Consider the following 44295-nt stretch of genomic DNA (forward strand, 5'->3'; position numbering starts at 1 on the left):
GCAGGCCGGCGGTGATCTTGTAGGAGCCCTCGAAGACCCCGATCTCCTCACCGAGGAGGACGACAGCGTCGTCACGTTGCATCTCGCTTCGCAACGTGGAGCGAAGCGCCTCGCGATAGGTCATCTCGCTCATGACCGGACACCTTCGTCCGGCTCGTCACTGGGGACGAGGATCACCGGGTCACCGGGCAGTCGGTGAGGGGTGCCCGCCACCGGAGTCGCATAGGCATGGACGAACAGGTCGGCCACCTCGGGGTCGGGGCTCTCGTCCGCGAACGCGACTGCGGCCGCGACCTGCTTCTCCGCCTCCGCCTCGATCCCACTCGCGGACTCGCCGTCGAGGACCCCGGACTCGATGAGCTGGGCTCGGAAGGCGGGCACCGGGTCTTCGTCGCGCGCCTGCTGGTTGTCCTCCTGCGAGCGGTACTTCGCTGGATCGACGACGGAGTGGCCACGCAGTCGAAAACTCATCGCCTCGACCAGGCTCGGCTGGCGCTGGCACCGGGCCATGTCCAACGCCGCAGTGGCTGCCTCGCGCACGGCAATGACGTCGCCACCATCGACCCGCACCCCAGGCATCCGATAGGAGCAGCCGCGCTTGTAGAGCTCGGGTTCGGCCGCGGCCTTCTCGACCGGCGTGCCCATCCCCAGTTGGTTGTTGATGATGACGTAGACGATCGGCAGATGCCACAGCGCCGCCAGATTGAGGGACTCGTGGAAGGCGCCGATGTTGGTGGTGCCGTCGCCCATCAGGCACATCACCGCCTCCGCATCGGGCCCGGGACCACCCCGGTAGGTCAGCGCCAGAGCGGCACCGGTCGCGGGTGGGATCTGCCCGCCGACGATGCCGTAGCCCCCGAGCATCCGCGCCTTCTTGTCGAACATGTGCATCGACCCACCGCGCCCGCCGGAGACGCCGGTCGCCTTGCCGAACAGCTCGGCCATGACCCGCCCCGCTCCGAGGCCCCGCGACAGGGCGTACCCGTGGTCTCGGTACGTGGTGAAGAGGTAGTCACTGGGGCGCAGGGCCGCCATGAGCCCGACCACCGTCGCCTCCTCGCCGAGGTTGAGGTGACAGTAGCCGCCAATCTTGGCCCGTTGATACATCTCGCTCGCGCGCAACTCAAAGGAGCGGATCAGGACCATCTGGCGGTAGTAGTCGGTGAGGTTCTCCGGAGTCACATCGCCACCGCCCACTTCCGGGTCCGTCGTGGTGTTCTCGGTGCTACCAGGCATCGCCTCTCCTGTCCGTGCTCCGGCGTGGCATGTGCTGCGTGTCGCGAGCTGCTGCTTTCAGAACCCTGGCGACTGCTCCTCGAGGACGAAACGATCGCTGCCCGCATGGCAGCGTGGGCACACCTCGGATGGGTGGTCTCCGCGGACCGCCTCGCCACAGGCCCGGCAGACCCACTCGGTGGCGAGCAGGGCTACGACGTCACCTCGGCTGACGATCCCGACCAGTTCACCCTGGACGACCACGGGCACCCGGCGGAAGTGCCGATCGACGAGCAGATGCCGCACATCAGCGATCGGGGTGCCAGCACTGACACTAATAACGCTCGTCGTCATCACGTCGGCTGCGGTGGCCCCACTCTTGGCCAGCAGGTCGAACTCACTGACAAGTCCGAGCAACGCCCCGGCAGCGTCGATGACCGGGACCCCGCTGATTCCCTTGGAGCGCAACAGATTTGCGATATCTCCGACCAATGCGTCGGGCGACACGGTGTGCACTGGGGCAGACATGATCTCGCCGGCTGTCGCGGCAACCGGCCCTACGGGATGGGATCGTGATCGGCCCATACCACGACAGCCTAGGCCGAAACTGCCTGGAGGGGCTGAGAAGCTGTCAGCCGCCCCGCCGACGCAGCCTCCTCCGTGCCGCGTTGCGCTGGCTCCTCGCCAACCGGAGCTGGGGCTATCCTCCTCGTGCAGCCGAAGATGATGCCCTCGCCGGCGTGGTCTCGCTCTCATCGATGGCCGCCACGGAGTTCTCCCCGATGTACACGAATGCTGCGCGACGCAGGTCGTGCCGGTGTCGCCTCCATCGAAGAGGGCGCGGTCACCCTGCGCAGATACTTAGGCGAAGCACGGTCAGCGGCTGATATGCCGCCTACCTAGCGAGGGCGTGGGGGCCGGGCGTCAGCGCACCGGCATGCGACGCATCACCAGCCAGTAGATCGCAGCGGTGGGGACGACTGCGACCAGGTTGAAGCCCCACCAGTCCATGAGCCGCCCGACCGTATCGGCCAGCGCCGGCCAGGCAACCTCCACGACGGCGGGGAGCAGGACGATCACCACGGCGAGGGCGCCGACCCCGACCCACCACGGCCACCGCAGGAAGATCGCGGTGATCAGGCTGGCGCCCACGAGAGCCATCAGCACGCTGCCCGCCGCAGCTGCCACCAGAAGCACGGCGTCAGCCCCACCTCCGGCAATGACGAGATCGAGCGCCCCGTCGGTCCCCCGGCCGACGACGAGGAGCACCACCGCGGTCACGGCGAGGACGTAGAGCATCATCACCAACAGCGTCACCAGGTGTGCGGTCGCCAGCGAGCGTCGCGTCGCCCCCGCAGCCAGAAACACCCGGGTCCGTGCCGCCAGCACGATCGCCATGACGACGGCCGCGACCCCAGCCGCCACCGGCATCAGGAAGAGGGAGGCCACGAGGGTGACCCCATCTTTGCCAGCGGCAACCTCCACGCCGATCACGTCCGTGTCGGTCATGGTCACCAGTTCCCACCCACGCCACCAGGCGAACAGCGTGGTGGTCGCCAGGAGTGCGAGCATGACGACAGTCGCGATCAGCAGGCTTCGCGCTGCGTCAGGCAGCAACAGGCGGGTCATCGAGGTCCACTGGCGCGGGCGAGCGAGGCTGTCCCTGGTCAGGGGGCTCTGTGCCTGGACAGCAGTCATCACGAGTTCCTTCCGGTGCTGACGTGCACGAGCACGTCGGTGAGGGAGGCGAGGGAGTCGCCGGTGGAGTGCTGCTGGCGGATGGTGTCGGAATCTCCGGAGGCGACGATCTGGCCGCGATCCAGGACGATGACATCCTCAAAGAGGTCCTCCACCTCGTCGAGCAGATGCGAAGACAGCACGATCGTGCGCGGGTGCGCGACATAGTCGGCCATCAGCTCGTCGTAGAACATTCTTCGAGCGACCGCATCCATCCCGAGGTAGACCTCGTCGAGCAGAGTCACTTCGGCCCGCGACGCGAGGGCGATGACCCCCGAGAGGATGGAGCGCTGGCCCCTGGAGAGCTGCTCAGGATTTTTCTTCAGGGGCACCCCGAAGCGCTCGAGGAGGCTCACCGCATACCCCTGGTCCCAGTGCGGTCGCAGGACCCGTTGCACCCGCAGGGTATGGCGAATGCGCTGGTCCTCGAAGACGCCGCCGCGATCGCGGGCCAGGCTGACGCGCGAGGTCACGGCGGGGTCCTCCCAGACGTCGCGACCCCCCACCCGCACCGAACCCGACTGGACGGGGCGCAGTGCCGCGATGAGGGACAGAAGAGTGGTCTTGCCGGCGCCGTTGCGCCCGACGAGCCCGGTGATGGTGCCTGGGCGGATGCTGACACTCACGTCAGAGAGTGCGTCGGTGGACTGAAAGCGGTGGGTGACGGCGTCGATCTCGACGCCGAGCGGAGTGGTCACTGCTGCTCCTTGAGGTAGGCGATGAGCTGGTCAGTAGAGATATCGAGCGCTTGTGCCGCCTCGATGAGAGGACGCACGGAGTCGTCCCAGAAGGTCTCCCGCCGGCTCGTGCGCAGACTTTCCCGCGCTCCTGGCGAGACGAACATCCCCACGCCCCGTCGCTTGTGCAGCAACCCCTCGTCGACGAGAGCGCTCATCGCCTTCGCCGCGGTGGCGGGGTTGATGCGGTAGGTGGTCGCGTACTGCGTGGTCGACATCACCTGCGACTCCTCCGGGAGGTCACCGGCGAGGATCGCGTGGCGCAGGCGGTCAGCGATCTGCTGGTAGATCGGCGTCCGGTCGTCGAAAGGCTCGGCGACCTCGTGCCCGAGGGTGGTCATCCGGACCTCCTTGCGTTCTGTGGTTCATTACTTGACTAATGAACCACAGAAGGCGTGCACTGTCAACACCCCCGCTGTGTGGACCCTGTGCGCGTCCCCAGGTCAGCGTCGATCCGTCCCTGCGAGGACGTCAGCCAGGTCGACGGATCTCAGCGATCGTGCTGTGGCTGCTCATCCCGCCGTCCACCACCATGAGTTGGCCGGTGATGTATCGGGACTCCGGCGACGCCAGGAAAACCATCAGGTTGGCGACGTCCTCCGGTGATCCGATGAAGGGCAGGGCGTTGTGCTTGCGGATCCCTTCGATCATCTCGGCGGGGAGGTTGTCTCTCAGTGCGGGGGTCATCACCGCTCCTGGAGCGACGGCGTTGCACCGGATCCGGTGCTGACCGTATTGAGTGGCGACGTACTGCGTCAGTCTGATCACCGCCGCCTTGGCCGTGCCGTAGGCCGTCTGCGTGAAGTCGCCGGAGAGTCCGCCCACCGATGCGGTGTTGATGATGGAGCCGCCCCCGGCCTCGATCAGGTGCGGAATCGCCAGACGGCAGCCCAGGACGGTGCTGCGTACGTTGAGCAGCATCGTCCGGTCGAACTCGTCCATGTCCATGTTCACGATGTCCAGGTCTAGCCGCGGGTTGCTGCCGCCGACGTGGTTGTACATCGCGTCCAACCGGCCGAACTTACTGATGGCCGTCTGCATGAGGCCCGCGAGCGAGTCTTCGGAGGTGACGTCGACGGCAACTCCAGCCGCGCGGCCTCCGGCAGCGCGGATCTCTTCGGCCGCCTCGTTCGCGTCCTTTGCCGACAGGTCGCCGATGACGACGGCCGCCCCCTCTGCGGCAAGTTGGAGCGCGGTGGCGCGACCGATGCCGCTGGCCCCGCCGGTGATCACAGCGACCTGTCCTTCGACCCGGTTCATGTTGGCTCCCGTCCCTGGGTGGGCCGCCATCGTCGCACAGCCGCCAACGACCATCGCCAGTCGCGTCACCGCGTCCGCCCGCGATGAGCTGCTGGTGCGATCAGGCCGGTGGGTAGTCCCGATATCCCTCCCGGAAAGTGGGATAGGCCGGCACCCAACCGCTCTGGCGCAGCCGGACGTTGCTGAGCCGCTTCCCGTGGTCCTGGCCTGGAGTCGTCGCAGGTGGGGCCTGCGCCCCCAGGCGCTCCGCGAGGTAGCCGGCGACCTCACCCATCAGTGCCGGCTCGTCATCGGTGCCCACGTAGAGGGCGTCCGGGACTTCCGCCCGCGTGAGCAGGTGCACGACGGCGGCTGCGGCGTCCTCGCGGTGGATCCGGTTGGTCCACCGGTCCGGATCGCTGACGCGCCCCTCTCGCACTTGGTCGGCGAGGCGGGAGGGTCCCCGGCCGTAGAGGCCGGAGAGACGTAGGACCGTGCCACCGCCCACCTGGGAGGTGAAGAGGTGTTCAGCGTCCAGCAGCATCCGGCTGGGGCCGTCGTCGGGCTCGGCAGGGGTCTGCTCGTCGCCAAGCACCGTCGCGGGGAGCTCGCCATACACTCCGGTGGAGGAAACGAGCACGGCCCGTCGCGGTCGCTGACCGGCGTCCGTCAGGGCTTGCAGCGCACGACCCAACCCCTCGACATACGTCTCCCGATAGGCGGCCTCGGTGCGGGGGCGGGCACTGAGCGCCACGACGAGGTAGTGCAGATCGAGGTCGGGCAGTGCTGGCACCTCGCGGGTGAGGTCGGCCGGCACGCCGATCAGCGGAGCGGGGACTAACTCGGCGCGGCGACGCACGGCGAGCACCCCATGACCGCGGCCGGCGAGGCGCAGACCGATGTCGGCCCCCAGGTCTCCACAGCCGACGAGCAGCACGTTTGGGTCCACGAGGTCGAGGATACGGCGCTGCCTGACTCAGGCCCGCACTTTCTGACCGCGCATGGTGAGCAGCAGCGGCTTAGCTGATGATTCCGTGGCGGGTGTTCCAGGCGCGTGCTGAGTTGTAGGCATCCACCATCGACCAGATCCAGGCGATCGGCGCGGTCAGGAAGCCGATCAGCACCAGCATCAGGACGAACGACACGAAGTAGCTGGCGAGGAAGGCGACGCCCTTGGCACCCTCCCCGTTGAGGAACTGTCCCAGACCGGGAAGGAAGAAGGACGCCACCGCGACGAGAGCAGGGCTGCGCGGCGCGACGGTCTGCGGCGGGGCATACCTAGCCAAGGGCTGCTGCGGAAAGCTACTGGGCGGACCGTAGGGGGCCTGTCCAGCCTGCCAGCCCGGCGTGTCCTGCGGAGGGTATGACGATGGTCTCCCCGGCCAGCCGGGGTTGTCCTGGGCACCACTCGGCTGCTGATACGTCATGGCTAAGGATACTAGGGAAGTCGCCGGCACAGGCGTTGCGGGACGAGGGTTGTGCACAACCACAGTCCGGACTGTCCAGTCCCGAGCGACTTCCCCCTGCGCACTGCCAGGTCAGTCAGCGATCTGGAGTGCCTTGACCTCTTCGCGCGCAGCCAGGACGGCGGCATGTTGACTGCGCACGACCTCCCGGAAGCCAGCGCTGAGGTCGTGCTCGAGGGCCTTTTCATACTCAGACACGGCGTGGTCCTCTCCGGTCACGGCGGCCCCGAGGACGCTTCCAGCGTCATCGCCGGTCACTGCGTCCTTCAATGAGATCCACCCGCGGTGCAAGGCCGCAGCAGCTGAGCCTCCTGCATCAACGTCATCGCCATAGTCGTGACCGAGCGCGACGATCTCACGTCGAAAACTCGCACGCTGCTCAGACAGGCGCTGCAGCGTCGTGGCCCAGGCAGGGTGATCACTGTCCGCCAGCTTTTCAGCCGCGGCGGCAAAGCCGCGTTCGCCATCCCTCAGGGTTTCTACGAGGTCTTTTGCAACCTTCTCGTCGTCCGACATGCATGCTCCTCGGTCTGGGTGATGGTGCGTGCAAGCCTACGCACCGGCGCCTGAATCCACCACCGCTATAGTCTTGGCGTCAGCGGTGGTTTGCCGATGGGTCGCTGCGGCGCAGGACCCGTCGGTAGCGTTGAGGGGCAACAGGAGGAAGCACCTGGGGGCACGATGCCGTACTAGCCCCGGTCAACAGATATGTCCCAGACTGGGATCGCGCGGGCTAAGGACTGACCAACAAGGAGACCCGATGATCAACGCACGACGCGGCAGGCTAGCGATCCTGGCTATCACGGCAGCGCTGTCTCTGTCCGCTTGTAGTCAGGGACCGACGGCCGACGTTGAGGGGGGCACGGATCAGTCGCCGGCCGTCTCCGCCGCAGTTCCGCCGGACCCAAGCGAGGCGACTGCGAACCCTAACGCGGCCACCGCGGGGGCGCAGGACACGGGGGCCGCGGAGAGCGGCGAGCCCATGATCGAGCCTGCCCAGCCCCAGACCGTCGAGTTGGAGGAGTCGATCTCCCGAAGTGCGGAGAGTGAGTCCTTCACCCTCACCACGCACCGGGTGATGGTCCACGACTACTACATCGAGGCCGAGATCACTTTGCTCAATGACGCGGACAGCGTCCTCAGCGCCTGGTTTGGCTCCGCGAACTCCGGCCCACAGTTATTCGATGACCGAGGACGCACCTACCCCTTCCAGGTTCAGGCTGGGGGCGACAAGAAGATCCTGCAGCTCCAATCCGGGGAAGGGCTCGACGCTGTGCTGGTGTTCGCCGGCCGCCTGGATCCGGATGCACGCGCGCTCACCCTCGACTTCAGCGAGCTGTCCGCCGACACCTGGTCGCAGGTGACCTTCGAGGTCCCCCTGGGCGGTGCCCGGTGAGAGTTCTCCGCCACGCGGTCCTCTACGCCATCATCATCGGCATCGTGAGCGCGCCTGCCGCTCTTTCGGCGGACGAGGCACCATTGCCCCCGGATTACCAGACGCCCGTCTCCATCGTCACCGTGTTGAAGGCCTGGGAGGCTCCCCGCTCTTCGGTCTCGCTCTTCTACATCGACCCTGCGCAGGTGGAGACCGAGGCGTTGGAGCAGGCGCTGGCGGTGACCAGTGACGGTGGCGAGCAGGTCGTGCAGCTCTCCGACCGATTCCTCTTCGCGTTCGATTCCGCCGAGCTGAGGCCTACGGCGCAAAGCAGCCTGAACACCGTGGCCGCACTACTCGGCGAGTCGGCGAGCCCAGTCGAGGTGATCGGGCACACCGACAGCCTCGGCACCGACGAGATCAACCAGCCACTGTCGGAGGACCGCGCTCGCGCTGTGGCGGACTACTTGGTCGAGCATGGCATCGATGAGGATCGGATCACCTCCTCCGGAAAGGGCTCGACCCAGCCGATCGCCGACAACACGTACCCGGACGGTCGGGACAACCCGCAGGGTAGGCAGGAGAACCGTCGCGTCGAAGTCCGCTACTCGCGCGGCTAGCCCTGCGCTCACCGTAGGTCGCGCGTCTGCTCAACGCTGGGCGCCGCCGCGATAATCTGCTCACGCGCATGGCCATCACAGCGCGGATCACCGGGCCCTGACTGGTATTCAGCGCACACCGATGATGTTCGCACCGGTGACGTTATCGCGTGCTTCCGGACGAAGACCGCACGATCAGGCGGGGCGTCAGTCGCACAGAACTCGCGCTCCTGCCGCCAATCACCGCCAGCAGCGCGGACATCGCCGCGCGCCCAACCTCGACCAGCCGTGAGTCCACAGTCGTCAATGGCACCGGCAGCGCGGCAGCAAGGTCCAGGTTGTTGTAACCGACTAAGGCGATGTCGTCGGGGACCGAGCGCCCCCGGTCACGCAGAGTCGCGAGCACACCGAGCGCGACGTCATCGCTGGTTGCGAAGATCGCGGTCACGTCCGGATCTGCATCGAGCACCTGTGCTGCGGCTGCCGAGCCCGAGCGCAGGTCAAACGCACAGGGCACCACGAGCTGACCGGGGATGTGGACACCGGCCTCGGCACACACGTCCAAGAACCCCTGGGTCCGCTCGTCACCCGTGCTGGCTCGGGTGTCGCCTGCCACAACACCGAACCTGCGATGCCCCAACGAGAGCAGATGCTCGCCGATCAGCCTGCCACCGAGCCGGTCGTCGGTCCCGATGCTGAGACGATCAGGGAGGCAGCGGAGGGCCAGGACGTGCGGCACGCGGGCCGCCTCTAGTGCCCCGATAATGTTGGAGTCGTAGCGGGAGTCCGCGACGATCACGCCGTCCACCTGGCGCGCGAGCAGCCGCTGGAGTCGTTGCTGACGTAGGTCGGGTCGGTCAAGAGTATTGGCGACCAGGGTGGCATAGCCAGCATCCATCGCGGCTTCATCGACCCCTGCGTAGACCGTGGCCAGCACGGCGTCAGTCAGCCGTGGCACCAGCATGCCGATGACGAGCGAGCGTCCTGTGCGCAGAGCCCGGGCAGCCAGGTTGGACCGATAGCCCCGCTCCATCGCCAGGTGGCGGACTTGGTCGACCATCGACGACGAGATGCCGCTCGGCGGCTCGGAGAGCGCGCGCGACACGGTGGAGACGTGCACGCCGAGCTCTCGCGCCAGGCTGGCCAGCGTCGGCGCTGGATCGGACGACATGCATTGAGTGTGCCGAACCCTTGACGCAGAAGCAATCGTTTGCTTAGATTACGCAATCGTTCGCGTGAGCACGCGTGACGTGAGCACCAGGCCGACGAAGCCCACCCGCGAGCGAGGAGTTGCAGACATGAGCGCTGCCGAGCGTGAGCCACAGGTCGTCGCGGACCGAGTCGATGCTGCGATCCACGCCCTCGCTGACGTGGTGGAGTCAGGGCGCCGCGGCTGGACGCGCACCGCGCTGGGCCCCGTGGATCGAGACGCTCGCGCGATCGTGCGCCGTTGGATGGTCGAGGCGGGTCTACAGACCTCCGTCGACGGTGCCGGCAACATCTTCGGTCTCCTCCCCGGCACCGGGTCGCGGGGACGCAGCTTGATGGTGGGCTCCCACACGGACACGGTGGACGGCGGTGGCCGCTTCGACGGGATCGTGGGGGTCGTGGGGGCGATCGAGGCCGTGCACGCACTGCGCGAGAGTAACCATCGGCTGGAGCACGACCTTGTCGTGGTCGACTTCTTCAATGAGGAACCCAACGAGTTCGGGCTGAGCTGCGTGGGTTCGCGCGCCATGGTCGGTGAGCTGAACGCAACCCACCTCGATCTGACCGACACGCACGGCATAACCCTGGCGCAGGCCCTGAGGCGGATCGGTATCGACGCCTCGTCTGCGCTGGCCTCGCGCTACGACTTCTCCGGCGTCGCCGCCTTCCTGGAGCTGCACATCGAGCAGGGTCCATACCTGGAGCAGCACGGGAGCCAGATCGGTCTCGTCGAGTCGATCACCGGGATCGCCCGCTTCCAGGCCCTCTTCTCCGGCCGGGCCGACCATGCCGGCACCATGCCGATGGACCGGCGGCACGACGCCGGGTGCGCGGCCGCCGGCACCGTCCTTGCCGTCGAGCGGATCGCCAGGCAGGGTCGAGACTCCAAGGGCACCTGCGGGCAGGTCACCTTCACCCCAGAGGCGACCAACGTCGTGACCGAGCACGCTGAGTTCCGAGGCGAGTTCCGAGGACCGGAGGCGCAGTGGCTCCGAACCGCCCAGGAAGCGCTCGTCTCGGCCGCGGAGGCGGAAGGATCCACGCGGGGCGTCACGGTCGAGATCGACTGGCTGCCTACCCAAGACCCGGCCCCTATGTCGGCCAGCGTGCTGTCCACCTTGTCCGGCGTCGTCGATGGCCTTGGTCTGTCCTCCTCCCGCCTGTTCAGCGGCGCGGAGCATGACGCCGCGATCCTGGCGCGTGCCGTGCCTGCTGGCCTGATCTTCGTCCCCTCTCAGGACGGACGCAGCCACTGCCCCGAGGAGTGGACAGACCTGCCGGATATCGCCGCAGGCGTCACTACCCTGACCCACGCGCTACTGGCCCTTGACCGGACCGCATCGACCATCGGAGCAACCTCGTGACCATCGCCCCCCACCTCGTGCCGATCCATGCCGTCCGGATCAGCGGCAAGGACCACCACGAGCGTGGCCTAGCCCGTGGTCGAGCCTTGGCCGCGTCGATCCGCGCCACCGCACGATCCTATACCGACCACTTCACCCGGCTGGGCATCAGTGCAGCAGACCAGCAGGAGGCCGCCGAAGCCTCGCTGTCCGCGCTGCACTCCTGGGGAAAGAATCTGCACGAGGAGGTGCAGGGCATCGCCGAGGGCGCCGACCTGGACCTGGCGACGCTGGGCCGGACCATCGCCCGCACCGAGATCCTCACGCTGGCCCCCGGCCAGCCGGGCGAGTGCTCCACCCTGGCCTACCAGGCACCTGGTCGCTCGGTGAGTGCGCAGACCTGGGACTGGTATGCCGATTTCGTCACCAGCTGGCACCTCCACCGGGTGGATCCGGTCCGCGGCGAGGTCGCCCACGCGGGGTTCGCGGAGTACGGCATGCCCGGCAAGATCGGTCTGAACGCCGCAGGGGTCGGTGTCCACCTCAACATCCTGGCCCACCGCGACGACGCGCCAGGAGGGGTCCCGATCCACGCGGTGCTCGCGCGCATCCTGAGCGAGGCGACGACGGTCGAGCACGGCATCGAGCTCATCCGCTCCGCGCCGACCTCATCCTCCTCAGCTCTCACGCTGACCAGCGCAGACAGAGTCGCCATGGTCGAGGTCTCCCCCGGCCAGGTCTCGGTGCAAGACGGTCCGGGGTGGCTGCTACATACCAACCACTTCGGGGCGCCCGAACACCAGGACGGCGCCCTCGTGCTCGCGCGCGACTGCACCAGCCACGACCGACTGGAGTTCCTGCAGAGCGCAGTGACAACCAGCCCGATCCCCCAGTCCTGCGACGACCTCATCCCGTTGATGTGCTCGCCTCTGGAGGCGGACGGCGTCGCGCTGCTGCCCGACCCCGCCCGGCCTGCACAGGAACGCGTGGCCACCCTGGTCACGGTCCAGATGGATCCGGCTGCCCGCTTGATCCGGCTCAGCCCCGGCGTTCCGCAGTTTGCCGAGGAGGTCAGCGTCACCTATCACCTCTGACTGCCCCCTTCCCCACCACCACCTCCCCCGCATGACCTGACCAAGGAGTCTCTGAAGATGAAGACCCGCACATGATCAAACTTCAAGGCACGTCCACCGACATCGTCTCCATCGCTAACGCCCCCCTACTGTGGATCCTGGCGCTCAGCGTCCTCTCTGTGGTCCTCCTCCAGTCGGCCATCTACATGATCGCGGTCCGCAAGAACGCAGCGGGCGCTGACATGAGCCAGCGCGAAGTCTTCCAGGCCTTCCGCGCAGGCGGCGTCGCGGCGATCGGCCCGTCGTTGGCCGTGGTGCTCGTCGCCATCGCGCTGCTGCCGCTCTTCGGCACGCCCGCGATCCTGGTCCGGATCGGCCTCATCGGGTCCGCCGCGACCGAGACCGCCTCCGCTTCGATCGCCGCTGGCACCATGGGCGCCAACCTCGGTGATGCCACCTACACCCGCGACGTCTTCGTCGTCGCCCTGATGGCGATGAGTCTTTCGGGTGCCTGCTGGATGCTCTCCACGCTCATCCTGACCCCCATCCTGGCCCGCGGCCAGGAGAGCCTGACCAAGGTCAACCCGGCCCTGATGGCGATCGTGCCGTCGGCTGCGCTCCTTGCGGCATTCTCCGGACTGACGGTCACCGAGCTGCCCAAGTCCTCGATCCACATTCTCGCGGTGGTCGTCTCGGCCGCAATCATGACGGTCTCCCTGTTGATCGCCAAAAGCTTGAACCAGGCCTGGCTGCGCGAGTGGGCGCTGGGCTTCTCCATCATCGGTGGCCTCGTCGCCGCCTTCATCGCGACTAACTGAAAGGGACCCTGTGATGAGTTCTTTCACGCCAGAGCAGGACGCCCTGTTCGCCGACTACACCCGCACCACCAACAGCTGGGGCCGGATCACCCTCTTCGTGGGGTTCTTGATAGCGACCTCGGTGCCCTTCATTGTCTTGGCCACGACTGACGTCCAGGTCACGTTCGCTCAGATCTTCACCGCGTTCCTCGCGGTCGCCGCGGTCTACGGCGCCTTCTACATCATCGAGCCGGTGACCTACTTCCCGATTCTTGGGCCGGCCGGCATGTATCAGGCCTTCCTGATCGGCAACATCGCCAACAAGCTCATCCCGTCGGCGATCGTGGCCCAGTCCACGATCGGCGCCAAGCCTGGCACGCGCAAGGCCGCCTACGCCGCCACCGCCGCGATCGCCGGCGCCGCTGCCGTGCACGTGATCTCGTTGGTGATCCTCGTTGGGATCCTCGGCACCTGGATCGTCTCGATCATGCCGGCCTCGATCACCGACGTCGCGCGCCTCTACATCCTGCCCTCGATCCTGGGTGGCGTCGTCGTCCAGCTCATGGCCACGCTCAAGCAGCCCAGGGCCACCGTCATCGCGATCGCGGTCTCACTGGCCGTCGTCTTCCTCCTGGTGCCCAACACCCCCAAGCTCGTGTCTTCCTTCGCCATCGCGCTGTGCGTGCTGTTTACGGTCCTGCTGTCGTGGTGGCTCCGGGGCAAGGAAATCGTCGAGGACGAAGACTCCGCCCACGCTCTCATCAACTGATCGACGAAGAAAGTGGACACTATGACGCTCAATCCCGCACTCGTCCAAGACCTCGACAGCAACTTGGAGTCGCTCGTCGAGCTGTACAAGGAGTTTCACCAGATTCCTGAGCTCTCGATGCAGGAGCATGCGACAGCCCAGAAGATCACCTCCATCGTCCAGAGTTACGGCTACGACGCCTTCAGCTGCGGCACCACGGGCGTAGTCGCCACGCTCAAGAACGGCGATGGTCCGGTCATCGCCTACCGCGCCGATACCGACGGTCTGCCCATCCAGGAAGACACCGGGGTGGATTTTGCCTCCACCGCGCGGGGCACCCTGCCCGACGGCACCCAGGTCCCGGTGATGCATGGCTGCGGCCACGACACGCACATCAGCGTTGGGCTGGAGACCGCACGCCTGCTCGCCGAGCATCGAGACCTGTGGTCCGGCACCGTGGTCTTCCTCTTCCAGCCGGGTGAGGAAACCTCCGAGGGCGCCGCAGGAATGCTCGCCGACGGTCTCTGGGACCGGGCCCCCAAGCCCTCTGCGATCTTCGGTCAGCACGTGTGGCCTGCTGTCGCGGGCACCGTCAACGTCTCGGTCGGCACCGCGATGGCGATGGCGAACTGTCTGGAAGTCACGGTCCACGGCAAGCAGGCACACGGGTCGCAGCCGGAGAACTCGATCGACCCAGTCGTGCTCGGTGCCTTCATGGTGACCCGACTGCAGACCGTCGTCTCCCGCGAGATCTCGGCGCGCGAGGCCGTGGTGCTGACGATCGCGACCTTCCACGCCGGGCTGAAGGAAAACATCATCCCGGACAGGGCGGTCTTCACCATCAACCTGCGCACCTTCGACGAGGAGGCGCGCGCGAAGGCGATGGGTGCCATCGAGCGGATCATCCGCGCGGAGGCCGCGGGCGCTGGAGCACCGGAGCCGGAGATCAGGCAGATGTTTGAGTTCCCCCGGTGCTACAACGACCCGGACCTGACCACGGACCTGATCGGCTCCCTCCGGGCCGAGCTGGGCGAGGACTCGGTCATCGAGTCCGCAGCAGTCACCGGCTCCGAGGACGTGGGACGCTTCGGCGACGAGATCGGCGTGCCGTACGTCTACTGGTTCTTCGGCGGACATACCAAGGAAGCGTTGGAGGCCGGAGCATCCGGCAACCACTCCCCGATGTTCCTGCCCGACGACGTCTCCACCGCCCTGCGGACCGGCGTCCGCGCGGCACTCACGGCCCTCGTGGGTCACCTGCAGAAGTAGCACCACTCTTCCCCCGAAGGAGATCGTGATGACCGACCTGACCTGGCTTTCCACCCGAGAGCTCGCTGCCCTCATCGCCGATGGCGAGGTGAGCTCCCAGGACGCCGTTGAGGCACACCTGGCGCGTATCGAGGAGGTCAATCCCACGGTCAACGCGATCGTCACCCTCGATCCGGAACGATCGCTGGACCAGGCGCGCGCAGCAGACGCGCGCCTGGTCCAGGCCCGGCGCGCCGGGGAGGTGCTCCCGCCGCTGCACGGAGTCCCGATGACGCACAAGGACACGCACGACACCGCTGGTATGAGGACCACGCTCGGCTCCCCCGTGTTTGCTGACCGCATCCCCGAGACCGACGACCTCATCGTCGCGCGGTTGCGCGCTGCGGGCGTGATCAGCACCGGCAAGTCCAACGTCCCCGAGTTCGCCGCGGGCGCCCACACCTTCAACCCGATCTTCGGCACGACCGTCAACCCCTATGACCCGACCAAGTCCGTGGCCGGCTCCTCCGGCGGTGTGGGGGCTGCCCTGGCGACCGGGATCCAGGCTTCAGGGGACGGTTCCGACATGGGCGGGTCGCTGCGCACCCCGGCCTCCTTCAACAACGTGGTCGGGATGCGACCCTCCAACGGGCGTATTCCCCATACCCCTCCCAGCAACGCCTGGGGCTGGCTCGCGCAGAAGGGCTTCATGGCCCGCACCGTCGGCGACGTGGCCCTCCTGATGAGTGTCGGCGCAGGCCCCGATCCCCTCGGGCCGTGCTCCGTCCAGGAGCCGGGGAGCATCTTCGACCTGCCTGAGTTCGCCCTCGGCGCCGACTACCAGCCCGACCTGAAGGGCCTCCGCGTCGGGTTGAGCCCCGACCTCAGGGGGATGCTGCAGGTCGAGGCCGAGGTCAGTGACACGGTCCAGGCCAGCGCTGAGGTTTTCACCGCGCTCGGGGCCCTTGTCGACGACGGCATCCCCGACCTGAGCGAGGCGGACCAGGTCTTCGGCACCCAGCGCGCCTACGACTTCGTGGCCTACTGGGGTCCCGTCGTCCGGGCCGAGGCCGCCCGCCCCGGCGGCAGCCGGATCAAAGAGGCCGTGATCTGGAACACCCAGCTCGGCTTCGACCTGCGCGTCGAGGAACTCACCGCGATGGACGCCGCCCGCGGCCGGCTGTGGGCAGCCACCCAGGACTACTTCACTACCCACGACGTGCTGGTGCTGGCCACTGCTCAGGCCCTTCCTTTCGACGCCACCATGGAGTATCCGGACGCCATCAACGGCCTACCCATGGAGAACTACCTGGAGTGGATGCGCGCGGTCACACTCATCTCCGCCACCGGGTGCCCGGCCATCTCGGTCCCGGGCGGTTTCTCCGCCGGAGGCCTGCCCATCGGCATCCAGATCGTCGCCGCACCGGGCAAGGACGTCGAGCTCCTCCAGGTCGCGCATGCCTTCGAAGCCGCGACCGGCCACCACCTGCGCCACCCCGAGATCTGATCTCTGAGCGGCCGCTCGCAGATAATGGGCCGCATGCAACCCGACCTTGTCGCCCGGGCGGGAGAGTCGTTCACCTTCGCGACCGAGCACCTCTCGCTCACGCCTGGGCCGCGGGGGGCTCGAGGCCAGGTATGGCGGTTAACGGCTGGTCCTGAGGTGTTCGCGCTCAAGCACGTGTTCGAGGGTGCGCCTCCGGCCCGAGGTGAGGTGGGCATCGAAATTGTCTTTGCACGGCGGGCGGCCGCAGCAGGAGTGTGCCTGCCGGCCAGCCACGCCGCTCGCAACGGGGAGTATGTCGTGCCGCTGCCCCACGGTGGGTGGCTGCGGCTCTACGACTGGCTCGAGTTGGGTAGTGCCGATCTGGCTGCGTCGGCGGAGGCGCTCGGCATCCTGCTCGCCCGTCTGCACCGCTGCGCGCCACCAGCTGACCGCGAGCCCAACGGCGCACCACCTGACCGGTGGTACGCGGTCCCGCCGCCCAAGCACCAATGGGGGCCGCTCATTGCCAGGGCCACTGAAGCCGACATGTCTTGGGCTGCCCGGTTGGCGGCGGCGGTCGACCGCCTGCCCGCTCTGCACTCCATCCTCGCTTCCACCGACCCCGCCGGGATGCTGCTGTGCCACCGCGACCTGCATCCGGGAAATGTGCTCTCCGACGGAGACGGCGACCTCGTGGTCGTGGACTGGGAGGATGTCGGGCCCGCCGATCCTGCTCAAGAGCTGGCCCGCGCACTGGTGGCCTGCTACGCCGACGGCCCACCGGACCTCGCGTCGATGCGGCGGGCGTATCGGTCATATGTCAAGGCAGACGGACCGGCCCGCGTGCGCTCGGAAGCTGACTTCACGTTGGTAATCGCCACCCAGCTGAACTTCCTCAGTCGCCAGGTGCATGTCGCTCTCGACCCGACGGCCCTTGCACGCGACCTGGAATGGGCCGAGCTCGAGATCGATGAATCTTTGCGCAGCCTGCTGCCACCGGATCTGCCCACCACGATCCTCGACGCCCTCTAGGCGTCACTCGCCGGTGTAGTAGCGCGTAGGCGGTTCTGGGGTGGCGCTGCGTGGATGTCGACACTCCAATCCGATGGGGCCGTGCGCTCCGAATACTGCTCGAGCCCGCGCCGACGACGACGCTGGTCAGCAGCATCACCCAGAGGAGAAAACCCCATGAGGTCCACCGCACTTTTCGTCGGCGGAGTCGCCGTAGCCCTGACCGTCGCCACCGCAGGCATGGCCCAGGCCGCCCACGACACCAACCCTTCGCCCAAGGTCGCCAGCTACTCCTACTCACTGAACGCCGTCCAGGCGCCCTCGGTGCCAAACAGCAGTGCCTCGGGCATGACTCGCGTGAAGACGCTTCCCAACGGCAAGGTCCAGGTCAAGGTGGTGGCTGACGGTCTCATGGCGAACGCACCGCACGCCATGCACCTGCACGGCGTCGATGGCCCAGCAACCGACCTGGGCTGCCCCGGGCCGGCCGCTGACGCCGACGGCAACGGGTTTGTCACGACACTCGAAGGACTCCCCTCCTATGGCGGCATCCTCGCCTCGCTGACCACCACCGGGGACGTGTCCGCAGCCAGCGCGCTGGCGCTGGATCGCTTCGCGGTCGCCGACGCCAGCGGTCACCTTAGCTACAGCCGCACCTTCAGCCAGGGCGACGCCCTCGCCAACGCGGACACGGTCCAGGTCGTCATCCACGGGATCGACATCAACGGGAACGGTGTCTACGACTTCGAGGCTGGCCCCTCGTCGCTGACCGACGCCTTCCCGCTCGAGGGCACCATCCCGGTGCTGTGCGGAGGTATCGCAAACTGACGCGAGCCAGGACGTCCCGGTGGGCAGGTCTGCAGGGGGGACCTGCCCATCTGGGACCCGGCCCCTGCCACCGACCTGACCCGGCCGCGCACTCGGCCGGGTCTTCCTATTGCCACCGCCTTGCGCCACCATCGGAGAGTGGCACGCGAGTTGAGCGTCGAGTCGGCCAAAGGGCCAGCGTCAGGATGGGTTGTCCGCGAGCTCGATTCGGGTGAGGCGGTCAGCTCATTCGCTACCAAGGCTGAAGCGGAGGCACATGCCCGATCGGTGTTGTCCAGCTCCGAAGACGGCGGAGTGCTGGCGATCCACCGCGTCGACGGGAGCCTGATCCGGCGCACCTCCGTCATGGGCAAGGGCGCACCCCCACCCCAGCCCGTGCCCGTTCTGGCCTCGCCGTTGACTCCGGCACGCGACGCCGTCATCCAGATCCACGGGGAGGGTAAGGCCGTCGACAAGGGTTTTGAGTGGGGTGCGGACTTTGCCGTGATCGCCTTCGGGTCCGCGACCTCGGCGTTCATCGCCCCGCCCGTGCTGGAAGCGGCCCGCAGCGGATGGATAGCGGTGGCACTGGCGACCTTCACGTGGACGGTCGGCTGGTGCGCCATCTGGTTCTTGGCGTTCAGCGGACGCGCAAACGGGGCTGGGTTGTTCATGGGAGCGGGGCCCCTCGTGTTCTTTCTCTCCGCCTCCATCGCGACGCTCATCAATCGCGGCGAGCTCGCGCTGGCTCGCGACGGCTCGATCTCACTGGCCGGCATCGTTGACAACGCCATGGATGCCTACGGCCCCCTGGGTGCGGTGCTGGGGTTGGGGATCGGTATGTGGATCGGCTCCAGGCTGGCCCGCTACTTTCCGGCCCGGGCTGCATAGGTCCGACGGGCTGGCTGGCGTCGCACAGGGACCCTGGCCTGGGCGGGCGTCGGGAGAGAACAAGCCCGAAGTGGCGCCCGTCGAATCCCCCACGGCTCCCCGCTGCGGCCCTACGCTGACGCACGAGGGTCCGTCCGGCGCACGAGCGAGTGGGTGGGGCGGTGTCTTGGGGCAGGTGGCGAGAGCGGACGCGCAGGGCCCTGGGCAGGCGGACGGCAAAGGGCTGGCCGATCGTCATCGTCGCCTCTTCGCCGTGACGGCTGTCATCGGGCGCGTAGACGGCGCACTGACGTCGAAGCACCGGCGGGACGCTGTCTCAGGCGGGATGGGCGACGTCACGTCCCCGATGCGTGCGGCCACGCCGCAGATCGCAATAGAGGTCGTGGCGGGCTGGGACACGGGGGTGCGCCCCATACTCAGGGCCTACCTCGCGCTGTACCTCGCCCTGATACTTCTCGTCGTCCTCACCCTCCTTCTGGTGCGGGCAAAGGTCGAGCGGCACGTCAGGGTCGCTGCCGGTGTCGGGTAGCGACGTTGCAGCGGCGTGGTCTCCCGGCGAGCGGCGTTCTCCGCTCTCCGGTGGTCCGCCCTGGCCCTCCTTCCGATGGTTCTCATCGGCGTGGGGGTCTTCGCGGGCCTGCGGCGGCGAGCCTTTGCGGGTGTGGTGGCGCTGAGGGGCCAGGTCCTCGTCGTCGCGCTGCTGGTGGCTCTGTTTCTGGCGCTGCAGGGATGACCAACGACAACAGGATGAGCACGAGCCTGGCAAGGACGACTTTCGGGGGGGATTGCGCCGCGAACAGCACGACGTCGTCGATCTGCCGGCCGATGTCTCGCCTCGCCCTGAGCCAAGTGGCCGCGCCTCGTCGGAGGAGCTACCTCACTCGGAAGGTCGCGGTGTGCTCCACCGGGTCGCCGCTCACGGTGAAATGCAGGGCCCAGGTCCCAGGTGAGAGGCCGTTGGTCCGCAGGTTGTAGATGTAGGAGTCCCCGGCGTAGCGGAAGTTGCTGTCCGGGTTGGCGCTGCTTGCCACCGCCGCGGCCGAGCCGACCGTGTCGTCGATCTTGCGCAACCGCACGGCGTTCAGGGTGAGACTCGGGTCGGAGACATTGCTGCCCAACGCGTCCGTGAGCCTCAGCTTGATCGGCACGGTGCTGCCTGCCTTGGCTGCCTTCGTCTCGTCATACAGCGCCGTCAAACCGTAGGTGACGTCGTAGGTCACCGACGCACTGGTGAGATTGCCGGCCTTGTCGGTGGCCACGACGGTGACCTCCTGGGACCCGATCGCGGCCGTGTCCAAGGGTGCACCGTCCAGAACCGAACCGACGCACTCGTGAACGCCAGAGGTCGCGTCGGCGCAGTCGTAGCCCGAGGTCACGGATTCCCGCAGCTGGTATTGGCGCTCGTCAGGCGTGCCGACCACGACCGTCGGTGCCGTCTGGTCGATCTTCAGCGTCAAGCCCTGCGCGGCGCTGCGGCGGCCCGCCTGGTCGACGGCCCTGTAGTTGATCTCGTACACGCCATCGGCGGCTGACCCATCCGCGTCCTCGCCGAAACGGGCGGCTGCCTTCGCGCCGACGGTGTATGGCGTTCCGTCGCCTAGTTGCGGGCTGCTGTATTCGATGAGCGCGACCCCGGACCCGGCTGGCGTGTCACTCCCGTCGAACTGGACGTCCACGGCAGATCGGTACCAGTCGTTCTCACCCAAGAGACCGACTGCCACTTCCGCCGTCGGGGCCGGCGGATCGTTGAGGTCAACCCTGGCATCGTGATGGAACGTCGAAGTGACGCCATACCGGTTGCTAGCGACGAAGGTGAGCTGACGCACGCCTTCGGACCTGATCTGCAGCGTCCAGCGATAGACGCCGTCGGCACCCAGATCGGCTGCGCAGGTGACCCCAGTGACGTCGGCGCAGTCCCTTCCGTCAACCGTGAGACTTGCTCCGACGAGGCCGGCCGCATCGGAGGCGCTCACCGTCAGGACTGCCCTGTCCGAAGCGCAGTCAGTCCCGTCGCAGACCCCGGTCAGCCAACCAGCGGCACCGCTGCTCGAGCTCAGCCCAAGGGCGGTCGGGGCCACAGCAAAGCTCGGCCCACTCCCGCTGAAGGACTCGAGGGCGGCCCGGATCTGGGAGCCGTAGACGCCGTAGCCGAACCGGTTGGGGTGCATCATCCCCTTCTGCTCCATCAAGTTCGGCGTCGGCATCGGGCCACTGCGGTGGATCCAGGGCCAGAGTGGCCCCTGGCTGCGCGCTGATTCGTAGGCCTGGACGATGAAATGGTCCATGGCGCAGTAGCCGTGCTTGTAGAACCGTTGCGAGATGCCGGAGACGAAGTGCCAGCCCTTGTCCTGGTGCCGCGCCACCGCAGCCTCGATCGCCGCGTTGAGCGGCGTGACGACGGAATGACGAGCCCACTCGGCCTCGTCACGGTCGATGTGGGCCTTGGCGAAGTCGAAGGGAGTGACCGAGGTGATCTCGCCCAGTATCGAGGTGCAGGTCTGCCCCGCGCCGTCGGTCAGGGAATCTGGATATTCGGTGAGATAGACGTTGTCGATGACCAAGGCTGGCCTTCCAGCCGGGGCCGGGTCGGCCAGCGCAGCCGCTAGCCTGTCGTAGCGCTTCGGCAACGTGGCGAAGTCCTGCTCCAGACGGTCCAAGATCTCGGGTTGTTCGTGGCAACGGCCACCAGTGCCCAGGACGCGCGGCATGTTGTGCCAGACGCAGTCGGCGATGATGTCCGCAAAGTGGGCGTCATTGCCGCCCGCACTCACGATGAGCGCATCGATGGTGCGACCGTTCGCCGCCTCCGCCAACGCCTGGATCTGGGACTTGAGATACGCGCCGCTCTGCGGTGGTTCCGTTCCGCGGAAGGGTGCCAGGATGCCGCTGCCCATGTGCGCGTCGCCCTCGTGGACCGTTCGGTCGATCGTCGCCCCGGAGCAGGCCAGCGAGATAAAGGTGACCGATGAGCGTCGGTCGCTGCGTTCGATGTCGATCGCAGCCTGCGCCGAGCCCGCGTTTGCCGAGCGGTGGCAGCGCTGATCCACCCATCGGGCACCCGCACTGACAAAACCCGCGTCGTCGAACCGCTGTGGCACGTCCGGGCTACCTTCCCCAGATCCGTAGGAATCACCGATCGAGACGATGAACCAGTCCTTGACTGTGACGGTCTCGGTGACGGTCGTGGTGTCCTCCTCGGGCGTGGTGATGGTCATCATCACTTGGTAGTCACCTTCGGCTGGGAAGCGGTGGGACAGCTCGCAGCCGTGCGTTCGGTCGGCGACCACCTCCCCGTCGATGGACCAGGAGTAGTTGTTCAGTGACGTGCCTGAGGCCATCTCCTCCGCCGTATGGCATCCATCAAGATCGAGGTCGAACCCGTCGGGGTTGACATAGGACTGTGCATAGGTGGCCGTCGCGGCGTCCCAGTGGTAGTCCACGATTCCGTCGCCGTCCGCGTCGCCGCCAAATCGGCTCGGCATGCTCCACTGAAACCCGGTGCGCGGTCCCGGCTCAGGCGGCTCCTCCCCAGGGTCGACAATGACGGGCGGATCGAGCGGGTCCTTCGGGAGAGCGCTCCCAGCAGCCGGCACGCCGAGGAGCAGGGTGAGAACGGCGATCGACACAGTGAACTTTCGCGCGGTGACCTGGCTCATGGCCCCACCCTGTCGGCGTCGGCCTCGGCAGACAACCGCCCAAAGGAGTATCACCGGACGCCAAAAGGATGACCCCGGTTGGTCGGACGGATGAGGGCATGACCCACGTGTATGCGGCAAGCTGCCGGCCTTAGACCGCCGGGTAGCACCGCGTTACGCTCTGAGGGCACAGGCCCTATGCACCGACGGCACCCGAGGAGGTTGTGTGCATCTTCGTCGAGCGTTGCCAGCCTACGCACCTAGCGCCAGAGTGTTGCGGGACCGTCACACCACGCTCGTCGCCGCGAGCGCTGCAGGGGTATGGAGCGAGGTCGAACGGATCGGCGGAGCGACCGGGTGGCACATCCCCAGCGTCGTCTGGGAGGTGCGAGGGGTGGTTGATCGCGCCCTGGGCGGCCCCGGGCACACGAGGTGGCGGGGTAGCGAGCCGCTGGCGCCCGGCGTCCGCGTCGACTCATGGGTGGTAGAGGGGTTGGCGCACACACGCACCAGTGAGGAGGTGGTGCTGCGTTCGCTGATGAAGCTGCCGGGGACGGCACTGCTCTTGATCGGGGTGGAGGATGGTCCGCGCCCGGACACGTCCTGGTTGAAATACACGGTCCTCTTTACCCCATCAGGCCTGCTCGGCGTGATCTACTGGGCGGTTTCCTGGCCGGCACACGTCTTGGTGTTCTGGGCGATGCATCAAGGACTGGCCAGAGCGGCCGAGCGATGCCATCGCGAGGGAGGCATGCGGTGAGGTTCAAGGGGCAGATCGCCGGGGTGGGCAGTACCTCCGGCGTGCGGGTGGTCATTGGTTGCTGGGCCTGCTCGCCGCTGGGCTCGTTCTCCGACGCAATGATCGAACTGCCTCGAGGGCACCGCATCCTGCTCGCGCCCACCGAAGAGATCGCCGTCTTCGTGTCCACCACCTACACCTTCGACGAGATTCGCGTCGAGGACTTTGTCACCGTCGCCAAACTGGAATGCTGGCGGGTGCGCTCTGCCTCACTCGAGCTCGACTTGGAGATCGGGTCACGGACAGGGCTTGGACGAGTCCTGCAACTCGTGCCGCGTGGGATCGCCGAGTCACCGGCCTGGGCGCGGCTGACAGACCCAGTGGCGCGCACCATACTGCGTGGAGTTCGCACCCAGGGGATCAGCCGTGGACGACACGAGTTTTATGGCGCCACCGATCACCACGACGTGACGGCCCTGCGCGGCGCGCTCGACGGGGTGCCTCTCGGATCGCTGGCTCCAGTGCAACCACCACCGCGGTTCGGCTTCGGGTCAACCCCGGCCCGCCCCTCCGTGACCGCGCTGTGCACCACGGTCCGATTCACCGGTCCTCGTCCGTCGTGACACGGCGGTGCCGGTGGCACCCTGCGCAACGATTCAAGCAACGAACCTATCCTGGGCACATGTCTACGAAACCGTCCCTTCGAGCCGCTCACGCCCTCGATACCCTTCTGGATGCCACGGTGGCTCCCGGTTTCACTCGGGCGGGCCTGGCCGTGCGTCGTCGTCTGCCCGGGTGGCCCGCAGACCCGGCTCCCGATGCGCTCGCCGGCCGTCGGGCCCTGGTCACCGGCGCGACGTCGGGCCTGGGCGAGGCGACGGCGCTCGGATGCCTGCGGCTCGGCGCGCACGTCGATCTAGTGGTGCGCAACACCGAGAAGGGCGACGACAGCCGCAACCGCCTGCTGGGGCAGTGCCCGCAGGGCTCGGTGGAGATCGTGCGATGCGACCTCTCGGACCTTCACGACATACGTCGCGCCGTCGGCGTCCTCACCCAGGACCAGCGTCCGATCGACGTGCTCGTGCATAATGCCGGAGCCATGCCAGCACAGCGCTCCGAGAGCGCCCAGGGCCACGAGTTGACGATGTCCCTGCACGTGCTCGGGCCCGTGCTGATGACCATCCTGTTGGCACCCCGTCTAGCGGCCGATTCCCGCGTGATCATGGTCACGTCTGGCGGGATGTACGGCCAGAAGTTGCGCGACGACGACCCCGAGTTCCACCTGGGTGACTACTCCGGTGTGACCGCTTACGCCCGGAGCAAGCGCGCCCAGGTCGAGGTACTGCCGTTGCTGCAGGAGCGGCTCGGAGACGGCATCCATGTCTACGCCACTCACCCGGGATGGGCAGACACGCCGGGCGTCGCAGACTCACTGCCGACCTTCCGCAAGATCACGCGTCCCCTCCTGCGCGACGCGCGAGAGGGCGCGGACACGACGGTGTGGCTCTCCGCGGTGGAGCCCGCCCCCGCCGGCGGGCAGTTCTTCCACGACCGGCGCGCGCGCACGACCCATAAGTGGGGCCTGAACAAGAGCGACCCCGGCGCGGCGCGACGCATGTGGAGCTGGGTGCTGGCCCAGCTCGACCTGACCTGAGTCGGGCTCTGACGGTTGTCGAGGTGGGCGCTCACCGAGGCTAGACCAGGGATGGGATGGTGTCAGTTCCAGGCGTCTGACGTGGATTGCACGGTATCCTCTGTGTGCCGTTGCCCCAGCCGTGCGGTGAGGTCTGCTGCATGATCGCACGATTGATGATCACTACTGGTTAGTTCTCACCGATGCTCAGGGCAGTCGCCAGCTGGCTTTCTCTTACGCCGACTGCTTGAGGGTAATGACGTGGCTCCTTCCTGAGGTGCCCATGCAGATGCATCTCGACTTCACCGTCCCAAGCCGTGAGGCGCTGGAAGAGCAGCCTCTCAGTTGCGGATTTGGGATGGCCTCGGACATCACTCCCGACGAGGCTCGCCGGTCACCATCGGACCACGAAGCCGGAGAGCTGATTGCCCTAGTCAACCGTCGTCCATAGACTCCGCCCATGACGACGTGGGCGGGGTGGGCAGTTCATCGAGCCCGAGCCTCCACGGGTCTGCTGCTGACGCTACTCGCACTGGTGACCGTGACGACGGCCATCTTGGCGGGCGCGGTCGGCTACTCCGGCGCCGCCGCCACCACCGCCGCCCGTCAGGCGCTCACCGGGGTCGCCCCTGAGGAGGCCGGCATCCGGGTCCAGACCCGGCAGTCCGCGGATCCCGCGGCACAGGACACCGCGGCCGTGCAACGGATCGAGTCGGCCTTCGCGCCGGCCCCCGTCGTGGTGCAGCGCACCGTCGCCAGCGAGCCGCGGTCGGTCACGCTGGACGGAGCCACGCTGCAGGGCAAGTTGGTCGTGGTCAGCAGCCCCGCGCTCACCCCGTCGGATCCTGCCTTTGACGACCGGGTCCAGATCGTCGAGGGTGCGTGGGCGACCAGTACGGCCACCAAGCCGATCCAGGGTGTCCTGCACGCGGCCGCCGCGACCGAGTGGGGGGTCAGCGTCGGGGACACCCTCCGGGTCGACGGTGTCCCGGCCACCATCGTTGGGGTATGGCGACCCGTCGACGCTGCGGACGCCTATTGGTTTGGTGACCGGCTGGTGGCTGCCGGCAAAGACGACGCGGAGCGTGGACCGCTGGTGGTCGCGCCAGGAGCCGTCAGCATGATCGTCGAGGCGCCCTTCGTGCGATGGACCGTGCAGCCTCAGACGGACACCATCCAGCCGGACGACCTGGTCCACCTGGCCGCGGCCGCCGCCGACCTGCGGGAGTCCCTGAAGACCGCAGCGGTCGACGTCCGGGGCGTCACCGTCGACGGGGACCTTGCCCCCACCGCTGCGCTGGCTGCCACCAACCTGGCCACGGCCCGCGCGCTCGGGGTTATCCCGCTGTCGGTGCTCGCGCTGGTCACGGTCCTGGCGATTACCCAGCTCGCTCGGCTGCTGGCCACCACGAGGGAGGCCCAGAGTCAGCTCCTCCTCGCCCGGGGCGCCACGCGGACCCAGGTCCTGGCTGGCACCCTCACCGAGTCTGCGGTGGTGACCGTGCTCGGGATCACGTTCGGTGCGGTCCTGGCGGTGAGAGTGCTGCAGTCCATCCCTGCTGGGGACGCGCAGGGCTTGACCGTGGTGCAGGTGGCTACCCTCACCGGGCTCGTCATCTTGGCGGTCCTGGCCGTGGTCGCCACCAGCCAGGTCCGTCGGCTCACTACCGGGGGCAGCGCCGACCTGTCCGGCCGGACCAAGGCGGCGACCACGCTGGCCACCGTCGTCCTCGTGCTCGGCTCAGCCGCCATCGCGTGGTGGCAGCTGCGGCGCACCGGGTCGCCGCTGATCACCCGGGATGACGGGACCCTGGGCACCGATTTAGTCTCCGGAGCCGCCCCGGCACTGCTGCTGGCGGCGACCGCCGTCGTCGCGATGGCGCTCCTCGGGCCGGTCAGCGCGCTGATGGAGGCCGCCACCCGTCGCGGCCGCACCGCCGAGGGCCACCTCGCGGCCGCGCAGGTGTCGCGACGCCTTCCCGTCTACGCCGTTCCCGCCGTCCTCACGGTCCTCGCCGTCGGCGCGACCACCGTCTCCGGTCTTTATGCCGGCACCTCGACGACGCTGCGGGACAACCTGGCGGCCGTCGCGCAGGGCGCTCCGGTGCGCGCCACCATGGTCGAGCCCCCCGCGACGACCACCCCTGGGACGATCACCCCACCTCCCCCGACCTATGCCGACCTCCGCGGCATCGAGCGGAGCACCCTGGTGTGGCTGGACCCCAACGCCCGGATCGGCGACGTATCAGTACCTATCACGGTCGGGAGCAGCCGCGACCTGGCACAGATCGCCACGGCCCCAGACCTGCCCGACAACCTGCTCCCCGGTCCAGGCACCCTCGTCCCGCCCGATGCCCTCGCTCCCGAAGCCGCTCCCCCCGTGGGCCTGTCCCTGCCGGAGGGGACCAGGACCGTCACGGTGGCGGTGGACACGAAAGTCACCACCGCGGAGTCCGGGCTATCGGCCCTGCAGGACTATTTCGAGCAGACGGTCAAGGACGCGACCGACCCGCCACCGGAGTGGGAATCCGATCCCCTCCCTGAGGCCGAGGCCATCTCGGCGGCGCGGGAGATGCTCGACACTGCACTGAGCCAGTCGCTGGCCGAGCCGGAATTCACCGTGACGATGACGCTCACTTTCATCGACCCGGACAATGCGACTCTCGACGCAGTCAGCTCCTCTTTGACCGTCCGTAGGGTGACCGTGCAACCGCCTCCACCGGAGGTCGAGAAGGTCGACTATCGCACGTCCACCGTGGTCCAGGGCGGAGGCAGCGGGACCCTCACCTACATTCTCCCCCCCGACACCCGCCAGGTGCTGCACTCGGTGCGCCTGGAGATCCCCGCCGTCCCTGAGAACCGCTGGGATCCGATCCAGTCCGACCTCGCGCTCACGCTCCGCGCGGTGACCGACACCGGGGCCCACGTCTTCGGCTCACCGACAGCCGACTGGGGGGCGGTCGAGGCCGCAAGCGAGGACGTCGTCGCGAAAGCGCGGGCGCAGGCCGCGGCTGGAGGCTCCCCTCAGCAGATCACGGTCATCGATCCTCAGACGGGTGGGGTCTTCACCTCCGAGGGCACCATCTTCATCCCGGCCCTGCTGGACACCGCCGGCACGACCTGGCGGCTGCAGGGCAGCCCCCAGACCAACCTGGCCCGGGAGGTCACGGTCGGTCCCGGCCTCCAATACGTCGACCGCAGCCGTCCGCCGGGCTCCGGGCCTCGCGGGGGGACCGGCGCGGATGTCGACAAAGCCTCCGACGGGGCCGTCCCGCTCGCACTCACCCCCGAGGCTGCCGCGGCGGCCAACCTCCAGGTGGGCGAGGCGACCACGATCGAGGCCTTCGGGTCCACCATCCCGGTCACGGTGGCTGCGCTCGTCCCAGCGGTCCCCGGTCGGCTCGACCCCCTCGCCGGGCTCCTGGACCGGGATGCCACCGCTGCCTCCTTGGCGATCGACGGCCGGTCACTGCCCTATCCGTCGCAGGTGTGGGCCATCCCGGTCCCCGGTCAGGAGGTCGCGGTCGTCGAGGACTTGGCTGGCCAGCCCGGCATCAGTGCGGTCACGGGTCCGGGCGCGGTGAGCATCACTGACGCCACCAGCGCCGCACGCCTCGTCTTCTGGGTGGCCTCCGCCGGTGCCGTGCTGCTGGCGATCACCGGCATCGCTGCCGTGGCCGCCACGCTCCTGGTCCATCGTCGGCCAGAGGTCGCGGTGCTGCGCGCCCTCGGTATGCCCCCACGTGCTCAGGCACGATCGCGCGCTGTCGAGCTCGGCGGGGTGGTGCTGGCCAGCATCCTGCTGGGCCTGGGCGCTGGGTGGCTCGTCGGGCGCGCCGTCGTGCCGGAGCTAGCTCGCTCCACCACCCTGCGCGATCAGGTCCACCTCCCTGCCCAGCTCCTCCTCGAGCCCGGACCGTGGGCGGTGCTGCTGGTCGCCGGCATCGGGCTCGTCCTGGTCATCGTCGTGGCCCAGGCCTCGCAGGTCACTCGCCAGGCCGTCGACAACACCTACCGGGAGGAAATCCGGTGACGGGCAGGCACAGCACGCGCGCTCTGCGTGCCGCGAGCAATCGGCATACCCGATCAGGTATAGCGTGGCGGCAGTTCGCCGCCGACCCCTGGGTCAGTGCCGCGTTGGCGCTGTTGGTGGCGGTCGCCTCCTTGCTGCTCCTGGCGGTGCCCCGTGCACTAGAGGACGTCAACGGCCGCCAGCTGACCAGCGACGTCAGCGCGCTGTCGGCGATGCAGCGCGACGTCACCGGCGGGTGGGGGACGACGGTCGAGCCGGGACCACCACCTGCGGACGGCACCGTTCTCCAGGGGTGGGAACCCTTCGTCGAGGGCGCCGAGCAGATCCGTTCGGCACAGCCGGAGCCGCTGCGGTCCCTGCTGCAGACCGCGCAGATGCATGCACGGCTGACCACCTCCATCACGGTCATCCCGCCGATCGAGTCGGGCTACTACGAAGCCAACCTCACCGTCTACGCCGACCCCGACCTGGCCCAGCACGTGAAGCTGGTCGAGGGCGCGTGGCCCCGGCTCGAATTCCTCGGCGAGTCGGACTCGGACCCGGCCATGCGCAGCAGGACGACCGGCGCCGAGAGTGGAGCGGCAGCGGGGCCGACCGGCCGGGAGGTGCTCGTCCTGGACGAGGCCCTCAAAAAGTTGAACTGGCAGGTCGGCGACCAGCTCCAGCCCGGACTGGTCATCTCCGGCACCTACCGGCCCACCGAGCCTGACGACCCGCGCTGGCAGCACCTTGACAACGGCGCGAAGATGGGTGTGGTGGTCGACCCCAACCGAGGCGAAGCCGCGCAGGTCAGCCTCTTCCTCAACCCCGAGAATCGCGGGCTCATCGACCAGCCGGCAGCCGTCCGGATGGAGCTCTGGTTTCCCGTCTCCGCCGACTCCGTCACCAGCAGCCGCATCGACCCGGCGCTGGTCCGTCAGCAGCTGACCGGCATGATCGCCCAGGAGCATGTGATCGTCGAGAAGGGCAACCCCGTCCTGGGTCCGCTCGAGGGCGACCAGGTCCCCTCTTTCAGCACCGAGCTGACCACGACGCTCGACACCACGGTCAAGGCGCAGCGCGCGACCTCCTCCCTTCTCGCCGTCGTCGCGGCTGGCCCGCTTGGGGTGGCGGTGGCCGTCGTGGCGCTGGCGGCACAGCTGGTGATCAGCCGCCGGCACCCTGCCCTGGCGATGACCCTGGCCCGGGGTGCCAGTGCTCGTCAGCTGCGCTGGCTCATCGCGTGGGAGGGTGTGTTGCTCGGGGTGCCAGCCGCGCTGGCCGGCCACCTGATCGCCCGGCTCGTGCTGCCTGGGTCGAGCCGGTGGTGGGAGTGGTTGATCACCGCGGTCGTCGCCGTCACCCCGGCCATGGCCTTGGCGGTGTCCCTGGATGACGCCTCCCTGCTGCAGGAGCGGCGTGACCTGTCCAGCCGCAGCCGCAGCCGGTGGCGGTGGGTCGCCGAGGTCGCGGTCGTCACGCTGGCGGGGCTGGCTACCTGGCGGCTGCTGGACCGAGACGCCCGTGGGGACGCCGCCAGCGCGTCCGGGATCGACCTGTTGGCCGCGGCCGCACCGGTGATGCTGGCGCTCGCCGCCTGCGTCGCCGCGCTGCGCCTTTACCCTCTGCCGTTGGCGGCCCTCAGCCGCGCGCTTCGTCGGCAACGCCGTTTAACCCCCTTCCTCGGCTCCGCCCGTGCCCTGCGCGACCCGGCAGGGGGACTCGTACCTGCCCTGGCGGTCGTGCTGGGGACCACGATCGCGCTGGTCAGCGCGGTCCTCCTTACCACCGTGACAGCCGGGGCGCAGACTGCGGCCTGGGCCAACAACGGCGCCGACATCCGCGTGCGCGGACCCTTCCTGACCGATGAGCTGACTGCTCAGGTGCGAGCTCTCGACGGTGTCGAGGCGGTGGCCCGCATCCGTGATGCGGGCACGACGCAGGAGCTGAGCCAGGGGCGCACCGCGATCCGGCTTCTGCTCGTTGATCCAGCGCTGCAGCAGGTGCTGGGATCAGACTCGGTCGCTCTCGGGCCACCAGCGGGGTTGTATGCCGATGACATCCCGATCCCGGTCGTGGCGGGAGGCAGCACCCCGGCCACGACCGGGACCGCGACGCTGCGCGGCGCGCCAGTGCCCGTGCAGATCATCGACCACCTGGACCAGTTACCGGGCTATCCCTCGTCCGGCAGCTGGCTGCTCATGGACGCGGAACGGTGGGCGGAAATGGGCAAGAACACCCCGGTGGCCTCCACTGCGCTGATCTCCGTGGTGGGCGGGGCCGACCGGGCAACCGTGGCGCAGGCCGTCCGGGCCGCGGTAGGCCCTTCGGTGGTCACGACCGTGGACGAGCAGCTCGAGCGTTTCACGTCCGCGCCGGTGACGCGGGGACTGACCATGGCCTTTATCGGCGCGACGGTGCTCACCGGGCTACTGACGGTCCTGTCCATCGTCGTCGTCCAGCTGATGGGTGCGAGAGCTCGGGCCAAGCTCCTGGCGATCCTGCGCACCCTTGGACTGGCTCCTGACGAGGCCCGCACGCTGACCGCCTGGGAACTGGCACCCCTGCTGGTCACCTCGGTGGTCGTCGGCGCCACTCTCGGCCTAGCCGTCCCCTGGATCCTCGTCCACACGCTCGATCTGCGGGGGCTGACGGGCGGCAGCGCGCATCCGGCGCTGGTCGTCGATCCACTGGTTGTCGGCACCGTCCTCGGGGCCGTCCTCCTCACTGTCCTGCTCGCCATCAACGTCAGCGCCTGGCTCGCCGGGCGCACCAACCTCGCGCAGGCCCTGCGCGTCGGGGAGGAACGATGAACACGAACCCACCGACCGAGCTCACCCACGGCGGTCCGGTCCGCGAGCATGGCGGCCCGGACATCTGGTGCGAGGACCTGGTGCGGATCTATTCCACCGAGGGTGTTGAGGTGCAGGCCCTGCAGGGGCTCAACCTGGTCGTCGACCCTGGTGACGTCGTCGCGCTGGTGGGCGCGTCCGGCTCAGGCAAGTCCACCCTCCTGGGCATCCTGTCCGGCCTCGACCGACCGACCGGTGGCCGCGCCCGGGTCGCCGGGGTGGACCTGCTGAGCCTCACACGGGCCCAGCGCGTGCACTATCAACGCGATGTCGTCGGCTTCGTCTGGCAGCAGACCTCCCGCAATCTGCTGCCCTTCATCACCGCAGCCGACAATGTCGCGCTGCCGATGGTGATCAGCAACCGCCGCGACCGGCGCACCCGCGTGACCGAGTTGCTCGACCTGCTTGACGTCGGTGACTGCGCAGCGCGACGGCCCGCGCAGCTCTCCGGAGGCCAGCAGCAACGGGTCGCGATCGCGACAGGGCTGGCCAACTCCCCCGACGTGCTCCTCGCCGACGAACCTACCGGCGAGCTTGACGACGCCAGCTCCGAGCAGGTCCTGGAAGCTATGCGACGAGCGGCCCTGGAGCTGGGCACCACCGTCCTTGTGGTGACCCACGACCCGACGGTCTCCGACCATGTCCGCCGCACCGTCCAGATCCGTGACGGCCGCACCTCGACGGAGGTCCTGCGGCAGAAGGTACGGGGCGAGGACGGCATCGAGCGGATCGTGGCGCGCGAATACACCGTCATCGACCGGGCTGGCCGCATCCAGCTCCCGAAGGCGCACGTGACGAGCCTTGGCCTGCACGACCGGGTCCGGTTGTCCAAGGAGAGTGATCACGTCGGCGTGTGGGCCGACGACGAGCAGCTCGCGATCCCGCCTCGGGGCCGTCCCGAAGACCAGCACGGCGAGGAGCAGTGATGACCGAGTCCACCGCATACCCGCACCGTTCGGCGGCCCAGACGGAGACGCAGTCGGAGGTGAAGACCACTGGCGCCAAGGCAGTGCTGACCGGGCACGAGCTGTGCCGGAGCTTTGGCACCGGCGCCCTCCAGATCCACGCGCTCGACGGCGTGAGCCTTCACATCCCAGCGGGTCAACTCACGGTCGTGCGCGGTCCCTCTGGCTCGGGCAAGACCACCCTGCTCAACCTGCTCGGTGGCCTGGACCGGCCGACCTCCGGACAGGTCATCCTCGACGACGGACGCGTGCTCTCTGAGCTGCCGGAGAAGGACGTCCTGGCGGTCCGCCGGGAACGGATCGGTTATGTCTTCCAGAGCTTCGGGCTGGTGCCGGTGCTGTCGGCAGAGGAAAACATCGAGGTGCCACTGCGGCTGCAACGCACGCCGGCCGGTGAGCGAGCCGAGCGTGTCAAAGAGGTGCTGGAGCTCGTTGGTCTGTCCACGCACGCCAAACAGCGACCCTACGAACTTTCCGGTGGCCAGCAACAGCGTGTCGGCCTTGCCCGCGCCCTGGTCTCGCGTCCCGACATCCTGATTGCAGACGAGCCCACCGGCCAGCTCGACTCCGAGACGGCCGCGACGATCATGGACCTACTCGTCGCGGTGACCCACAGCCAGGGCACCGCCACGGTCGTCTCGACCCACGACCCGATCCTGATGGGTCGGGCCGACCAGGTCGTCGTCCTGCACGACGGTCAGCGGACACCGGGGGACAGCAGCTAGGCAGATTCCAGCCCGGCGTGGGACCACTCGCCGTTCTGTGCAGGTGGCGACAACCAGCAGGCGAGGTAGCTGGAGTAGAGGTCCATGATCGAGGCCGAGTAGTACGTGCACTAGGCCGGGCCGTGGAGTTCGTGAGCGACCAACCCCACCCTTGAATCGGGCCATAGAGTCTGCACCACGCTCGGACCACAGTGACACAAAACAGGAGACAGTCCCCGGCTCCCACATGGCGATGGCCCACTCGGTCATGGAGGAACCGTTCTGGGGGATGACGTCACACCCCTGCACAGTCACCGGACGCCCAGGAAGGTGCACGAGGGCCCGCTCACGCGTCACGGTCGGACGGGCGCCCGTAGAGGCTGCTCGGGGGCCGCTGGGGCAGGCTCAGGGGGCGCCGTCCCGGTGTTCGTCGCGGTCATACACGAACTCGTGGTCTGCCGACACTAGACCGAGAATGAAGAAGAACACTCGACGTCGCCGCCCGTGGTAACGCTGCCGGAACCGCTCGCATGCTGCCTTCCGTCGAGCGTGAGGAATGAGAGGGAGGAAAGGCCTCTAGGATGGTCTGCACGGTATGGACACTCGCCTGTCTGTTCCGAGGCCCTGGCCGGTGTGAAAACCACCGAGCCGGGGCCGATCTATGTGGACCGCCGGCCGACACTTGAGTGCCCGTAGGGTGCCCGAGCCTCCCAACCGACCTGTAGAACATGAGGCGGAGGGGATGCAAAACGCCCCTGACCTGCTGTTATCCGCTAGTCAGGGGCTGTTCGTGCTGGTGGGCGATACTGGGATCGAACTTTTGAGAGAGGGGCCTACCACATACCCCTCTCCACCGTCCACTTTGGTGCTAAACTCGCAGGTCAGAGGGCATATCGGCACGGGACAAAGATGGACGCGTCTGGACAGGTTTTGACGCCGTTGTTCCTCGTATATTCCTCGAAAGGCGATACTGGGAGGACACAAGTTGACTCACACGGACCATCGTTCCCGACGGGGGTTCGGGCGTGTGGAGCGTTTGAAGTCCGGTCGCTTCCGGGCTGCCTACACCGGGCCCGACGGTCGTCTGTACCGGGCCCCGATGACGTTCGACGCTAAGGACGACGCCATCGCCTGGCTGTCTGCGCGCCGTGCTGAGATCGGTATGGAGGTCTGGGCGCCACAGGCCGCTGCTCAAGGGGCACGGCGACGGGAGTCCCCGACGTTCCGTGCCTACGCCGAGCTGTGGCTGGAGACCCGCCGGACGCGGGGGCGCGAGCTGCGCCCGACGACCGCTCAGCAGTATCGGATGCTGCTGGAGCGGTTCATCTATCCGACGTTCGGCGAGGAGCGCATCGACCGCATCTCGCACGAGGACGTCAACACCTGGTACGACCAGTTGGCTCCTGGCCGGGAGACCGTAAGGGCGCAGGCGTACAGCCTGCTGCGCACGATCTTCGCCGGTGCCGCGTCCGTGCGGCCCACTCCCCTCATCCCGTACAACCCGGCTCACATCCGCGGCGCCGGGAACGCCAGGCGGGCCCACCACGTGGAGCCGGCGACCCTGTCGCAGCTCGAGGCGATCGTCACCGAGCTGCCCGACCGCTACCGGCTGATGGCGCTGCTCGCTGCATGGTGCGCGCTGCGCTTCGGAGAGCTGGCCGAGCTGCGCCGTGGTGACGTCGACCTGCGGACCGGGCGGGTCAAGGTCCGCCGTGGCGTGGTGCGGGTCGGCGGCGAGTTCATCGTCGGCCCACCCAAGAGTGATGCCGGCGCACGCGACGTCGCGATCCCGCCCCATCTGCTCGCCACAGTCAAGGACCATCTGTCTCGGCACACCGCAGCCGGCAAGGACGCGCTGCTGTTCCCCGCCGCGGCAGACAGCGACCGGCACATGGCGCCGTCCACGCTCTACAAGGTCTTCTACCCGGCGAGGAAGGCCGCGGGTCGCCCTGACCTGCGCTGGCATGACCTGCGCCATACCGGCGCCGTCCTCGCGGCCCAGACAGGTGCGACCCTTGCCGAGCTCATGGGTCGCCTCGGCCACTCCACCCCCGGCGCGGCGATGCGCTACCAGCACGCCGCCGCCGACCGTGACGCCGAGATCGCCAGGAGGCTCTCGGAGTTGCACAGCAGGACGGCTCTGGGATGAGTCCCGATCGGCGTCGTCACCGCAGGGCGTCCACGCCGAGGTCGAAGGCACCTGCGGTGCGCACGGCTCTGTCGTCGGACGATGCGCGTGCGATCGTCTTCTTCGGGCGGCACGAGGACGAGGGTTGAACTGCTACCCGTCCGGAGTGCGCGCCAAGATGCGGGCCGCCCTGGTCGCCGTCGAGACGGCGCCAAGAAGAGGTTCAGTGGCGACGCCTACTGGGAGGCGATGAAGGGGGACATGAGCGGCTGGTTCGAGGTGCGGATGGACGGACAGGGAGGTCATCACTACCGGGTCTTCTGCCTCCTCGACTACGTGGCCGAGGGCCAGACCAGCCGCTGCTGGATGTCGTTGACGGGCGGGACAAGCCCATCCGGACGACGTTGTCGGAGGCCGACTACACCGCGGTCCGCAGGTTGGGCGGGAGTACCGCAGACGAAACCCCGGTCCGTCAGGCCGGAGGCCCCGTCCTGGGCGTACGCAACGTGCGCAGATGCTCGGCGAGCTTGATCGGGTCGGCTGTCCGACCCTCGAGCAAGGGCTGGGTGATCAGGCTTCTTTCGGCCCTGGGGATGGGCTCGACAGTGATGCGCAGCCCGAGGGCGGCCGCCACCTCGGCAAGCGTGCCCAGGGTCGGGTTGGCCACTCTCGGAGGACAGCAGCCGACGGATGGTCGCTGGTTCCTTGTCGATGGCCCGCGCCAGCTCGGCCTTGGACAGCCCCGCTGCCGCGCGCGCGTCGTCGATGGCGTTGACGACCGAGTCGATGGTGGAGATCCGCATGGACTCCACGACGTACTCCCGGAGGAACTCCGGGTCCTGCAGGTCGCGGCTCAGATCCTCCCAGAACGCGGTGTGCTTGCGCATGCGCTCACCTCCTGATCGCGGCACTACCGTAATATATACGTTACGCATCGGGGGTGCCGCTGCGACGGCTGGAGGACTCGCGGCAGCCGTGGGGGCTCGACGTCGCCTCGAATTGCCTCGCCGTCAACAACTTTTCCGGGGGCTCACCCAACTTTTCCAGGGACGTAGCCAAACTTTCCCAGAGACGTGCCCGATTTTCCTGGAGACGTTGGCTCTGACCTGCGGCGATTCCCGCCATAGGCCCTCCGGCGTCGGTGCTTCGACGGAAGACCAGGGACGCGCGCCTCCCCTGGGGGAGACGTTCCCGGGGGCGCGCTGGGGGCGGGCCCTGACCTGCGACAACGTCGACATTCGCGTCACGAGGGCGTGCCCAGCAACGCACGGGACGACGTCGTCAGGGGCGCGGGCGTGAGCGCGGGGGGGACGCTTCCGGAGACGTAACCGGGAGCGCACTCACGTCATCGTCTGGGCCACATCGACGCGGTGTGGAAGGAGACGACGATGAGCTTAGCGATCTGTCTTGGGGTGGACACCCACGAGCGACCGCCCATGCGGTGGGCGCGGGACCACTGGCATGACTGGGGCCGGACCGAACCGGGGCTGTTGGTCGTCTCGGACCTGCTCGACCTGCCGCGCCGGCTGGGGCAGACGGCACCGGAAGGGAGGGATGCGGTGCTGGCGGCACTCGCCCGCACGGCCGAGCACGACGTGGGAGCGGTCTCGGTGATCACGTGGCTCCTGGTCCCGGGAGCGGTGAACCTGGCTAGGCAGCTGGCCGACCTCTCCCCCGACATCGACGCTCTGGTCGCCGGACAGCTGTGGTTGACAGTACGGTCCTACCGCGGCGACCCGCCGCGACGCGTCGCGGCCACGCTGCTGGCCCGGACCCGGCGCGAGGTGATGGCCGACCTCGGTGTCGGTGACGCGGCGCTGCGTCGCGACCGCGTCTGGGCATCAGCGGTCCCGATGGGGACGGTCCCGGAGGCGCCCGACCTCGACGCCGTGCCGGACCCCGAGCGCGAGCTGGCCGAGCTTCTCGAGGACGCTACCCGGTCGGGCGCTCTGACCCGCGAGGACCGAGCCCTGCTCTGGGACGTGGCCCGGGAGGCGGCGCGGCTCAACGTACCGGCGCGACGGGGCCGGGGCGGCCTGATGACCCCGTCGGTGGCCGAGCTTGTCGCCGAGGACTACGCAGCGTCGGCACGCACGGTCCGTCGCCGGGCAGCCGGGGCCGTCGCCGGCCTCCAGGCGTTCCGCCGGTCGACCCCGTGACCCACCTCCGGCGTCAGCAAGTACGGGCGGCCAAGTCTCTGCGACGCGCTCCGCTAAGCGCTGGTCCGCCGACGACTGTAGACGGATCCGTCTACACCGGGCTACGCTGGTCTCATGGGTGAGACGACGACGATCCGTATCAGTCGGGACACGCACGCACGGGTGACTCGGCTCGCGGCCGAGCGCCACGAGACGATCGACGAGACCGTGAGCAGCGCGATCCGGGCGCTGCGTCAGGACGCGATGGGGCGCGACCTGGCGGCTGATCTCACGGCCGAGGAGAGCGCGTGGCTGGATGCTGACGCCGGGTGACGTCGTCGAGCTCGATCTCGGGATGCCCTCGGGCAGCGAGGCGGGACTTCGGCGCCCGGCCATCGTGGTGACCGCCTATCGGGTCTTGCGGGGGGAACCGAACGTCGTCCAGGTCGTTCCCTTGACCCGGACGCTGCGTCACAGCAGCACGGAGGTGCTCATCGATCCCGACGAGGGCAACCGGCTGGTGGCGCCCTCGTCGGCGCAGTGCCAGCATGTGCGCTCCGTCGCCACGACGCGCATTCACGAACGCACGGGAAATGTGGGCCCGGTCGTCCTTGGCGAGGTCCGCGAGACGCTTGCGTTGCTCATGGACCTGTGACTGGCCGCGCGGGACGGCTTCCGGTCAGTCACCTTCAGCAACCACCGGCATCCGGGGCTCAGCGGCTAGGACCGTGCAGGGCGGGACCGGAGGGGGCAGGACTGCGATCCTCTGGCCGCATCCGCACCCGTTTCGGCTCGGTCCGGCGGGAGGGCGGTGCGGCCTGGGGCTGGGGGTCGATCATGCGGAACCACAGTGCCGAGGTGGCCTCGTCGTCGGGGAGCGGACCCTGGGCTCTCGCCTGCTCCAGCCGGTCGGGTACGTCGACGCCGGCACGGTGCAGACGGTCCAGCCGCTGCGCCAGCTGCGGGGTGAACCAGTCCCGGTGTCCGACGTGCTCGACGATGAGACGCTCCCAGTGCCGCAGCGCGTCGGGCAGCTGACCGGTGACCCTGCAGGCGAGGCCGCGTGCGTGCCGGCCGGCCGCTCCCCCGCCGTCCAACGGTCCGACCGGGCGCGAGTCGGTGTGGTCGATGCCTCTGGCGGCCCGCCACACGGTGAGATCGGCCAGGAGGTCAGGACTGATGTGGGGCGCGAGGGGCGCCGCCCACCGCTGGCCGGCAGTGCTTGCCTGGCGCACCTGGGCGGCCAGCGACTGGACCCGTTCGGCTCGGGCGGTGAGGTAGCCGGCCCAGACGGGATCGGCGCCCAGCCGCTTGGGGATGGCGGGCAGCCACGGCAGCGGACCGGACGCCGGTCTGCGGTCCAGGCGCGAGAGCAGGACGGCGGCAGGGTCGTCGGCGTCGCCGAGCCCCCGGTAGGTGGACGCTTCCGTGAGGGCTCCGACGGCGTCGCGGCCGTCGGCCTGGGTGAGCATCAGGTGGGCCCGCAGGCTGGGCCAGGCCGGGGCGTGGGGCAGGCCCGGGACCAGAGCCTCGGCGGCAGACTCCAGGTGATCGCCCCAGCCGGGGCCCAGGAGCCTCTCGGCGCCGGCCAGGACTCCGTCCTCGTACCTTTCTGCTGCGTCGTGAAGCAGCACCGCCGGGTCAGCCGCTCGTGCCCTCTCCGTGGTCGCCGAGACCGCCGCGCCGTCACGTGCCAGCACGCCCTGCAGAGTCTCGGTCGCCGTGGCCGGGCTGGTCGTCTCGATCAGCGGCAGGGTGTGCCCGTCTGTGTCGGTGGGCGACACCACGTGCACGTGGTTCTCGTGCCGACCCCGGGTGAGCATGGTGTAGAGCAGCTGCCGAGACTCCTGGCCGGTGACGATGCCGTGGACAGTGTCGGTGGTGAGCCCCTGGGCCGTGTGCACGGTCGCTGCGTACCCGAGCTCGACGTGCTGGGCGACGTAGCCGACCGGCAGCCTGGTCCGGAGTCCGGAGCTGAGGTGACGGACGCTCACGGTGGGTCCGTCGACGGCGGTGACGGTCCACCTGTCGCCGTTCTTGACCCAGTCGGTGCGTCCGACGCCCAGCCGTCGGTCGTTGCGTCGGGTGATAACGACGTCCCCGGCGGAGGCGTGCGTGCCATCGGCCAGGGCCACCTCGCGGCCGGGAGTGCTGTTCCCCAGGCGCGCGGCCCTGGCGCGGGTGTTGAGGCTGGCGACGAGCTCGCGGGTGGGTGCGAGCATGAGGCTGTCCCGCCCGCTAGCGCGGTCCCGGGACCAGGCGGTGAGGACGGACTCGACGGTGGTGGCGAGGTCCCCGACGTGCACCCGGTTCCGGTCCAGGTAGAACCCGAGTGCGGAGGCGTCGCCGGCCCGCAACGCCAGGGACGCCTGTGCCTCGGCGGGGTCGGCGAACCGGACCACCTCATCGAGGCGTACGGCGCCGTGGGCGGTGGCGATGTCGCGCAGCGCTCCGCCGGCGCCGACGGCGGCGAGCTGCTGGTCGTCGCCGATGAGACGGACGCAGGCGCCCCGCGCCAGGACGTGGCTGATCACCCGGTCCAGGGTGAGCGTGTCCGCCATACCCGCCTCGTCGACGACCACGAGGGTGTCCGGGCCGATTGCCTCGTCCAGCTGGGAGGGGCGCTCGTGGTCGAGGTCGTGGACGAGCTTGGCCAAGGTCTCGGACGGTACGCCGGTCGCCTCGGCGAGGACGGTGGCGGCGGCCGCGGACGGGGCGAGTCCGATCACTGGACCGACGTGGCCGCGCCAGGCGTCGGCGAGGACCCGCACGGCGGTGGTCTTGCCCGACCCGGCCGGGGCCAGCACGAGCTGCACCCGGCGACCACTGCAGGCCAGCGCCAGGACCAGGTCCGCCTGCCCGCGGTTGAGGTCCCTGCCCTGCACGGACGCCTCGAGCACCGCGAGCTGAGCGTCCTCACAGGCGAGCGCAGCACCATCGCTCCGGCCGGCGGCCGAGGTGATCCGCTGCTCAGCCTGAAGGACCCGAAGGCTGGTGTAGTGGTCGCTGCCGGTGTGGCGGTACACGCTGGTGCCGTCGCGTCGCCGCAAGCCCTCCGGCTCGCCGATGGGATCCAGGTCCGGGGTGAGGTTGACCGAGCGCGCCACCGTCGCCGCGTCGACGACCCGCCCCACGACGTCAGCGACCATGCTCGGGTGCAGGTCCAGGCCACGGACCTGACGTTGGGCCTCGGCCTGCAGGTGCCAGACCTGCCAGGTGGCCCGCCGCGCCTCGACCTCGGCGACCACCCGCTGCGCCGCCTCGCCGACCCACTCGTCGGTGACCTCCTGCGTCGGGCGGCCTGCCTGGCCCTGCACGGTCGTCACCATCTGCTGGATACCCTCCACCCCGAGCACCCCGGCCGCCTCCGCCCACCACGTCTCGCGCTGCGCCGTCAGGGATCGCGGCTCGTGCTTGGCCGCCCGGGTCTCCAGGTTGGCCCGCTGAGCCAGGGCGATCTGCTCCACCGGTGTCGGCGGCCGCCCGTGCGCCTCCAGGAACTGCCGGGACAGCACCTCCTGCCGGGCGGTGATGTCACCCCGGCGCCGGGACCACAGCTCGCACAACCTGAGGTCGACCCCCTCGACCTCACGGACCGGCCGCCTGTCGCCGGTCCCGCCCGGCCGCTCGACGAAACGGACACCCAGGGCAGCACGCAGGTGAGCCTCGACGGCAGTGTTGTAGGCCTCCGACGCGGCGACGACATGCTGGTGCAGCACCCGCCCGTAGATCGAGAGCCACTTGCCCTCGAGCGTCTGCACCTTGTTGGCGACCGCGACGTGGGTATGCAGGTCGGGGTCGCCGTCGCGAGAGTCCCGGTGGGTGAAGGCCGCCGCGATCAGGCCCCTGGTCTCGACCTGGCGTGCCCCGTTCTTACCCTCTCGCGTGTACAGCACCTGCCGCTCGAGGAAGGCCAGCGCGTCCTGCACCGCGGCGTCGTGCGCGTCCGCGACCGTCCTGGAGATCTCTGGCGGGGCGATGGCCCACAGTGTCGACACCGACTTCACCGGGCTGAACGTCAGGTCATACCCGGCCACGGCGGTCCGCTGCGGCCGCGAGTACCGAGCCACCGCCGAAGCCAGCTCCCGGGCATCACGCGGCTCCCTCCCCTGCTCGCGGACGAAGAACTCCCGCGCCACCTCGCTGCGCGCTGCGGCGACCTGCTCCAGCTGCTCCGCCGGCTCGGTCGAGTCGTCAGCACGTGCGTCCAGCCGGCGGGCGACCTCCGCGTCGAACCCTCCCCCGTCGCTGTCGTAGACCCGGTAGGGCGCACCCAGCGCCACACCTGTCAACGGGTGGCGGCCGGCGCCGAACAGGTTCGCCATCTGCTCCGAGGTGACGCGGTCGCCGGACTCGAGCCCGTCGATCCCGACCAGGCCGGACCCGGCCCAGCGACCGGGCGACTCACCCTTGGCCGCGTAGTAGTCCTCCAGCCCTCGGCGACCGATCCCGGTGTCGTCCCCCGCCGCGACCTGGCGGGTGAGGTACTCATACCCCGACCCCGCCGACAGCTTGTGCAGCGTCATCGTCACGCACCCCAAGGCCGCAGGCAGCTGGCGAGTGGCCACGGAGTACTGGTGGACAGCCCTATTCGAACCGTTCCTTATAGGGGCTCTCCTGACCTACGAGTTGGTTCGGAGAGCCCGGATGCTGCGGGCAGGGCCGCAGCAGTAGGTGGCATCTGATCCCACACCTTGCCGATGTGGACACACCTTCCGGGCCAGCGTGCTCGCGTACGGCGCGCGCCTTCAGGAGGTGGTGAGTCGCCGCGGCCTGGGCCACGGGCCGAGCCAGCGCTCCCAGGGTAGAAAGGCGCTCCAGCAGATTGCGGTCGGCAGGAAGTGGATGCCGAGCAGTACGAAGGTGCTGAGGTGGAAGCCGATGAAGAAGAGCACGACCAGCCAGCGCCGGTGCTCGCGCACGAGGAAGACCAGCGGCGCGGCCAGTTCGAGCACCAAGGCTCCCCACTGTCCGGCGCGCAGCAGCAGCGCGTGCTCGACGAGCAGCTCGTTGACTGGGTTGGGGCGGCGCAGGAAGGCCCACACCAGTGTCCCCGAGTTCGCCCAGCGCAGCAGATCCCAGTCGTTCAGGACCATCTTGGCCAGCACCGACCCGGTGTAGGTGAAGACGGTGAGGATCTGGATCATCCGGAGCGCCCAGCCGGCGGACTCCGAGGGGGTGCGGTCGGCATACCGGCAGGTGCCTGCGGTCGGGAGCAGCAGGAGGCCGACGACGATCGCCATGTGGTCGTGCGCGACGTACCCGAAGCTCATGCCCCACACGCACCAGATGAGGTAGCACCCGGCCAGCAGACCGCCGCCAACGTGCTGGACCCACGCCGGGGCGCGAGTGGTCCCGCCAGTGGCCAGCCCCAGCAGCCCGGCCGCGACACCGGTCAGGACGAGCAGGGAGGTGGCCTGGCCCGGCGGCGGCAGGTGCAGCAGCTGGGCGAGCACGACCGGGTCGTAGAACTCGGGAGTCCCTGCGCGGTCGCGTGGCGAGCGGAGGAGGAAGAGCGCGTCGATCAGGGCCACGGTGCCGATGAGAACCCGCACCCAGGCCACCCTGGCCCGGGGGACCAGCGGGAGCCACCAGTCGAGAACCCGGGCCGCGCCGGTCCGGGTAGGGTATGCCGCGGTGGCGGTGCTCATGCCGGGCGCGCCACGGACGAGGGGCTCATGGCGTGTTCATCCAGCGCAGCACCATTCGCTCCGTCGGCGGCCCCACCCGGCCGCCCCCGCGCAGGGTGTCGACCCGCTGACGCACCTCCAGCGCGACCAGGTCGGTGCCGGGGTGGTTGTCCGCGTAGGTGCGGGCCACGGCGCCCAGCGGCGAAGGGTCCTCGCGCAGGCCCCTACCGAGGGCGATCTCCAGCTCGACGCGGGTCAGCCCGGCCGTCTCGGCGCGCAGCGTGATCGGTACATCCCGGCCCTGCGCGTCCACACCGACGAGATAGGTGTTGACGACCTTGCCGTCTGGGTCGCGGGCCACCGCATACTGGCCCAGCATCCCCAGCGGGAACCAGTCGTCATGCCGATCCAGCTGCGCCACGAGCAGGATGCCGAGGATCACGGCGGCTACGGCTAGCCGCACGGCCCTGCCCACCGCGCCCATGCGGTGAGGGTATGCCGTCGGCCGCCAGCTGGCGGGAGTGCCACGCGCGGGCCCGTCGGTAGCCCACCGGCGGTGAAGGCGCTGCGCCACGTCGTTGTCGGAGAACATCCCGAGCGTGCAGACGCCGTGCTGCGCCATCGCCCACCGTAGGCCGGCCGAGATGGGCTCGGCCCAGCCCCTGCTCGCGGGCGTGCGTGGCAGTGCGCATACCCGCCAGGTGCGGCACGCATGAGCGTTCGGTCTCGGCGGCGCCGACCTCCAGCAGCTCACCGTCTGGGCCGCGCACGCCCGACCCAAGGGGCCAGTCACAGGAGTCCTTATAGGTTGGCGCTATCAGGAGCATGGTCGTAGACATTCGGTGTGTGGCGAGAGCGCAAAGTGCTCCCCCAGCCAT

At 68.8% G+C, this 44295-nt stretch carries 39 protein-coding genes; 24 read left to right on the plus strand and 15 right to left on the minus strand.

Going from position 1 to position 44295, the window contains the following annotated elements:
- Positions 1-129 precede the first annotated feature (129 nt).
- The 9 genes from pdhA to Q4P07_RS06850 form a co-directional block, all read right to left on the minus strand.
- Entirely contained in the window at positions 130-1236 is a 1107-nt protein-coding gene (gene pdhA / locus Q4P07_RS06810; RefSeq protein WP_303374152.1) for a pyruvate dehydrogenase (acetyl-transferring) E1 component subunit alpha, read from the minus strand.
- 57 nt (positions 1237-1293) lie between these two features.
- Positions 1294-1971 (minus strand): CBS domain-containing protein, encoded by a 678-nt coding sequence (locus tag Q4P07_RS06815; RefSeq protein ID WP_368660257.1) that lies wholly within the window; start codon positions 1969-1971, stop codon positions 1294-1296.
- 168 nt (positions 1972-2139) lie between these two features.
- Positions 2140-2913 (minus strand): hypothetical protein, encoded by a 774-nt coding sequence (locus Q4P07_RS06820; protein ID WP_303374154.1) that lies wholly within the window; start codon positions 2911-2913, stop codon positions 2140-2142.
- Positions 2913-3650 (minus strand): ABC transporter ATP-binding protein, encoded by a 738-nt coding sequence (locus Q4P07_RS06825; protein ID WP_303374155.1) that lies wholly within the window; start codon positions 3648-3650, stop codon positions 2913-2915. Before Q4P07_RS06825 ends, Q4P07_RS06820 begins: the two co-directional genes overlap by 1 nt.
- On the minus strand, positions 3647-4030 hold the full coding sequence (locus Q4P07_RS06830; protein ID WP_303374156.1) for a GntR family transcriptional regulator: 384 nt from the start codon (positions 4028-4030) through the stop codon (positions 3647-3649). The genes Q4P07_RS06825 and Q4P07_RS06830 overlap by 4 nt, the downstream gene beginning before the upstream one ends.
- A gap of 130 nt (positions 4031-4160) precedes the next feature.
- Entirely contained in the window at positions 4161-4949 is a 789-nt protein-coding gene (locus Q4P07_RS06835) for an SDR family NAD(P)-dependent oxidoreductase (protein WP_303374157.1), read from the minus strand.
- Between the two features lie 100 nt (positions 4950-5049).
- Complete coding sequence (locus Q4P07_RS06840; protein WP_303374158.1) at positions 5050-5877, minus strand: NAD-dependent epimerase/dehydratase family protein; 828 nt, start codon at positions 5875-5877, stop codon at positions 5050-5052.
- Between the two features lie 70 nt (positions 5878-5947).
- Entirely contained in the window at positions 5948-6355 is a 408-nt protein-coding gene (locus Q4P07_RS06845; RefSeq protein WP_303374159.1) for a hypothetical protein, read from the minus strand.
- Positions 6356-6466: 111 nt separating this feature from the next.
- Positions 6467-6910 (minus strand): PA2169 family four-helix-bundle protein, encoded by a 444-nt coding sequence (locus Q4P07_RS06850; protein ID WP_303374160.1) that lies wholly within the window; start codon positions 6908-6910, stop codon positions 6467-6469.
- Positions 6911-7376: 466 nt separating this feature from the next.
- Between Q4P07_RS06850 and Q4P07_RS06855 the strand changes: the two genes are divergently transcribed.
- Together Q4P07_RS06855 and Q4P07_RS06860 are read left to right on the plus strand one after the other, a co-directional pair.
- Positions 7377-7790 (plus strand): hypothetical protein, encoded by a 414-nt coding sequence (locus tag Q4P07_RS06855; protein ID WP_303374161.1) that lies wholly within the window; start codon positions 7377-7379, stop codon positions 7788-7790.
- Complete coding sequence (locus Q4P07_RS06860; RefSeq protein ID WP_303374162.1) at positions 7787-8389, plus strand: OmpA family protein; 603 nt, start codon at positions 7787-7789, stop codon at positions 8387-8389. The genes Q4P07_RS06855 and Q4P07_RS06860 overlap by 4 nt, the downstream gene beginning before the upstream one ends.
- Positions 8390-8531: 142 nt before the next feature.
- On the opposite strand, the gene Q4P07_RS06865 is transcribed toward Q4P07_RS06860, so the two are convergent.
- Complete coding sequence (locus Q4P07_RS06865) at positions 8532-9539, minus strand: LacI family DNA-binding transcriptional regulator (protein ID WP_303374163.1); 1008 nt, start codon at positions 9537-9539, stop codon at positions 8532-8534.
- Positions 9540-9666: 127 nt separating this feature from the next.
- Between Q4P07_RS06865 and Q4P07_RS06870 the strand changes: the two genes are divergently transcribed.
- The 11 genes from Q4P07_RS06870 (at position 9667) to Q4P07_RS06920 (ending at position 19714) form a co-directional block, all read left to right on the plus strand.
- Complete coding sequence (locus Q4P07_RS06870) at positions 9667-10941, plus strand: M20 family metallo-hydrolase (protein WP_303374164.1); 1275 nt, start codon at positions 9667-9669, stop codon at positions 10939-10941.
- Complete coding sequence (locus Q4P07_RS06875; protein ID WP_303374165.1) at positions 10938-12014, plus strand: C45 family peptidase; 1077 nt, start codon at positions 10938-10940, stop codon at positions 12012-12014. The genes Q4P07_RS06870 and Q4P07_RS06875 overlap by 4 nt, the downstream gene beginning before the upstream one ends.
- A 71-nt stretch (positions 12015-12085) precedes the next feature.
- Complete coding sequence (locus tag Q4P07_RS06880; protein ID WP_303374166.1) at positions 12086-12811, plus strand: DUF5058 family protein; 726 nt, start codon at positions 12086-12088, stop codon at positions 12809-12811.
- Positions 12812-12824: 13 nt separating this feature from the next.
- Positions 12825-13559, plus strand: coding sequence for a hypothetical protein (locus Q4P07_RS06885; RefSeq protein ID WP_303374167.1), 735 nt, complete (start codon positions 12825-12827; stop codon positions 13557-13559).
- A 21-nt stretch (positions 13560-13580) separates the two neighbouring features.
- Entirely contained in the window at positions 13581-14807 is a 1227-nt protein-coding gene (locus Q4P07_RS06890) for an amidohydrolase (protein WP_303374168.1), read from the plus strand.
- A 28-nt stretch (positions 14808-14835) separates the two neighbouring features.
- Complete coding sequence (locus tag Q4P07_RS06895) at positions 14836-16293, plus strand: amidase (protein ID WP_303374169.1); 1458 nt, start codon at positions 14836-14838, stop codon at positions 16291-16293.
- Between the two features lie 33 nt (positions 16294-16326).
- Complete coding sequence (locus tag Q4P07_RS06900; protein WP_303374170.1) at positions 16327-17304, plus strand: phosphotransferase enzyme family protein; 978 nt, start codon at positions 16327-16329, stop codon at positions 17302-17304.
- A 156-nt stretch (positions 17305-17460) separates the two neighbouring features.
- Entirely contained in the window at positions 17461-18111 is a 651-nt protein-coding gene (locus Q4P07_RS06905; protein ID WP_303374171.1) for a hypothetical protein, read from the plus strand.
- A 138-nt stretch (positions 18112-18249) separates the two neighbouring features.
- Positions 18250-18981, plus strand: a complete 732-nt coding sequence (locus Q4P07_RS06910; protein ID WP_303374172.1) for a DUF2188 domain-containing protein — start codon at positions 18250-18252, stop codon at positions 18979-18981.
- 253 nt (positions 18982-19234) lie between these two features.
- Positions 19235-19510 (plus strand): hypothetical protein, encoded by a 276-nt coding sequence (locus tag Q4P07_RS06915; protein ID WP_303374173.1) that lies wholly within the window; start codon positions 19235-19237, stop codon positions 19508-19510.
- A gap of 15 nt (positions 19511-19525) precedes the next feature.
- Positions 19526-19714, plus strand: coding sequence for a hypothetical protein (locus Q4P07_RS06920; RefSeq protein ID WP_303374174.1), 189 nt, complete (start codon positions 19526-19528; stop codon positions 19712-19714).
- Between the two features lie 139 nt (positions 19715-19853).
- On the opposite strand, the gene Q4P07_RS06925 is transcribed toward Q4P07_RS06920, so the two are convergent.
- Complete coding sequence (locus Q4P07_RS06925; RefSeq protein WP_303374175.1) at positions 19854-22637, minus strand: PxKF domain-containing protein; 2784 nt, start codon at positions 22635-22637, stop codon at positions 19854-19856.
- 205 nt (positions 22638-22842) lie between these two features.
- Here Q4P07_RS06925 and Q4P07_RS06930 point away from each other — a divergent pair, with 205 nt between their 5' ends.
- The 8 genes from Q4P07_RS06930 (at position 22843) to Q4P07_RS06965 (ending at position 35670) form a co-directional block, all read left to right on the plus strand.
- On the plus strand, positions 22843-23376 hold the full coding sequence (locus Q4P07_RS06930) for a DUF2867 domain-containing protein (protein WP_303374176.1): 534 nt from the start codon (positions 22843-22845) through the stop codon (positions 23374-23376).
- The gene (locus Q4P07_RS06935; RefSeq protein ID WP_303374177.1) at positions 23373-23978 is read left to right on the plus strand and encodes a hypothetical protein; all 606 of its coding nucleotides are present in this window, start codon (positions 23373-23375) and stop codon (positions 23976-23978) included. The genes Q4P07_RS06930 and Q4P07_RS06935 overlap by 4 nt, the downstream gene beginning before the upstream one ends.
- A 59-nt stretch (positions 23979-24037) precedes the next feature.
- Entirely contained in the window at positions 24038-25009 is a 972-nt protein-coding gene (locus Q4P07_RS06940) for an SDR family NAD(P)-dependent oxidoreductase (protein WP_303374178.1), read from the plus strand.
- A gap of 439 nt (positions 25010-25448) precedes the next feature.
- The gene (locus tag Q4P07_RS06945) at positions 25449-29021 is read left to right on the plus strand and encodes an ABC transporter permease (RefSeq protein ID WP_303374179.1); all 3573 of its coding nucleotides are present in this window, start codon (positions 25449-25451) and stop codon (positions 29019-29021) included.
- On the plus strand, positions 29018-31813 hold the full coding sequence (locus Q4P07_RS06950) for an FtsX-like permease family protein (protein WP_303374180.1): 2796 nt from the start codon (positions 29018-29020) through the stop codon (positions 31811-31813). The genes Q4P07_RS06945 and Q4P07_RS06950 overlap by 4 nt, the downstream gene beginning before the upstream one ends.
- On the plus strand, positions 31810-32778 hold the full coding sequence (locus tag Q4P07_RS06955) for an ABC transporter ATP-binding protein (RefSeq protein WP_303374181.1): 969 nt from the start codon (positions 31810-31812) through the stop codon (positions 32776-32778). The genes Q4P07_RS06950 and Q4P07_RS06955 overlap by 4 nt, the downstream gene beginning before the upstream one ends.
- Positions 32778-33542, plus strand: coding sequence for an ABC transporter ATP-binding protein (locus Q4P07_RS06960; protein WP_303374182.1), 765 nt, complete (start codon positions 32778-32780; stop codon positions 33540-33542). Before Q4P07_RS06955 ends, Q4P07_RS06960 begins: the two co-directional genes overlap by 1 nt.
- A 1078-nt stretch (positions 33543-34620) precedes the next feature.
- A complete protein-coding gene (locus Q4P07_RS06965) occupies positions 34621-35670 on the plus strand; it encodes a site-specific integrase (protein ID WP_303374183.1) in 1050 nt (349 codons plus the stop codon).
- A gap of 311 nt (positions 35671-35981) precedes the next feature.
- On the opposite strand, the gene Q4P07_RS06970 is transcribed toward Q4P07_RS06965, so the two are convergent.
- Complete coding sequence (locus Q4P07_RS06970; protein WP_303374184.1) at positions 35982-36536, minus strand: hypothetical protein; 555 nt, start codon at positions 36534-36536, stop codon at positions 35982-35984.
- Positions 36537-37037: 501 nt separating this feature from the next.
- Here Q4P07_RS06970 and Q4P07_RS06975 point away from each other — a divergent pair.
- The 3 genes from Q4P07_RS06975 to Q4P07_RS06985 all read left to right on the plus strand — a co-directional run bounded on the left by Q4P07_RS06975 (position 37038) and on the right by Q4P07_RS06985 (position 38442).
- Positions 37038-37808: a hypothetical protein gene (locus Q4P07_RS06975; protein WP_303374185.1), complete on the plus strand. Its 771-nt coding sequence runs from the start codon at positions 37038-37040 to the stop codon at positions 37806-37808.
- A 114-nt stretch (positions 37809-37922) separates the two neighbouring features.
- The gene (locus tag Q4P07_RS06980) at positions 37923-38120 is read left to right on the plus strand and encodes a hypothetical protein (protein ID WP_303374186.1); all 198 of its coding nucleotides are present in this window, start codon (positions 37923-37925) and stop codon (positions 38118-38120) included.
- Entirely contained in the window at positions 38104-38442 is a 339-nt protein-coding gene (locus tag Q4P07_RS06985; RefSeq protein ID WP_303374187.1) for a type II toxin-antitoxin system PemK/MazF family toxin, read from the plus strand. The genes Q4P07_RS06980 and Q4P07_RS06985 overlap by 17 nt, the downstream gene beginning before the upstream one ends.
- Before the next feature lie 58 nt (positions 38443-38500).
- Here Q4P07_RS06985 and mobF read toward each other — a convergent pair whose 3' ends face one another.
- The 3 genes from mobF to Q4P07_RS07000 all read right to left on the minus strand — a co-directional run bounded on the left by mobF (position 38501) and on the right by Q4P07_RS07000 (position 44039).
- Positions 38501-42313: a MobF family relaxase gene (mobF, locus tag Q4P07_RS06990; protein WP_303374188.1), complete on the minus strand. Its 3813-nt coding sequence runs from the start codon at positions 42311-42313 to the stop codon at positions 38501-38503.
- A gap of 222 nt (positions 42314-42535) precedes the next feature.
- A complete protein-coding gene (locus tag Q4P07_RS06995; protein WP_303374189.1) occupies positions 42536-43438 on the minus strand; it encodes a hypothetical protein in 903 nt (300 codons plus the stop codon).
- A 25-nt stretch (positions 43439-43463) separates the two neighbouring features.
- A complete protein-coding gene (locus Q4P07_RS07000) occupies positions 43464-44039 on the minus strand; it encodes a hypothetical protein (protein WP_303374190.1) in 576 nt (191 codons plus the stop codon).
- Between the last annotated feature and the right edge of the window lie 256 nt (positions 44040-44295).

The sequence above is a fragment of the Ornithinimicrobium sp. genome (genome assembly GCF_030537745.1).
Taxonomy (GTDB): domain Bacteria; phylum Actinomycetota; class Actinomycetes; order Actinomycetales; family Dermatophilaceae; genus Ornithinicoccus.

What these genes read in the sequence shown, in the direction of transcription:
- pdhA (WP_303374152.1), bottom strand. Translation starts at nt 1,236, where the DNA reads ATGCCTGGTAGCACCGAGAACACCACGACGGACCCGGAAGTGGGCGGT.
- Q4P07_RS06815 (WP_368660257.1), bottom strand. Translation starts at nt 1,971, where the DNA reads ATGAGAGCGAGACCACGCCGGCGAGGGCATCATCTTCGGCTGCACGAG.
- Q4P07_RS06820 (WP_303374154.1), bottom strand. Translation starts at nt 2,913, where the DNA reads ATGACTGCTGTCCAGGCACAGAGCCCCCTGACCAGGGACAGCCTCGCT.
- Q4P07_RS06830 (WP_303374156.1), bottom strand. Translation starts at nt 4,030, where the DNA reads ATGACCACCCTCGGGCACGAGGTCGCCGAGCCTTTCGACGACCGGACG.
- Q4P07_RS06835 (WP_303374157.1), bottom strand. Translation starts at nt 4,949, where the DNA reads ATGAACCGGGTCGAAGGACAGGTCGCTGTGATCACCGGCGGGGCCAGC.
- Q4P07_RS06845 (WP_303374159.1), bottom strand. Translation starts at nt 6,355, where the DNA reads ATGACGTATCAGCAGCCGAGTGGTGCCCAGGACAACCCCGGCTGGCCG.
- Q4P07_RS06850 (WP_303374160.1), bottom strand. Translation starts at nt 6,910, where the DNA reads ATGTCGGACGACGAGAAGGTTGCAAAAGACCTCGTAGAAACCCTGAGG.
- Q4P07_RS06855 (WP_303374161.1), top strand. Translation starts at nt 7,377, where the DNA reads ATGATCGAGCCTGCCCAGCCCCAGACCGTCGAGTTGGAGGAGTCGATC.
- Q4P07_RS06865 (WP_303374163.1), bottom strand. Translation starts at nt 9,539, where the DNA reads ATGTCGTCCGATCCAGCGCCGACGCTGGCCAGCCTGGCGCGAGAGCTC.
- Q4P07_RS06870 (WP_303374164.1), top strand. Translation starts at nt 9,667, where the DNA reads ATGAGCGCTGCCGAGCGTGAGCCACAGGTCGTCGCGGACCGAGTCGAT.
- Q4P07_RS06880 (WP_303374166.1), top strand. Translation starts at nt 12,086, where the DNA reads ATGATCAAACTTCAAGGCACGTCCACCGACATCGTCTCCATCGCTAAC.
- Q4P07_RS06885 (WP_303374167.1), top strand. Translation starts at nt 12,825, where the DNA reads ATGAGTTCTTTCACGCCAGAGCAGGACGCCCTGTTCGCCGACTACACC.
- Q4P07_RS06890 (WP_303374168.1), top strand. Translation starts at nt 13,581, where the DNA reads ATGACGCTCAATCCCGCACTCGTCCAAGACCTCGACAGCAACTTGGAG.
- Q4P07_RS06895 (WP_303374169.1), top strand. Translation starts at nt 14,836, where the DNA reads ATGACCGACCTGACCTGGCTTTCCACCCGAGAGCTCGCTGCCCTCATC.
- Q4P07_RS06900 (WP_303374170.1), top strand. Translation starts at nt 16,327, where the DNA reads ATGCAACCCGACCTTGTCGCCCGGGCGGGAGAGTCGTTCACCTTCGCG.
- Q4P07_RS06905 (WP_303374171.1), top strand. Translation starts at nt 17,461, where the DNA reads ATGAGGTCCACCGCACTTTTCGTCGGCGGAGTCGCCGTAGCCCTGACC.
- Q4P07_RS06925 (WP_303374175.1), bottom strand. Translation starts at nt 22,637, where the DNA reads ATGAGCCAGGTCACCGCGCGAAAGTTCACTGTGTCGATCGCCGTTCTC.
- Q4P07_RS06940 (WP_303374178.1), top strand. Translation starts at nt 24,038, where the DNA reads ATGTCTACGAAACCGTCCCTTCGAGCCGCTCACGCCCTCGATACCCTT.
- Q4P07_RS06945 (WP_303374179.1), top strand. Translation starts at nt 25,449, where the DNA reads ATGACGACGTGGGCGGGGTGGGCAGTTCATCGAGCCCGAGCCTCCACG.
- Q4P07_RS06955 (WP_303374181.1), top strand. Translation starts at nt 31,810, where the DNA reads ATGAACACGAACCCACCGACCGAGCTCACCCACGGCGGTCCGGTCCGC.
- Q4P07_RS06960 (WP_303374182.1), top strand. Translation starts at nt 32,778, where the DNA reads ATGACCGAGTCCACCGCATACCCGCACCGTTCGGCGGCCCAGACGGAG.
- Q4P07_RS06965 (WP_303374183.1), top strand. Translation starts at nt 34,621, where the DNA reads ATGACGTTCGACGCTAAGGACGACGCCATCGCCTGGCTGTCTGCGCGC.
- Q4P07_RS06970 (WP_303374184.1), bottom strand. Translation starts at nt 36,536, where the DNA reads ATGCGCAAGCACACCGCGTTCTGGGAGGATCTGAGCCGCGACCTGCAG.
- Q4P07_RS06975 (WP_303374185.1), top strand. Translation starts at nt 37,038, where the DNA reads ATGAGCTTAGCGATCTGTCTTGGGGTGGACACCCACGAGCGACCGCCC.
- Q4P07_RS06980 (WP_303374186.1), top strand. Translation starts at nt 37,923, where the DNA reads ATGGGTGAGACGACGACGATCCGTATCAGTCGGGACACGCACGCACGG.
- Q4P07_RS06985 (WP_303374187.1), top strand. Translation starts at nt 38,104, where the DNA reads ATGCTGACGCCGGGTGACGTCGTCGAGCTCGATCTCGGGATGCCCTCG.
- mobF (WP_303374188.1), bottom strand. Translation starts at nt 42,313, where the DNA reads ATGACGCTGCACAAGCTGTCGGCGGGGTCGGGGTATGAGTACCTCACC.
- Q4P07_RS06995 (WP_303374189.1), bottom strand. Translation starts at nt 43,438, where the DNA reads ATGAGCACCGCCACCGCGGCATACCCTACCCGGACCGGCGCGGCCCGG.
- Q4P07_RS07000 (WP_303374190.1), bottom strand. Translation starts at nt 44,039, where the DNA reads ATGGCGCAGCACGGCGTCTGCACGCTCGGGATGTTCTCCGACAACGAC.